Source organism: Streptomyces sp. NPDC026062 (assembly GCF_055568375.1).
On the sequence record NZ_JBVHOQ010000014.1, the window covers coordinates 1 to 55878 of the forward strand.

Sequence of the window (55878 nt, forward strand, 5' to 3'; positions counted from 1 at the left end):
AGGGCGGACGAACTCCCACTCGGCATCCGACAGTTCATGGCGACGTATCACCCGACCATGATCCACCACACAAGATCATTTGACGACAGAACCTAGGTGAAGAACTCCGCAGGCCGAACCGGCGTGGTTCCCGCAAGAGCAAGTACCTGATCTCCGACCGGGTGACGTACGAGTACCTGGGCTTCCGCGACGAGCTGACTTCGGCCTCCGGGAGGGAGGCGGACGACCAGCTGTCGCACGCAGTGGAGTGAGGATCGTCGACCGGGTGAGGCAGCGGCTGTAGGCGCGTAGGCCACGTCCCCCGGCTGGGCCGGCGGGACTGCAGGCAGCGGGCAGCGCGCAGCGCATGGCCTGCTCCCACCAACACCCCGTGAACAGGCTCTGGTTGTGAAGGCATTACCTTCTCGGGCATGGATCATCAGGGAGAGTTTCGTCGGGCAGCACTTGAGTTGGGTATCCCGGACGACGAGATCAGCAGATTCAGTCGGCACCTTCGTCTGTCGATCGGGCTGTCCGTGGGCGGCGCATCTCCGGTAGGGAAGTTCGGCGGGGTACCCCGGCTGCCGGTGGGTATGGAGTGGCCGTCCGTCGGGGACATTCCGTTGCCATTGCTCCTCTCAATCGATTGTGGCGCGCTGCCGAGGGTCGACGGCTTCGACCTGCCGGCGAACGGGGCGCTGCACTTCTTCGTGCACCAGGGGAGGGACCACGAGGACAGCTCAGGGAGGTACGCGCGCGTCGTGTACGTACCGGACGGCACAGAAACCGCGGTCGCTCAAGCCCCCAGCTCCCTGTGTGTCCGCGACGGGCTCGATGTCAGTGCCGAGCTCAGAGCCGAACTGCCCCTCTGGCTCCAGGAGGGCGACGAGGACGAGGAGTGGCACGAGTTCTGGGAGGATCTCGAGTGGGACGACATGTCGCCCCACCAGCAGAAGTTGTTCCGGTACATGGAGCGCGACCTGCCCCACCTGGCCGAACTCCGGGCTCTGGCCCACGACTTCTGGTCGTCCGACGCCTTCGTCTTCATCGGCGGGTATGCCGATGACGAGGTGATCAACAGTATTGCGGAGCAGACCCTCGCGGGACGCGAGAAGGCGGGCGAGATCCCCGCCATCCCGATCGCGAAATGGTCTTCCCACCTGGAGGAGGAGCGGCACCGGCTGACGAGTGAATGGATATCGCTCGCCGGTGAAGCCCGGTCCTACGAGGAGTACTGCACGAGTTTCGTGATCCGCCACGACGACTTGGCCGCAGCTCGGGTGGAAAAGGCGCTGGCTGTGACCGATTTCAGGACCGCGTGACCCAGGCGCGACGCGGCTCTCCTGGGACCACGCACGCGGTGTGACGTCTGCCGGCGGCCAGTCAAACAACCGGGCCGGCACATGGTCGTGGGTCGAGAACCGGACCGGACAGCCCGTCGCAGCCGCGGACGCCGACTACCTGCAAGGGAACACGGCATGAACGAACCCAGCGCCCGCACTCCTGCCACATTGCGTGCCGGCTTCGCCGCAGCTCTCGATGACGGACACCAGAGCGAGTGGCTGACAGCATTCGCGGCGGTTTCGCGGGAGCTCTTCGTACCTCGCTTCCATCAGCAGGACGACAGTGGCCAATGGCGCGAGGTCTCGGAGGGGGATCCGGACTACTCGGAGATCGTGTACTCGGACACCGCGTTGACGACTCAGCTCGATGCACACGGCTTTCCCACTTGCTCGTCCAGTGAGCCGCGGCTGATGCCGGCCATGCTCGACGCTCTTGGTGCCAGACCTGGCGACCGCCTCTACGAACTGGGCCTCGGCACCGGATACAACGCCGCCCTCCTTTCCTCGGTACTCGGCGACGACTGCGTGGTGAGTGTGGACGTCGACCCCGGCCTCGTCCGCCTCGCACAGCAACGGCTGGCGGCGGCCGGGTACCACCCACTCGTCTGTGCCGGCGACGGTGCGCAGGGCTGTGCGGAGCGAGCGCCGTACGACCGCATCATCGCTACAGCCGGTCTCCGCCACATCCCTCCCACTCTGCTGAGCCAGTCCCACGGCGGGACAGTCATCGTCGCGCCCATCGGGCACGGCGTCGTCAGGGTCGTCGTCTCCGGCGGTGGCGAGGCATCGGGGCGGTTCTTGCCGGTGCCTGCGTTCTTCATGCGCCGCCGCGGCCCCGCCCGGAATCCCGACTTCTCAGGCGTGGAGACAGCGGTGCCCGAGGCGACCGCTGTTCCCGTATCGGACGTACTCGGCCGGCTCCGGTTCCCGCTGTCCCTGGCTCTCCCCGGATACGACTCATGCTCGTGGCGAGACGAGACAGGGCGCGTCACCGGCGTGGGTCTGTGGACCGAGGACGGCTCCACGGCCACGGCTCACCCCACAGGAACGGTCCGCCAGATCGGCCCCGAGCGGCTTTGGGACACGGTTGAGGAACTGGCGTCCGTCTTCCTCGAGGGTGTACCGGCCCGCGAGGATTTCGGTGTCACGATCACACCGGAGGGTCAGCGGTTCTGGTACCGCGATCCAATGGGGCCTTACTGGCCCCTGCCGACAGACTGAAGCGATCTTCGGGCCAGTTCCACGTGCACGAACCCAGCCCTTCCTCCTGTTCAGCACCGGACGACTCCGACGTGATCCGCCTGACTGTCCCGCCGATACAGGGGCATCAGCTACAGGGGCATCAGCCGTTGCGTTCGGGTGGCCGGAAGCCGCTGCCCGACATTGCACCAGGTGTGATCTCGGTTACCTTCGGGGGGACTGAATGGAGAACCGTGATGAGTCGGGGCTGGGAAGCCGATCCCTCTTCGCCGCTGGTACGCCGCCTGGGCAAATCCCCCTCCGAGCTCGGGACCACGGGCGGCGAGCAGGGATGCCCGGACATCTGGGAACTGGAGAACGGGGATATCGCCGTCGTCGGCCGCGACCTCACCGGCTCCTACCTGTCGAACCTTCCTCCAGGGCTTGTTGTAGCTCCGGATGAGCGGATCGTCGTCATCCCCCGCAGGACAGCCGCTGCGGCGAAGGCAGACCTTCCTGATGCTTAGCCCACAGACCGACGGACCGGGCCTGCGCCTCGGACTCGACGACTACTCCGAGGACTTCGGCCGCCATTTCTGGCACTCCGGCTCCGAGGGGTTCTGGAAGCTCGAACGTCAGCAGAGCTTCCAGGAGCCCGGGGTGGAGAGCTGGGAAGCCTTCCACAAGGGTCGCTGGGAAGAGTCCCTGGCATTGATCGAGGCGCAGCGGGGTCACTACGAGGAGTACCTCGGGCGAATCGCCGAAAGCGGATTCACCCTCCACCGTGTCCGCTGTGTGGAGGAGCCCATCGCTCCATACCTCCAGTGGGAGCTCCACCTGCTCAATCTGAAGGCCCAGTGCGGGGAGGACACGAGAGTCCTCAGCCGGGACGGCATCCTCCGGTACGAAGGGCAGCATCCGCTTCCGGAGGTCGTGGTCCTCGGTTCCTCGGTGATGTACGAGGTGCTTTATGACGACGACGGAAAACTCGCCGGTGGTATCCGCTTCGACGATCCAGGCGAAATCTCCCGGTGGCGGAAGACGATCCAGGAGATGCACCGGGCTGGTGAGCCGTTGAGCGACTTCTTCACTCGCCGGGTCGCCCAGCTGCCTCCGCCGTCCGTGACCGAGGTGTAGGGCCGGGCAATCCTGCCCGGGACTCGGTGGAGAGCCCGGGACAGGCATGAGAGTTTCGACCGGATGCCGGGCGCACAGTGAGGGCCTTGTATGCGCATTGTTCTGATTTCATACTCCGCACAGGGCTTCGCCCTCCTGCACCGCGTGTGCGAGCGGGCTGGGCACACCCCCGTCGCTTACCTGCACGCGCGGTCGCTCCGGCCGGGCGGGCCGACGCGAAGCGGTGCGGGCGATGTCGTGGGCGAGATCGTCGACGGCCTGCCGGACGGGATGGATCTGGTGATTCCGGGCCGAAAGAGTGCGCTGCCGCACATCGTCGCGGGATACCGAGCCGACCTCATCGTCTGCTACGGCTTCCCCTGGAAGCTGCCCCCGGCGGTACTCCGGTCGACGGGCTTGGGTGCCATCAACGTGCATACGTCGATGCTGCCGAAGTACCGAGGTCCTATTCCGGTCAACTGGGCGATCAGGAACGGCGACAAGGAGATCGGCATCAGCATCCACTGGATGGAGAGCGAATTCGACTCCGGCGGGATCCTGGCGCAGGAGGCGGGTATCGCGTTGGGTGACGATGTCGCCCCACAGTCGCTGTGGGAAGAGGTCGACCGGTACATCGAGCGGCTTCTGCCACGCGCGCTCTCGCTGGCGGTGGCCGGTTCACCCGGTACGCCGCAGGAGGAGGGGTCCGCCACCTACGCGGGGTGGATGGAACCCGGGTTCTCGCAGATCAACTGGAACGCTTCCAGGGAGGAGATCCACAACCAGGTGCGTGCCATCAGGTTCGCCGGCTCGGGCAGATCCGGCCCGGTTGCCGTGGTGGCTGACCGTCGGTTGCGGATTCTGCGCACATCGTTGCAGCCGGCGGACGGATCCAAGGTGATGTGTGCGGACGGGCCCCTGTGGATTACGGAGTCCGTTCCGGTGACGGACTCCGCGTCGTGAAGCGGGCACCCCGGCCGCACGGTGTCAGTTCGAGTCCGGTGACGTTGCCTCCGCGAGGGAATGCCGGTACCGCCTGAGCTTGTCCTGGATCCCCTTCGTCCACGGGTGTTCCGGGCCGAGTACCCGCTCGCGCCATTCCCTGACGGCTTCCCCCTGTTCGATGGCTTCCCGGTGGTCTCCGACCGTGTTCAGGACGTTGCTGAGCAGGCTTCGTGTCGCCATGGTGATCGGGTAGTCGGCTCCGAACCGGCGTTCGTGTGCCGCCAGCGCACGGCGGGCCGACAGCAGTGCCTCGGTGTGCTTTCCGGTGTTGAGCAGCGCTCCCGCGCAGTTGAGGTCCGCCGACAGCGTGATGGGGTGGTCGGTGCCCAGCTCACGGCGACAGTCGGCGACCACATCCGGTCCTGCCAGTGCCTCACGGTCCAGGTCCGGTCCTGGAGGCAGTTCAAGCAGACACGCCCTCGCCTCCAGCGTCAGCGGGTGCCATGGGCCCAATCGTGCCGACCGCCCGGCGACCGCCCGGTGCATCAACTGCAGTGCCTCCGGCAGCCGTTGGAGCCAGACCAGGGGGCGGGACAGATGGAGGCAGGTGGTCAGGGTGTCCAGTGCCTCGGGGCCGCAGACCCGTTCGAGGTCGTCGAGCAGTTCGCGGTGGAGATTCGCTGCCTCTTCGAGGTGCCCCAGACGATCGATCGCCTTCCCGATCCGTTGCCGCAGGCGCAGCACCAGGAGGTGATCGTTGCCCAGTCGTCGCCGTACGAGAGCCGTCGCCTGTTCGGCTGTGGCCAGCGCGGACGCGTAATCGCCGGAACGATGCCGGGCCGTCACCAGGCGCAGGGCGCAGGTGGCGGCGGACTCGGCGGTGCCGATCGTGGTCTCGGGCCAGGTGATGACACGGCGCAGCAGCGCAAGGACATGAGGGGTGAGGGGGGTGAGAAGGCTGTCGCGCAAGCCGCGTTCCGGTGACGCGGGCAGGGAGTTCAGAAGGAGTCCGGCTGCTGTGGCGGTGAGTGGGTCGCGTTCATCAACAGGGGTGACGCGCGCGACGCTGTCGAGCAGCACTCCGTGCGTACGCAGGCAGCGGATGTCGCCGGGAACGAGTTCGGTGAGCGAGTGGTCGAGCAGCCCCCGAAGTGCCAGCTCTACCCGGTCGGCGGGCAGAGTCAGGTCGAGCCGGGAGTCGGACAGCAACGACAGGGGCAGCGGGTCGTTCGACCAGCAGGCCAGAAGGCGCAGCAGGGTGACGGCCTCGGGCAGGTTCTGTCCGGCCAGGAAGTCCAGCGAGAGCTGCCACGTTCCGCTGACCAGGTGCCGCGAGTCGTTGCCCGCTTCGAGGGCTCCCTGGTCGATCAGTTCGATGGGATCCGGACGCTCCTGCAGGCGGAGGCCGTATTCCTCCATCGTCCAGGGGTCGATCACCTGGTGGGCCAGGAACCCGCCGGCCAGAGTCAGGGCGAGCGGCAGGCGGCCGAGACTGTCGGCAATGGCGGCCGCGTCCTCGGCGGAACCCGTTCCCGGAGCGAGGTCGCGCAGGACCTGGGCGGCCTCCTCACGCGGCAGGACACCCACGTAGAGCAGCTCGGCTGCGGGCCACCAGCGGCCGGCAGCCTGTCGCGTGGTCACGACGACCGTTCCCCGAGGGCTGGTGCGCAACCATCCACCGTCCCGCAGCACCGACGGGTCATCCGCGTTGTCCAGCACCAGCAGCCATGGCACGTCGGACCGGTCCAGATGGTCCCAGACCAAGTCCGCTGCCGCGCGTAAGCCGTTGCGCGCGGCCATCAGCTCGCCTTCGTCGGCGCCACGGTCGGCGGCCACAGCAAGCATCCCGGCCCGCAGCGATGCCTGATCGGAGGCGTTGACCCACAGGCCCAGGCGTCCGCGTTCCCGGGTGGCGTGTTCGAAGAGTGCGCACGCCACCGCCGTCTTTCCGCACCCTCCCAGGCCGTGCAGGACAAATACGGTGCTTCCGGCGTCCTCGGATACCGCCTTCCTCAGGCGTTCGATGAGTTCGCCGCGATCCCTCAGGATCGCCGGTGCCCGGCCGATGGGAGGCTGCCGCACCGAGTCCGGGCCGGCCCAGGTGGAGCCGTGATGGTGGTGCTCGGTGATGTGCTGGTCACCGGAAGCCTGGTAGACGCGACCCTGATCAGTGGCCCGGCCGTCGTTGCGTCCGGTCACCGCTGGCCGACGTTCAGATCGCGGCCGGCCTGGTAGACGCGTGAACCGCCGGATGCGGTCGCACGTTGGGTGACGGTCGGGATGGAGAGTGTGCCGGGGTCGAGTTCGGCCAGCAGGGAGCGCAGTTCCGCCACCAGTTCTGGGTGGGCGACGAGGAGACGGCGAATGCGGCCCTGCCACTCCGCCGCGACCTCCCGCCCGGTCTCCTCGTCGCCATCGGTCTGCGCGCCCAGGAGGTCCCGGCGCGACGTGTCGAGCTGGGCGGCGACTTGTTCCTCATGGTCCGGCCGGACACGTCGCCACAGAGTGATCACACCGGTCCGAACGCCGTTCCAGGTATCGCTCGCCAGCAGCGTCGCGATCGTCGTCCCGGCGGTGCCCGCCAAGAGGGTGATCTCCGCGTCCATCCGTTGTCCTCCCTCGATCCGGCCCGAGTTGCAACTCTATGGAGCCGACACGGTCTCAGTACACCGGACTTTCGGCGACATTTCGCGCCGTCCCAGGCCCCTTGCCGGGTACCGGCCGCTCCCAGTCGTCGGAGCAAGCTCCGTACGATCGCGTCCTTGCCGCAGCCGGCCGCTGATGTGTTCCTCCCGCTCCGCTCAGCCAGGCGCACGAAGGGACAGCCATCCAAGGATTCACGCCTCGGGAACGGTCGGCCGGTCCGGCCCCGAGCGGCTTCGGGACACGGAGGAGGAACTGGCGTCCGTCTTGCCCCAGGGCGCCCCGGCCCGCGCGGGCTTCGGCCTCACGATCACCCCGGACGGCCGGCGGATCCGGTATCGCGATCCGGAGGTTCTTGCCGGCTCGCGCCACAGACCGATGAGATCCACTGCAACCGAAGCGTCAAGCAAGCCATAGCGACGAACCCTCGACCGGGTGAATGACAGCCGATCCGGATAGGCATTGGGTGCTGCGGCTCTACCGTGCGTCCGCACCCTGAACTTCACACAGAGGAATCGCCATGCCGACTGCTTCGGATCCGCAGCCTCCGCAGGCAGCGATGCCACCCGTCATCATCAACAACAACGTGGTGACTTCGTCCGCCGCTTCGGCAGTCGGCGGCTTCGTCGTCGTCCGGCGGCGGCGGCGCCAAAGCCTGTGGGCCCACTTCTGGCTTCCCGTTCAACGACCCGCCGGGACGGCGAGGGCACGACGACCGCAGGGCGGCGGAGCCGGCCGCCAACGCGCGTACGAGAGCAGCCACCGGCCCTTCCCCGGAGTGCACGGGAAGGGCCTGGACGTTCCGGCCTTCTACAGACCCCGGTCCCGGTTCCACCGGCTGACGTGAACCGCGTAGAAGACGTTACCGATGCCCCCATGGTGAACATCAGTACGTGGGCTATAGTTGATCTTGAGAGCGCGCACCGCTTCGGCGGTGCGACTTCCTGTGCGTTGGTCGTCCAAGGAAGGACGCCCCGCTTCCTGCGGGGAAATGCAGGTGCAAGGCCTGCCCAGCGCTCCACGTGGAGCCCCGTTCCTGTCACGACAGGAACGGGGCTTTTCCCATGGCCTGTCGGCACCTGCTCGGGGCGTCCGCGCGGGTGCTCAGTCACGGGCGCCCAGCGCGACGAGGCTTGAACCGTCGGCGTAGAGAAGGCGGTTGCTGTTGAGGAGGAACGGCCGCCCATCGGTGGTGCGCCGCCAGGTGATCTTGCCGTAGACGTCGACGGCGACGATCTCGCCCTTCCGGCCCTTCCCGGGGAGGTACCAGGCGCCCTGTCCCAGTTCCTGTGCGGTGGGCCCGAGCTCCGGGGGGCGGCTGCGGGTCTTGTCGGACGTGCGGGGATACGGACCGCGGGAACTGCCGTCCGTGCGGTAGGCGAAGATGCTGCCGCCGTCCGCGACGGGGTACTCGCCGGGCTTCAGGCGCAGCGGGAACGTGCCGTCGTAGTCGTTGCCGACCAGGGCGCCCGCCGCGTCCGGCAAGGTCAAGCGGTACGCCATGAGGAGCGGGATCGACGGATCCCTGCGGCACCCTTCGTGGACGGCCGCCTGGGGCTGGTCCCAGGTGAGGGCGCGCTGCCAGACCGGGGTGGGCGACTCGGTCGTAAGGTCGTACGCCGCTACCCGGGCCCGGCAGCCGGGTGCGTGCGGGGCCGTCGTCACGAGGACGCGGTAGAGGGTGGGGATCACCTGTCCGATATCGCCTCGGGGCAGGTCGAGGGGCCGTGAGCGGAGCCGGTCCTCACCGCGCCGCAGCAGCACGAGGCGGCCGTCGGCGACGAAGGCCAGCGGATCGCACTCCCGATGGATGGCCAGACCGTCCCGCCCCCCGTCCTGGTTGCAGGGGGCGGCGAAGACGGCCGGGCCGTGGGTGCGGTGCTTCCACAGGGTCACGCCGGTGGTGGCGTCCCAGGCGGTCACCGTGCACGCGCCCCCGGGCAGGCAGGTGGCGGCCACCGCCTGGCGGTGGACGCTCGTCGTCGACACGACCGTGACGAGCCGCAGCTCCTCCGAGGGAGGCATCGGGGGCGAGGCAAGCGCCGTGAGGGCGCCGGTGACGGGGTCGAGCGTCGCCAAGGGCGGCAACCGGCCGGGCGCGGCCGCTCCGACGAGCGTCACCGTGTCGGACGGAGTGGCCGCGCCGTGCTCCTGCCCCGGCCCTCCGGTGATGGCGAATTCGGCCGGCAGGGTCGTACGCCAGAGAACCTTCCCGTTCCCGTCGATCTGCGCCACCACCCTGCCCTGCCCGATGATCCCCAGCCGGCGGTTCACCAGCGTCCAGCCGCCCGAGGCATCCGTCGGCACGGGCAACGGCACACGGAACGCCTCTTCGGGATCCTCGTTCGCCACGATGCGCGGCGGCGACGGCGCGAAGCAGCCGGCGAGCAGCGGAAGAAGGACCAGAAGACCGAGAAGTGGTCTGCGCATGAATACCCCCGGCACCACCCTGTACTGGCGCATCGTCTGTGGGGAGCACGGATGTTGACCGATTCGGTCACGGAACGGCGAGCAGTATCTGCGCACCCGTGGACGGACCGGCCACTCTCCCGACGACGTCCCCGGGTACGGCGCTGCCGTCCTCACGGCGCGCGCCCCGCCCTCTTCGAGCAACCGGAACTGGGCGGGTCACTCTCCTTCCGGCCCTCCGCCTGCGGCCCCGACGGCCCTACGGGGAGGCGGAGTTCACCGCAACGACGGCCGCCCGCGCGCCGCCCAGTGTTCGCCGGCGGTGATGCCCAGCAGGACCACGTCGTGGTAGGCACCGGCGAAGAACTCGTGTTGGCGAAGCCGCCCCTCCCCGACGAAGCCCAGGCTGCGGTGGAGGGCGAGGGAGGCCTCGTTGAAGGCGTGGATCTCGACCTCGCACTTGTTGTAGCGCTGTTCGCCGAACATGTAGGTGAGGAGGAGTCCGGTCGCCTCGGCCGCGTATCCCTTGCGGCGGTGATGGCGAGCGATCTCGATACCCGTACGGAACCGACCCGCGCGGGTGTCCGTCTCCCCGACCGTCACCGATCCTGCGAACGCCCGGTCGGCCAGCCCCTCGACCACCAGTCGGAACGCCTCGCCCCCCGGCGGCCGCCCCGCCCGTTCGGCGGTCCACGCACGGAAGCTCTCGGCGGATCGCGGAGGGGCGACCAGGCCGGCGTTGCGGGTGTCCACGGTGTCCTGGGCCAGGTCGCGAAAGCCCTCCCAGTCTTCGGGCTCGACGCCTCGCAGGCATACCTTCTCGCCCGTCCACATGTCTCCCATGGCATTTTCCCGTTCCTCTTCGGTCGCCGGTCCTGTTGGCCTTGGGCATCATGCGCGGCGCGTGCCGAGTACTTGTCGCCGCCGCGCCGCGGCGGGGATCAGTGAGGGCAGCACATGACGGGCCGCGACAGCAATTCCGTTCTTGTTGACCGCTGTTGCACCCATCCCGTGTCCGGGGTGAGTTCCAGTACGCCGCCGCTGTCGAGGATGACGCACGCCTCGGGAACCGTCATTCCCGCTCCCCCTTCGTCCTGACTCAACTCTTCCTCGGCCGGTCGAACCACATCGTCGCCGGCGACGGCACCAGGCCGGCCCAGAACAGCACCATCGGTACTGTGCGTTCCGTCCACGGGACCTGGGTGATCAGCAGCGCGCAGAGCATGGCCCACGCGGCCTGCCCCAGGACGACGCGGGACCAGGCCAGACGCCGGACGAGCGAGTGCAGGTTGACCCGGACACCGGCACGCAGCCGGCGGTACCGCAGCAGGGCGCCCAGAATCCAGATGACCGCCATCGGGACGAGGTCCCACAGCCGCTGGCCGAGACCCAGCGGCAGCTCCCGCCGGCTCTCCCCGTCCGCCACGAACAGGTCGATGCCCACGGCCGCGAGAGCCAGACAGAGCAGCGCCAGCCAGCGGATGCCGCGCAGCAGGCGGTACGAGGCCGCGTCCAGGCCCTGCCGCATCGGTGCGGAGCCGGGGGCGGCGGCCAGCGCGTCGGCGTACAGGGTGGCGGCCTCCTTCGCCTTGACGCCGGGGGCGGTCGCCGCCTTCTTCGTCCGCCGGGCCAGAGCCCCCTCGTGCTGCGGGTCGAGCCGGAGGATGGCCTCATCCATCCGGTCGGCGGCGCCCCGGTCGGCCGACATGTCGGCGATGAGCCAGGCCACCTCGTACGCGTAGACCTGCTCGGGGGCCAGCCGGATGGCCTCCTGGGCAATGAGGTCGGCCTCCCGCAGCGCGGCCCGGAGGTCCTCGCGCCGGGCGTTGCCGCCGTTGGCCTGTCCGGAACTGATCACCCTGATGCGCCACAGCCAGTCGGCGAGGCGCGCGTAACCGAACCAGTAGTCGGGGACCAGCCGGATCACCTCGCGCAGCACGCCCTCGGTCTCCGGGAAGCGTCCCCCCACGCGCAGGGCGCGGGCGTGCATGAGGAGCGCCCCGATGTCCTGGGCGTTCAGGGCCAGCGCCCGCTCGGTCGCCTCCAGCGCCTTCGCGCCGTTCTCCTTGTCCTCGACATGGCTGCGGGCGAGTTCGACCCAGGCCCGGATGTCCTCGGGGGCCTCCGCTAGCCGCTGGGCCAGCAGCTCCCTGGCCTCCTCGTACCGCTTGAGGCCGATGAGCAGGTCGGCCCGTTCCACGGCGGGGTGCAGGGTCGTGGTCACAGCTTGCGCCTCTTCTTCAGGTACGTCACCAGGTCGTCGTACATGCCGCCCTCGTTGGCGAACATCGCCACGTTGCGCGCGGAGGCGAACCACGGTTCGGCGGACGGAACGACCTCCTTCGCGGCGGCCAGCAGGTCCTTCATGCCGATCATCCGTACGTTCCCGGAGCGCGCCGAGTCCAGCAGTGCCCGCTCGGCCGCCGATTCGCAGACATGGGCCAGATCCGCACCGGACAGCCCCTCGGTGATCCTGACCAGCTTGCCCACGTCGACGTTCTCGATGGGCCGGTCCCGCAGGTGGTAGCGGAGGACGGCCTCCCGGGCGGGGCCGTCGGGCGGGAGGACCAGGATCGTCCTGTCGAGGCGGCCGGGGCGGCGCAGGGCATTGTCCACGTCCCAGGGCACGTTGGTGGCGGCCAGCACGAACACGCCTTCGTTCGCCGCCGAGTCGATGCCGTCCAGCTCGCTGAGCAGCTGGTTGACCACATTGCGCATGCCGCTGTGTCCGGTGCGGCTGCGCTTGGCGCCGAGGGCGTCCAGCTCGTCCAGGAAGACCACGCAGGGCGCCCGGCGGCGCGCGGTCTCGAAGACCTCGTGCATGTTGCGCTCGGAGTTGCCGATCCACATGTCGAGCACGTCGTTCACGGACACCGACAGGAACGCGGCGCCGAGTTCACCGGCCACCGCCCGCGCGATGAACGTCTTGCCGCAGCCGGGCGGACCGTACAGCAGCAGTCCGCCGCGAAGGCTCTTGCCGTACAGCCTGCGCAGCTCGGGGTTGCGCAGCGGGGCGAGAAAGGCGGCCTCCATGCGGTCCTTCACGTCCTGCATGCCGCCGACGTCGGCCAGCCGCACGGTGCCCGGCTCCTCCACGTCCCACATGCCGGCCGCGTCCGCGGAGTCGTCCTGACCGTCCAGTCCGCTCTGCCCGCCGTGCGCGCCGTGCCCGCTCTGCCCGTCCGCGCGGACGGGCGGCTCGACGAATCTCGGCGGCACGGCGTCCCCCACCTGTTCCTCGGCCGCCTTCCAGTCGAACCTGCCGCGCGGATGCGGTGGTTGGGCCGATGGCTGGGGCTGGGGCTGGGGCTGAGCCGAGGGCTCGGGTCGGGCCGATGGCTGGGGCTGGGGCTGAGCCGAGGGCTCGGGTCGGGCCGATGGCTGGGGCTGCGAGGGGGCTGTGGTCTGTGCCGGAGGCTGGGGCTGGGACTGGGGCTGTGCCGGTACGCCCATCGCGCGCACCATCAGGTCCCGGGCCTGCGCGTCACCCGGGGCATGCTGAAGGGCAACGGCCGCCTCGGCCACGGCGTCGTCGGACCGGCCCGCTTCCAGCAGGAGTTGCGCCAGGTGCAGCCGCAGAGGTACGTCGGCGGGCGCGGCGGCGACCGCGGTGCGCAGGCTCTGTATGAGGGGGGAGTCGTCCGGCATGATCCACACCCTAACGTCGTGGTACGACACCGCAGGAGGCGCTGGGGCGTCCGGCTTCGCGGTCCGTCCGGGAGGGGTATTCGCCGTGCGGGGAGCCCGTGTTGCGGGTCGGCCGACAGCGCGGCCGGGTGTGCTTCCACACGCCTCACAGGTGCGTCCTCGGGCTCCGGGGGCGCCGTTCCAGCCTTCGGGACAGGTCGGTGTCGGGGCGCCCTTGGTGACTGCCCGCCTGCCCGCCAGCCCGCCAGCCCGCCAGCCCGCCAGCCCGCCTGCCGCAGGAACCATGCGAGTGCGTGGCCGCGTCCGTTCAGACACGAGCAAGATCACCGAAACTGCCGAAGGATCGCACCCCATGACTGGAACGGCCACCCGCTACCTCTATCTCACCCGGCACGGTGAGGCTTCGGAGGACGAGAGCGGGCTGTCGGAGAACGGCCGCCGACAGGCCGTACTCCTGGGAGAGCGGCTGCGGGGCAGCCCGCTCACGGCCATCCACCACGGTCCGCTCCCCCGAGCCGCTCAGACAGCTCAGCTGATCCGCGAGCAGCTCGGCGACGTGCCCCTTCACGTGTCCGAACCGGCCGGCGACTACCTCCCCTATCTGCCCCAACGGCACGAGCTGCCAACGGAGTCGGCCGACCGCACGCTCAGTCGGCTGGCCGAGTTCCCGGCGGAGGAACGCGAGCAGGGGCCGGGACTGGCCCAGGAAGCGCTGGCACGGTTCACGGGACCGGTGGACGGCGATCAGCCGCGCCATGAACTCGTCGTCACGCACAACTTCCTCACCTGCTGGCTCGTCCGGGACGCCCTCGACGCTCCGAAGTGGCGCTGGACAGGCCTGTACCACGCCAATGCCGCGCTGACCGTCATCGAGTACACACCCGGCCGGCCGCCCGCCCTGCTCCTTTACAACGACACCGGGCATCTGCCAACGGAGCTTCGCGCGGACTGCTTTCCGTCCGGCCTGCCTGTCTGAGGAGGAGCGGGGCGCCACGGGAAAGGGCAGGTAAGGTCACGTCAGGGCAGGACGGGGCAAGGGGACGGCAAGGCTGTCACGGGCGGTTCGGCAGACGCCGTCGCCGCTGTCCCGCCCCTGACAGGACAGCGGCGACGGCCCCGCTCCCGCCCCTCCCCGGCCCGGTCAGCCGAGCGCGGAGGTGGCGTACGCCTCGATGGCGTCCCGCTGGTACGCGGCCAGGCCCGGGGCGATCGCCTCGTACGCGGCGTGCCAGACGTCGTTGTCCACGCAGGCGCGCCCGATCGCGCGGTACTCCTCGGCCGAGACAGCACGCAGTTGTGTCAGCGCCCGGTACTGGGCCGCGATCTCTGTCTGTACGGGTTCGGCGTCGGCCCGGTGCCCGTCGGCCATCAGCTCGGCCAGCCGGATCATCTGCGCGGTGCGTTCGCGGTGTCCGGCATCGGCCTCGCCCTGGGTCATCGTCGCGGCCCGCCGTCCGACCTCCTCGGCAAGCTCGGGGAAGTCGCGCATGTTGTCCTCGTACTGGGAGGGCCGCACACCCTCGAACAGGTTCTCCGGTCGGTTGATGCTCATGGGTTTTCCGTCCCTTCTGGACTGATCCAGTTCGGCGATCGTGCGGGAGACGGTGCCGGCCAGGGCGTCGAGGCGGTCCCGCTCCTCCAGCAGCCTCCGGTGGTGACCGCGCAGGGCCTCCGCCTCGTCGACCTGCTCGTTCAGGATCCGGCCGGCTTCGGGCAGCCCGAGGCCGAGCGCCCGCAGCACGAGAATCTGTTGCAGCCGCAGGAGCTCGCGCTCGCCGTAGTGGCGGTAGCCGCCCGCGCCGATCCGGGCCGGCGGCAGCAGACCGATCTCGTCGTAGTGCCGCAGGGTCCGGGCCGTCACGCCCGACATCCGGGCGACCTCTGCGATCGGCCACTCCATGGCCCGCCCCTCACTCACGCATCGCCGGGCCGGTCTCTCCGGCCCTGATCAGGACGGTAGAAGCTGCCGCAACGGCAACCACAACCCCGGATTCCAGGCCGACCCGCTCCGGCAACCATGTGCACGACCCTCCCGACCCGCACCACCCGCGCCCCGCCACTCACCACTCGCACCCCGCATCATCCGCGCCCCGCACAAGCCGCCTGACCCGCACAATCGACAGAACCTATATAGCTCGCACAACTCGCACAACTCGCACGATCCTCACCAGCGCCGACGAGCCGGCTCTCCGGAAAGGTTCGGAGCGGGCATCCCTCCTCCCCCGGCACGGGGAGCCTGGCGCGCAGCGGACTCGCCGCTGTCACGCCATCGGCGGCCACACCCCGAAAGTGCGCACTCTTCAGCCGCCCGAAGTCGGCACACTTTATCTGGCGATATCCGCACATCTGAATCCGGAAGGAAAGATTCCAAGGCCACTCACCACCTCACGGACCGACTTCACAGAAACCAACCGACCCCGCCGGGAGTCCGGATCGAAAAGAGACAGGAATAGGCCATTCCGGTATTCGGGCCGAGCAGGGCACCCCTAATCAGTCGCCCAAAACAGAAGGAAGAGAGGGCGGTGACTCAGAGTCAGCGAATGAATCCAGCCAAACTGCCCTCATTCAATGTCCACCACATCAATTTGGCCAGAAGTAGGCCTAGCATGGCCCCCGAAAGCCTCCGCCGCGAGGAACTTCAGCTCCATCCGAGCTGAAGTATGACCATTCTTTGATGGGACAACTCAGCAATGAGATCGAAGCGCATAGCCAAGGCAATCACCGCCTTCGCCGTAGCCGCCGGTACCGGACTGGCCCTGGCATCGCCGGCCGCGGCCTCGGCAGATCCGACCACAAGCTGCGGAGACATATCAGCGCACGGATACTGCATAGTCCTTTACTACAACAGCGGAAAGCAGGGTTCGAGCGTTTCCTACTGGGGTGGCCAGAGGAGCGATTTCGCGGGAGACAAGTTCCTGACGACCGGAGCAGGTAAGGGCACGGCCGTGAAGAACAACGCGGCCTCGGCCAAGTACTTGTCGATCTTCTCGGACTGGGGAACCGTTTACTACAACAGCGGCGGCCAAGGTCCGTGCGACTCGATCGCCGCCAACCATTCGGCCAGCAGGCTGGTGAATACGTACAACGAGAACGCGTCGTACTTCCCGACCAACAGCAAGCCGTCCGGCTGCTACGCGTTCTGACGCACCCCTGAAGCGCCGCAACTTTCCGCGTATTCCACATGCGACTGCCCCGGACCGGTGCTGGACGACCCCGGGCAGATGACGTTCTGATTTCACCAGCAGGTTATTCGTCGGCCAGAAATGGGCCGACTGCGGGATGTGCCCCGACCTGCCGTAGCCGCCGTCCGGACAGCCCGTACAGGCTGCCGCGGCGGCTACGTGCGCTCCGGCCCGAAGTGACTCGATCATTCCCATGGCGCAAGGGGTTCAGCGAGAATGTCCCAGACAACGTCCCTGACAACATCCGAGGAAACGCCCGAAGGAACGCCCGCGAGAACATCTCGGAGAACGCACCGTCCCGGCAGGCCGGATCATGCACGACGGATTGCCGTCATGGCGATATCGTCAGGAATGCTCTTCCTGACCGTCTCGTGCGGGGAAGCCGGAGACCGGGCGGACAGCACGAACTCACCGGCACCCAAGAGCGATACGCCGTCGCAGTCGGCCGAGGACGGACCTTCCTTCCAGTTGCCCATATCTCACTACAGTTTCACGACGGACGAAAGCGTGCTGCTCTCGAAGGCCGAGAGCCTGGCAACCGCACAGTGCATGGCTCGGTTCGATCTTCCCTACACACCCGTACGCCCCCGCCTCGCATCCGGATCCGATCGGCGTTACGGAATCACGAGCACAAAAGAGGCCAAAGAGCTCGGATATCATCAACCATCGACTCCCACAGCAACGAATAAAGCCCTTCCGCAGCGTGAACTACTGGTCCTCATGGGAAGTCTGCACCCGGAGCAGGAACCCGTAGGCACACAGGTGGTGGAAGTGGGCGGGAAGCGGGTCCCCGTTCCGGCCGGTGGATGCGCGGGCGAGGCCGCCGGCTCCCTGCGCGGAATCTCCATGGATTCCAAGGGTGCCGCAACCGCCCAGAATATCGCCCTCACGGGCTTCAAGGAGTCCCTTGCCGACCCTGAAGTGGTTTCCGTCCTGAAGCACTGGTCACAATGCATGGCAGAGAAGGGGTTCACATATTCTTCCCCCCTGGATCCGGCCAATGAATTCGCGGGGAAGCCGGCTGCCTCTGCGGAGGAGAAGCGACTGGCACTCGCCGACATCGGCTGCAAGCAGAAGACCGACCTCGTGCGAGTCTGGGTCGGAGTGGAATCCGCCATCCAAGAGGCCAAAATCGCAGAGAACATGAAAGATCTCACCGATCTCAAGAATCTCCATGCTTCTCAGATGAAGACTGCCCGCTCGATCATCGCGAAGAGTGGCGCATGAACGACACCCGTTGACGCGTTTCGCGCCGATCAGGTCCGCGTGAACCGCCGAAGCTGTTCCCTTTCTCTGCTCCGCCGCCCCCGCAGCTGATGCACCTGCCGGCATTCCCCATGGGCACGGCAGTCCGGATACCGAGGTCCGCCGGCAGCGGCCCCGGCCGCGAGCACGAGACACAGGGCGATAGCGCCGGGACGCCCCCGCCCGAGCATGGGCCCGCGCACCCACACCATGACCGGGGGCACGAAAGCCCGGCAGGCCCTTCGCTTTGCCGACCGGGCTCATCAAGGGCACGGCGGGGCGGGGCGCCGCGACCATATGGCCGGAGCCGACGGGAGTCCCTCCCCTTTCGGCCACGCACAAAGCCTCCACATCCACCACACCCACGGCCCGGGGCCGCACACCGCGCCGCGGCGACCTGGGGGCGCGACGTACCCGCCTGACGGAGCACCGCCTCAGCCGCCAAGAGATCCAGCGCCCACGCCTGACAGCGCCCCACCTCGGCACCACCTCACCCCTCCCCTCGGCCCCACCTCGGCACCACCTCGCCCCTCCCCTCGGCCCCACCTCGGCACCACCTCACCCCTCCCCTCGGCCCCACCTCGGCCCTGCCTGGCCCCCCACCTCGCCCCCGCCTCGGCGCCACCCGCCCTGCCGGATCTCTTGACGTGCCCCTGACTGAATGGCTTCATGGGAGCGCGCAAATGTGGGAGCGCTCCCACCACCCCAAGGCAAGCCTGTCGATGCTCAGTTCCTGATTCGCCCACCCCTCTGGAGCCGCAGTGAGAACAGCACGGAGCACAGCGAGAAGCTCAAGCCACAAGAGTCCCGTCACCGTCCTCCTGACCGTCCTGGCCACCGTCCTCGGGCTCCTCGCCCTCGGCGGTCTCGCCCCGGCACAGGCCACCACCGCGCAGCCAGTCACCACCGGGCAGGCCGCCACCGCCGCCGCGACCGGGCTGCACATCAGCGACGGCCGACTGGTCGAGGGCAACGGCAACGACTTCGTCATGCGCGGGGTCAACCACGCCCACACCTGGTACCCCGGCGAGACCCAGTCGCTGGCCGACATCAAGGCGACGGGCGCCAACACCGTCCGTGTCGTTCTCTCCGACGGCTTCCGCTGGAGCAAGAACGGCCCCGACGACGTGGCCGCCGTCATCGCCCAGTGCAAGGCCAACCGGCTCATCTGCGTACTCGAGGTGCACGACACCACGGGTTACGGGGAGGACTCCGCCGCCGGCACGCTCGATCACGCCGCCGACTACTGGATCAGCCTGAAGGACGTCCTCGCCGGCCAGGAGGACTACGTCATCATCAACATCGGCAACGAGCCCTGGGGCAACACCGACCCCGCGGGCTGGACCGCGCCCACGACCACCGCGATCCAGAAGCTGCGCGCCGCCGGGTTCGCCCACACGATCATGGTGGACGCCCCCAACTGGGGCCAGGACTGGCAGGGCGTCATGCGGGACAACGCCCAGACCGTCTACGACGCCGACACCACCGGCAACCTGATCTTCTCGATCCACATGTACAGCGTCTACAACACCGCCCAGAAGGTCACCGACTACCTGAACTCCTTCGTCGACGCCGGACTGCCGCTCCTCATCGGGGAGTTCGGAGGACCGGCCGACCAGTACGGGGACCCGGACGAGGACACCATGATGGCCGAGGCCGAGCGGCTGAAGCTCGGCTACATCGCCTGGTCCTGGAGCGGCAACACCGACCCGATCCTGGACCTGACGATCGGCTTCGACCCCACGCAGCTCAGCTCCTGGGGTGAGCGCATCTTCCACGGCGCCAACGGCATCGCCCAGACCTCCCGCGAGGCCACCGTCTTCGGCGGCGGCACCTCGGGGGACACCGAGGCCCCGACCGCGCCCGGCACCCCGGCCGCCTCCGCGGTAACGGCCAACTCCGCCACCCTGACCTGGGCCGCGTCGTCCGACAACGTTGCCGTGACCGGGTACGACGTCGTCCGCGTCAGCGGCACCACGGAGACGGCCGTCGTCTCCTCCACCACCAACTCCGTCGCCGTCACCGGTCTCACCGCCGACACCGCGTACACGTTCGCCGTCTACGCGCGCGACGCCGCCGGCAACCGTTCGGCGCGTTCGGCCACGGCGAGCGTCACCACGGACGAGGGCGGCACCACCCCGGGCGTCGGCTGCTCCGTCGGCTACCGCGTCGTCGGCGAGTGGTCGGGCGGTTTCCAGGGCGAGATCACCATCCGCAACACCGGCACCACCGCCATTGACGGCTGGACGCTGGGCTTCGCCTTCGCCAACGGCCAGACCGTCACCAACATGTGGGGCGGGACCCCCACGCAGACCGGCGGTTCGGTGAGCGTGGCCCCCGCTTCGTACACCTCCACGATCGCCGCGAACGGCTCGGTGACCGTCGGCTTCACCGGCAGCCAGAGCGGTACGAACGCGGCCCCGTCCGCGTTCACCCTGAGCGGCGCGACCTGCGCCGCCGCCTGACGCCGCACGGCTGCGCAGACACCGTACGGACGTGAGGGCATGTCGACGCAGCGGCACGAAGGTCCGACGGCCCGACGGCCCGACGGCCCGACGGCCCGACGACAGAAGGACATGCCGGCACGAGGACCGGTCGTGAGGCCATGAGACCGTGACACCGGCCGTCCGGGCAACCGCCCCGGGCGGCCGGTGTCACGACCGGCCGGTGTCACGGCTCCAGGAGGACGAGGGCGGGCCGGAGTGCCCCCTCGCGTGCGCGGCTCGCCGAGCCGCCCCGACCGGTCAGTCGTCCACGGTGACGGTGAGCTTGGTGGTGGCGCACTCGTACGTGAGGATCACCGCGCCGCTGCCGAGGACCTGGTGGTCCGTGAGCGTCCAGCTGTTCGGGTTGAACCCGACGTTGCCGGAGAACAGCGGGATACCCGCACCGAGCGTCAGCGGGGCCATCTTGACGATGAGCGTATCGATCTCGTCGTACAGCGCGCCGGCCAGTTCGCCGCCGCCGATCAGCCAGATGTCCTTGCCCTCCTCCTGCTTCAACTCCCGTACCCGAGCCACCGGATCGGTGGCGACGATCTCCACGGCGGGGTCGGGGCTCTCCCCCAGCGTGCGGGAGAACACCAGGTGCCGCAGGTGGGGGTACGCGTCGGTGACGCCCGCCCGCAGGCCGATCTCGTACGACCGCCGGCCCTCGACGGCGGTGTCGAAGTGCGTGCCCGGCGCGGTGATCGAGAGAGCGGTGCGGGCCGGTCCCGGCAGGGTCTCCGGGTACGCGTCGATCAGGTGCGCGACGTAGTCGTCCGGGATCGGCCAGAACCCGTCCGGGCCGCTGGGGTCGGCGCCGTCCGGCCCGGCGATGAAGCCGTCGAGGGTGGAGGCGATGAAGTAGACGAGCTTGCGCACGAAGGTCCTTTCGTTCCATACGAGGCCACAGCCGGGTTCGACGGCTGTCGAGGACTGTTGAGCTGTCGAGGGCTGTCGAGGGCTGCCATCGATCCTTGGCGACCGCCGACCGCCGACCGCCGACCGCCGACCGTCATGATCGGACAAGCGTTCCCGCAGCACAACGGGAACAGCCTCTCCTGCGTGAGGCCGCGTTACCGCGTCGGCCCCGGTGCGGCATGAGTGGCGCGCGGCCAACGCCCCTGTGGAGCGCGCGTCCTGCGGCCCAGCATTTTGTATAGGGTGCCGTTTCTACAGCAGCGCTCTTCGGGGGAGATACGAGTTCATGAGCGGCCATCAGCCACACCGGGGCAGCGCCTCCCAGGTCTTCCAGCCACTGTCGGGCGACGACCCGGCCACCATCGCCGGGTACCGTCTCGCCGCCAAGCTCGGTGCGGGCGGCATGGGCAAGGTGTATCTGTCGTACACGCCCGGCGGCCGGCCCGTCGCCATCAAGGTGATCCGGCCCGAGTTCGGCGAAGACCCGGAATTCCGGCGGCGGTTCACGCAGGAGGTGCAGTCCGCACAGCGGGTGCAGGGGCTGTTCACCGCGCCCGTCATCGACGCCGACACGGACAGCGCGCAGCCGTGGCTCGCCACCGCGTATGTGCCGGGGCCCTCGCTCGCCGACGCGGTCGTCGCGCACGGGGCACTGCCGGTCGAGACCGTGCTGCTGCTGATCGCCGGTATGGCGGAGGCTCTGCACGTCATTCACGGGGCGGGCATCGTGCACCGCGACCTCAAGCCGTCGAACGTACTGCTCGCGGCCGACGGGCCGCGCGTCATCGACTTCGGCATCGCGTACGCGGCCGACGCGACCTCGCTCACCGGCAGCGGCGTCACCATCGGCACACCGTCGTTCATGGCCCCGGAGCAGGCGGCGGGGCGCCGGGTCACCGCGGCCACCGACATCTTCGCGCTCGGCCAGGTCGCGGCGTACGCGGCCACCGGGTCACCGGCCTTCGGCGAGGGGACCTCGCACGGAGTGCTCTACCGGATCGTCCACGAGGAGCCGGACCTCACAGGTGTCCCGGAACGGCTGATGGAGCTCGTCAGCCGCTGCCTGGCCAAGGAGGCGGAGGCCAGGCCCTCGGTCGCCGAGGTCATCACGCTGTGCCAGACCGCGAACGCGGAGACGGTGCTGCGGCGCCCCGAGGACTGGCTGCCGAGCCCGGTCGCCGCCGACATCACCGTACGGGCGGCTGCCCCGGCACCGGTCCAGACCCCGCCGCCTCCGGCCGCCGCCCCGGCCGTCGCCCCGTCGGTCGGCTATTCGCCCACGGCGCCCGCCCCGAGCACCCCGCCCCCCGGATACGGTCCGCCCGTCACCCCGCCTCCCGGGTACGGTCCGCCCGTCACTCCGTCGGCCGGCCAGTCGCCGCAGACCCCGCACACCCCGTATCCGCAGACCCCGAATCCGGTTCAGGGGCAAGGAGCGGGACAGGGGCAGGAACACGGACAGGCCCCGCAGCCGCAGCCGTATCCGCACGCGCAGACTCCATCCACATCCCCCTCCGCATCCCCCTCCCCGTCCACGGGCGCGGGCGCGTATCCGGTGCAGGCCCAGACGCACCCCGGGCATCTGCCGCCCCAGGGACCTGCCGCGCCCCAGCCCGCCAAGCGCCGCGGCGGCCGGATCGCCGCCCTCGCCCTCGCCGCGGCGCTCGTCGTCGGTGTGACGGGCGGCGGAACGGCGTACCTCCTGCTGAAGGACGACGACGGGAAGTCGTCGCAGAGCAGCGAATCGCCCAAGGACAAGAGCACCCCCCGGCAGGGCGGTTCGTCGCCCGCCGCCGGCACGGAGGACAACGGCGGGCCGGGAGACGGGGGCGCAGGGACCGATCCGATGCCTTCCGCCAAGGGGGACCCCGAGGCCGAGGTGTTCACCGGCATCAACCTCACCTCCGGGTACAACCTGACGCTCGAGGACAACGAACTCAAGCCGAAGGAGGGCGAGAACGGTGATTCCCAGCTGATCTACTTCAGCACCGGCGGTCACCTCGACGCGGACACCGACGGGACCCTGGTGCGACTCGACGCGGGCCAGGCGGGGTCACTCGCGGTCTGCCGCGCGGAGACCCGGTTCGCCACGAGCATCTACGTGGACAAGCTCTCCAAGGACCGCCAGGTCTGCATCACCACGGGGTCGGGGCACATGGCCCTCCTGACCTACCAGGGCCACTCGTCCGACGACTCGCCCAGTACGTACATCACGGTGGACGTGACCGTCTGGCGCAACGCGGCGGGCTGACCCGGTGTTCGCGGGGTGGGGTCCGGGACGTCCGTCCCGGACCCCACCCCGTTCGCCCGCTCCGGACCGCGGTGGGCCGAGTGGGCCGACGCGGCCGGGCGTGCGGAGGGCCGGGGGCGGCGGCCCCGCTCGTCAGCGGTAGTCCTCCGGATGGCCCTGCATCCACGCGTTGACGCGGTCACGCGTGCCGATCAGCTGCTCGCGGTGCTTCTCCAGGTTGGCCGTGGAGCTGTCGCCGGCCAGCGCGGTTCGCAGTGCGCCGATCCGGGCCAGCGGCTCCTTGAAGTGGTGCGGTCCGTCGTCCCCGGCCCTCATCGACCTGTCCAGGCGGTTCAGTTCGTCGTTCACCCGGCCGAGGAAGTAGGCGCAGTTCGCGCCTCCGGGGGTGCAGCCGTCCTGGTACGTGGCCTGAAGGCCGGCGAAGGCATCGGGTACGCGAGCGGGCCTGCGGGCTGCCGCGTCCAGCTCCGCCTGTTCATCGGCGCTCGCCTTCTCCGCCGCCGACGCCTCGTCCTTCGCCATCTGAACGGCCGCCGCCGACGCGTTCGCCGATGGTGCCACGTACGGGACATCGCCCCCGGGCCCCTGCGACGTGCTCGCCTCGGTGCAGCCGGCCAGGGTGCCCACCAGGGCTACGGCCGTCATGGCCAGTACGGCAGTGGACATGCGGATACGAACAGACATGTGAGGCCCCCCTCGTCGGCTGGCCCAGACCATACCTCTCCGCCTCACGCCCTGTCCGACACCCCCACCCCGCCCCGCACGGGACGTTTCCGCGCTCAGCCCGTGATCAGCCGCTGGAGCGCCGGCGCGTACAGGTCCGCGATGCGCTCCGGCGTCGCGGACGCCCCCGCGCCCTCGCGGTGGAGGCTGAGCGTCGCGCCGAGGCCCAGGAGGTGGCCGGCCAGGAGTTCGGCGCGCAGGGCGCGGTCGTGGCCGGGGAGCCGGGCGGTCAGGGCGTCGGTGACCTGTTCGTGGAAGCGGTCCCGGAGCAGGGAGCGTTCGTCCTGGTTGCCGAGGGAGAAGACGACGCGCAGAAGCGGGTCCGACGTGAACGCGCGGCGGTACGTCACCAGAGCGACGACCATGTGGCGGCCCAGGACGTCGAGCGGGGCGTCGAGGAGTTCGGCGGCCGCCGGGCCGAAGTCGGCCACGGTGTTGAAGAGTTCCTCCTTGCGGCCGAAGTGCTTGACCACGAGGGACGGGCTCACACCGGCGTCCGCCGCGATCTGCCGGATGGTCACCTCGGCGTACGGGCGCCTGGTGAACGCCCGTCGCGCGGCGAGAAGGATCGCGTCCCGGCCGCTGCCCGCCTCCGCGGGTACGGGGGCCGTCGCGGTAGCCTGGCCGCCGGTCATGCGCCCTCCTGGAGTTCTGCCGTCCGCACACCCTCCTCGCGGGTGTCCGGTGCCTTGCGGCTCTCCTCGACCGTACCCGCACCGGCCGGCTTCCGGCCCGGCAGGAACAGCGTGACGGCCAGGGCCGCGAGTGCCGCGCCCGCCGCGATGACGAAGACCAGCTGGTACGCGTGGAGCGTCGGGGCGGTCCTGCCGCCCGCCCGGAAGGTGAAGCCGGCCAGGACCGCGGCGACCGTCGCACTGCAGAAGGCCTGCCCGATCGACCGCATGAGGGTGTTCAGACCGTTGGCCGCGCCCGTCTCACTGACCGGGACTCCGCGCATCACGAGGGCGGGCAGCGCCGAGTACGCGATGGCCGTGCCCGCGGCGACGACCGTGGCGCCCGCGACGATCAGCCACAGGCTGTGACTGGTGAAGTACCGGACCCCGTAGCCGACGGCGATGACCCCGGAGGCGAGCGCGAGGCTGACCTTGGGGCCGTGCTGGGCGGAGATCCGGGCCGAGACGGGCGACAGGGCCACCATCGCCACCCCGCCCGGCAGCAGGCACAGTCCGCTGACGACGAGCGAGGCGCCGAGCCCGTAACCGGTGGACTTCGGCTCCTGCACCATCTGGGCGGTGACCAGCGAGTTCGCGTAGAACGCGAAGCCGATCAGCAGCGCGGCGACGTTGGTGAGCAGGACGGCCGGACGCGCCGAGATCCTCAGGTCGACCATGGGCGTCGCCGCGCGGAGCTCGTACACGCCCCAGAGCAGGGCCACGACCACGGCCGTCGCGAGCAGCCCCACCGTCCGTACCGAGCCCCAGCCCCAGTCGGCGCCCTGGGTGACCGCGAGCAGCAGGCAGACGAGCGCGGCGGACAGGCCCAGCGCACCGACCGCGTCGAAACGGCCGCGGGAGCGCAGGGGGGATTCCGGTACACAGCGCAGCACCAGTGCGATGTCGATGAGTCCGATCACGCCGGAGACCCAGAACATGGTGTGCCAGTCGAAGTTCTCCACGACGAGGGCCGCGACGGGCAGGCCGACCGCGGCGCCGATCCCCAGGGTCGAGCTCATCAGCGCGACGGCGGACAGGACCCGCTCGGGCGGCAGTTCGTCGCGCAGGATGCTGATGCCCAGCGGTACGACGGCGATCGCCGCACCCTGAAGGGCGCGGCCGGTGATCAGTACCCCGATGTGGGAGCTGACCGCGCACAGCACCGAGCCCACGACCAGCACTCCGAGCGAGGCCACCAGCACCCGGCGTTTTCCGTACATGTCACCGACCCGGCCGAGGACCGGGGTGAAGACCGCACCGGTGAGGAGGGTGACGGTGACCAGCCAGCTCGCGGCTGTCGGCGTGGCACCGGTCAGCTCGGGGATGTGCGGGAGCAGCGGGACGACGATCGTCTGCATGACCGCGACGACCACCCCGCAGAAGGCCAGCACGCCGACGGCGAAGCGGGGGTGCGGCGCCCGGACGTCGGGGGTCGCGGGGGCGGCTGGGACCGGTATGTCCGCGGGCATGTGTCTCCGTACGGTGCTCGGCTGCCGGAAGGCATGGGGGTGCACGTTTGTTCACCCCTATGGTAAACGCCTGTGCACCCCCTCGGCGGCGGAACGCCGGAAAGCCGCGTTAGCCTCGGTCCCGGGAGCCGGTACGGGCGATACGCCGCGCGTACGGCGATATCTACGAGAAGGCTGAGGTGGCTGCGATGGCGAAGGTTCCGGCAGCGGCGGTGGCGGCGGGCGGACTGGTCGGCGGTTACGCCGTGGCGCGGTGGACCCGGAAGCGTCCGCTGGGCGGGGTGGCGCTCGCCGCGGCGGGCGGCGTCGCGGCGTACGAGTGGAACCGGCAGGCGGGGCCGCGCGCCGCCGCCGCGCTGACCACCGCCTATGTGGCCGCCTTCGCGGGGTCGCACCCCCTGGCGAAGAAGGTCGGCGCCTGGCCCGCGGTGTTCATCGTGGCGGGCACGGTGGCCGCCGCGTCCTGGGCCGTCACCCGCCGCGCGGCCTGAGCGGTCCGGGCGCCCTCAGCGGTCCGGGCGGCATGGGGGCCTATGCGGCTGCCTGGCGGGATGTTCCGTACGTTCGTTCCGTACGGGGCCGGGTTCACGCCCGTACGGAACACCGCCCCCGGCCGCTCGTGCCTCCGGCCCTCGGCCCCCCGGCCTCAGGCCCCGAACGCCCGCGACACCGAATAGATCACCAGCCCCGCCAGCGCACCCACCACCGTGCCGTTGATCCGGATGAACTGAAGGTCACGGCCGATGTGGGCCTCGATCTTCTTCGACGTCTGGTCCGCGTCCCAGCCGGCCACCGTGTCGCTGATCAGCGAGGTGATCTCCGCCCGGTACGTCGTCACGACATACACCGCCGCGTCCTCCACCCAGCCCTCCAGCTTCGCCTGGAGCCGCCCGTCCGTCGCCAGCCTGGCGCCCAGGGCCATCAGCGAGGCGCGCGCCCGCAGCCGCAGCTCGCTCCGCTCGTCCTCCGCCGCCGCGATCACCATCGTGCGGACGGACGACCAGGCCGAGGCGATGACGTCCTGGACCTCGCCGCGCCCCAGGATCTCCGACTTCAGCCGCTCCACCCGGGCCCTGGTCTCCGAGTCCGTCTGGAGATCCGCGGCGAAGTCCGTGAGGAAGGTGTCGATCGAAGCGCGTGCCGGATGCCCCGGCATGTCACGCATCTCCGTGACGAACCGCAGCAGTTCCTTGTAGACCCGCTCGCCCACCCGCTTGTCGACGAACCGGGGGGTCCAGCCCGGCGCACCGCCCTGCACCGCGTCCATCACCGAGTCGTTGTGCTCCACCAGCCAGTCGTGCGCCCGCACACAGACCAGGTCCACCACCTTGCGGTGGCCGCCGTCCGCGACGATCTTCTCCAGCATCTTCCCGAGGCCGGGACCGACCTCCACCGCGTTCGCCCGCCGGGTGATCGCCTCACCCACCACTGCCTGCACATCCGCGTCACGGAGTACGGTCAGCGCACCCCGCAACGCGGTCGACAGCTCGGCCGTGACCCGGTCCGCGTGCTCCGGCTCCGCGAGCCAGGCACCCAGCCGCCCCCCGATGGACAGCGAGTGGATCCGGTCGCGGACCACCCCGCCCGACAGAAAGTTCTCGCCGACGAAGGAACCGAGTGAGGCCCCCAGCTGGTCCTTCTTCGTGGGAATGATGGCGGTGTGCGGAATCGGCAGTCCGAGCGGACGCTTGAAGAGGGCCGTGACGGCGAACCAGTCAGCCAGCGCACCCACCATGCCCGCCTCGGCGGCCGCTGCGACGAAGCCCGGCCAGCCGCCCACACCCTCGTTCTTCGCCCAGGTGGCGAGGACGTACACGAGCGCGACCAGCAGAAGGAGGCCGGTGGCCGTGGTCTTCATACGGCGTACGCCACGCCGCTTCTCCTCGTCCGCCGCGGTGTACGCGAACGAGGCGAGGGACGCCGACGGGCGGGCGCCCGGCCGTCGTCCGGGCCCCGTGCCCGGGCCGCCCGCGCCCGTGCCGGTGCCGGCCGCCGCGTCCTCGTCCGTGCCTTCGATCCGTTCCATCCGCTCCACCCGTCCGCGTAACCGTCACCCCCGGCGCCCCGTAGGCATTCTCTACAAAGCGTCCTGACTGACCTACTCCCGGGCCGCATGTCGAGTTCCCCGCGCTCTGCCGCATCATGGTTGCGGCCCGCTTACGAACGAGGAGAAATACCGTCCATGTCCAGGCGCCGCGAGTACGCCCTGCTGATAACCCTCATGGCGGGCACCGCCGCGCTCGCCGCCGTCGTGGCGTTCGCGGGCTCTCTGCTGTTCTCCGGATCTCCGGCGAACACGGTCGTCGCCTCCGGTCCGCAGGGCGTGGCCCGTACCCCCGCCGCACCGGCCCACTCCACCGGCCGCTGGCTCGCCACCTGGGCGGCGGCCCCCGTGATGGGGATGACCGAACCGGACCCGAGCACGGACCCGGCCCTGCGCACCATCCGTAACGTCGTGCACACCAGCGTCGGCGGCGACGCGGCCCGCATCACCCTGTCCAACCTCTTCGGGACGCATCCGCTGCTCGTCGACAGCGTCACCGTGAACGCCCTCCCCGTCACGTTCCGCAGGGCGCCCTCCGCGACCGTCGCCGTCGGCGGGCAGATCATCAGCGACCCCGTCGTCGTCCCGGTCGCCGCCGACTCCGATCTCGTCGTCACCCTGCGCACCCCCACCGCCCGGGGCCCGGTCACCGTCCACCCCAACAGCCACCAGACGTCCTTCGTCGAGGACCCGCAGGGCGTCCGGCGCACCACGGACTGGCGCTACCTCACCGCCGTCGACGTGCGGGCCGAGACCGCCACCGGGACCCTCGTGGCGTTCGGCGACTCGCTCACCGCGGGCAGCGGCTCCACCACCGACACGAACAGCCGCTGGCCCGACGTCCTCGCCGACCGTCTGCACGGCCGGTACGCGGTGGTCAACCAGGGCATCGGCGGCAACCGCATCCTGCTCGACGGCATCGGACAGCGCGCCCTCGACCGCTTCGACCGGGACGTCCTGGACATCACCGGGGCGAAGACCGTCATCATCGCCCTCGGCATCAACGACCTCCAGGCCTTCCCCCGGGAGGCGGACCCCGCCCGGATCACGGACGCCCTGCGCACCCTGACCGAGCGCGCGCACGCCCGAGGGCTGCGGGTCATCGGCACGACCCTGATGCCGTACGAGGGCTACCGCAACTGGACCCCCGCCCAGAACGTCGTACATGCCCAGGTCAACGAGACGATCCGGGCCGGCGGGATCTTCGACGAGGTCCTCGACTTCGAGAACGCGGTACGCGACCCCTCGCACCCGGACCGGCTGCTGCCGGCCTACGACTCCGGCGATCACGTCCACCTGAACGACGCCGGCTACCGGCGCCTGGGCTCCCTGCCCGATGTGGCCGAGCTGCTGCGCGTCCGGCCGTCGTCGGACGCGCTGTAGCGAGTCGTCGGACGCGCCCAAGCGGGTCGCCGGGCGGCCCGGGCGGGCCCGGGCGGGCTTCTGGGCGGGCTTCCGGGCGCGCTGCGGGAGCGCGGCGGCGGGCGGCCGGGTCTTCGGACCCGTCCTGCCGGCCGCCCGCCCTCACCCCTTGTCCAGCCCCAGGCGCTCCGCGTCCCGCAGGCGCTGCTTCTCCGCCTTGCTCCGCTTGTGTTCCACCCCGACCCCGCCCATCAGCGCGAAGCCGGTGATCCGCACCCGGGGAGCATCCGGCGCGGGCATCCCCACATCCTTCGAGTCCTCCCCGAAACCGCCCATGATGCCGATCCCCCGGACGTCCACGTTCAGGTCCGGGGGAACCGTCACATGGATGCCGCCCATGATCGTGAAGCAGCGGATGACCACCTCGGAAGCCTCGAAGTCCGCCTCGCGCAGATCGATGGTGCCGCCGCCCCACATCGCGAACGCGGTGAACACCCGGCCGACGGTCCAGTTCCCCTGGCGCCTGAACCCGCCCCAGAACGCGAAGCCGCCACCGGACGTCGCCGGCTTGCCGATCCGGTCCGACCAGCGGGCCATCGACCCCGTCCCGGGCCGCCCCCCGGCAGCCACCGGCGCCACCGTTCCACCGGGCCGCGGCAGATCGCGCACGAGAGGTTCGAGCTCGCCGTGCGTGCGGGCCTTGTAGGCGGCGTCGAGCCTGGTCTCGAACTCCTCCATCTCCAGCCGTCCCTCGGCCAACGCCTCACGCAGAATCTCGGCGATCCGTTCACGTTCGGCATCGGAGGCACGCATTTCCGGAAGTTCACTTGTCATGCCGTGCAGCCTATTGAACGCGTCCGCTCCCGTCACCGCGCTACCGACCACTCGCCGACGCGTACATCTTCGCGATCACGGCCTCGATGTCCGGCTCCCGGACCGAAAGGTCCATCAACGGGTAGTCGGCGGCGATCCGCGCCACCAGTGGCGCCGCCGAAGCCGACGCCGGAAACGCCAGCCACTGCCGCACCCCCTCCACCTTCACCGTGCGCACCGAAGGCTCCGACTCCAGCCGGATCGGCGGGAGTTCACACTCCAGATCCACCACGAGCATCCGCTCGCTCCCGCCCACCTCGTGCAGCCCGGCGAGTGAACCGTCGTACATCAGACGGCCGTGGTCGATCACCATCACCCGCTTGCACAACTGCTCGATGTCGGTCAGGTCGTGGGTGGTGAGCAGCACCGTCGTACCGCGTTCCGCGTTCAAGTCCCGCAGGAATCCTCGGACCTTGGCCTTCGACACCACATCGAGGCCGATGGTCGGCTCGTCCAGATACAGCACCTCCGGATCGTGCAGCAGCGCCGCCGCGATATCGCCACGCATCCGCTGCCCCAGCGAGAGCTGCCGCACCGGTACATCCAACAGCGCGCCCAGATCCAGGAGTTCGATACAGCGGTCCATGTTGGCCCGGAAGCGGTCATCGGGAATCCGGTACATCCGGTGGACCAGCCGGTACGAATCGCGCAGCGGCAGGTCCCACCACAGCGTGGTGCGCTGGCCGAAGACCACACCGATGCGCTGCGCCAGCCTCGTACGCTCCCGTGAGGGGTCGATTCCCGCCACCCGCAGCGAGCCGGCGCTCGGGGTGAGGATCCCGGTCAGCATCTTGATCGTCGTCGACTTCCCCGCCCCGTTCGGGCCGATGTAACCGACCATCTCGCCCCGGGCCACGCGGAAACCGATGCCGTCGACGGCCCGCACCTCACGCCGCTCGCTGCGCAGGAACCCCGTCCTGCGCCGGACGTCGAAGACCTTCTCGACACCGTCGAGTTCGATGAAGTCCGTATCCATTACCCGTTTCGCCCTTCCCGCCCGCAGTCCCTCGGTCACGTCAACCTCCGCCCCCGGCACGCCCATCGTTCCGTCAGCTTCCCGTGCTCCGGTACGCCCGCAGCCCCGCCCGCCACGCCAGACCCGCGCCCGCACCGCACACCCCGGCCACCAGCGGCGGCAGGAACGCCACCCAGTCCGGCAGCCCCAGCGGATAGTCCCGGCCCAGCACATACAGGCACGGCAGCCAGTTCACGAACGCCAGCGGCACGACGAACGTCACCCCGCGCACCAGATCCGCCGCGAAGACCGACGGCGGGTACTGGAGCAGCGTCGCCCCTCCGTACGTGAAGGCGTTCTGCACCTGCGAGGCGTCCTGAGCGACGAACTGAAAGGCCGCCCCGGCCACGAACACCGCCGCGAAGATCGCCGCCCCGCTCAGCACCATCAGCGGCACCATCAGCACCTTCGCCGCGGTCCACTCGATGTCCAGCGTCACCAGCGCGTACCCGAGCACCAGCAGCCCCTGGGTCACCCGCCCCAGCCTGCGCAGCGCGAACCGGTCCGCCGCCACCTGCGCGATCACCGGAACGGGCCGCACCAGCAGGGTGTCCAGCGTGCCGTCCCGTACCCGTTGCCCCAGCCGGTCCATCGACCCCATCAGCAGATCGGCCAGCCCGAACGCCGTGCCGGCCGCCCCGTAGAGCAGGGCGATCTCCGCCAGCGTGTACCCGCCCAACACGTCCACGTGCGAGAACATCAGCACGATCGTGACGAAGTCGAAGGCCGTCGCCGCGAAGTTCCCGAGCGCCATCATCGCGAACGACGCCCGGTACGCCATCGTCGAGCGCAGCCACATCGCGACGATCAGCCCGTACGCCCGGACCCCCTCGGCCACCCGCGACCGGGGAACGAAGACCGCCTCGGGCGCGTCCCCGACCACCGCGTCCGCCACCTCAGCCACCCTGGACCACCACCCTCCGCGTCGCCACCGACTGAAGCACCCGCCCTGCCAGCAGCAGCACCAGCGCCCAGCCCGCCTGGAAGGCGTACACCCGCACCAGCCCCCACCCCGTGTGCTTGCCGAGGAACACATCGGCCGGCACCTGGAGCAGCGCCGACCACGGCAGCGCCCGCGCCACCTCACCCAGCAGCCCCGGGAACAGATTCAGCGGGAGCAGCATCCCGGAGAAGAACATCCCCGCCAGGAACGCCATCTGCGCCGCCCCCGCCCCGTCCATCAGCCAGAACGCCGACAGCGCGACCAGATAGCGGATCGCGAAACTCACCACGACCCCCAGCGCCACAGCGAGCAGAAAGGCCGGCCAGGTCCCCGGCGACTCGGGCATCGCCAGATCGAAGGCCAGCGAGCCGAACACCATCGGCACGATGCCGCGCCCCAGCAGATGAAACGCCGCCCGGCCCAAGTCACCTGCCAGCCACCACAGTTGCAGGTCGACGGGCCGGTAGAGATCGACCGCGACATCACCCGTACGGATCCGCTCGATCAGATCGTTCTCGAAACCGCCGCCCATCATCACGCAGGTCATCAGCAGCGCCTGACCCAGCCACACGTAGGTGAGCGCCTGCGACATGTCGTAACCGCCGAGCTGTGGACGCTCGTCCCACAGCGCCGCGTACGTGTACGCCAGCACGAAACCGAAGACGGTGTTGGTGAACACCCCCGCGGCCGTCTCGATCCGGTACGTGGCATAGCGCCGGAACCCGCCCGCCGCCACCACCGCGTAGAGCCGCACCACAACCACCCCCCACGATCGGGGTGCCCCGCCGAGCGCGGACACCAAAGCGCAGGAGCATAGCCCAGTCGGGGCAACCGCCGCGACCGCTTTACGAAGGTCGATCCGATAGTTATTCGACAGAAAAGTGCACTATGGGAGAACTGACCGCGGCCGAGGAGTCTGCACCGACATGAGCGACGAGCCACAGCAGCAGAACGGGGACCCCGACGACCGGCGCTGGACCCCCAGAGACCTGTCTGCCGACGCCGCCGCCCCCGCGGGACAGGGCACCCCGGCCACGGACACCACCGGCGCGAAGAAGCGGAAGAAGCCCAAGCGCCCCCCACGCACCGGCTGGCGCCGCGCCGTCCCCACCTGGCGCATGGTCCTCGGCGGGCTCCTCCTCATCGCACTGGTCCTGATCGGCGGCCTCATCGCCGGCTACCAGCTCGTCGACATCCCGCCCGCCAACGCCAGCGCCACCGCCCAGTCCAACGTCTACCTCTACAAGGACGGCAGCGTCATCGCCCGCGACGGCGAAGTGAACCGGGAGAACATCAAACTCGCCCAGGTCCCGCTCACCGTCCAGCACGCCGCCCTCGCCGCGGAGGACCGCGACTTCTACTCCGAACGCGCCGTCGACATCAAGGCGATGGTCCGGGCCGGCTGGAACACCGTCACCGGCAAGGGCAAGCAGGGCGGTTCCACCATCACCCAGCAGTACGTCAAGAACTACTACCTGGGGCAGGAACAGACCGTCGTCCGCAAGATCAAGGAGTTCTTCATCGCGATCAAGCTCAATCGCGAACAGTCCAAGAGCCAGATCTTCGAGGGCTACCTCAACACCAGCTACTTCGGCCGCAACGCCTACGGCATCCAGGCCGCCGCCCAGGCCTACTACAGCAAGGACATCGGCGACATCACCACCGCCGAAGGCGCCTATCTCGCCTCCCTGCTCAACGCCCCCAGCGCCTACGACGTCGTCACCCACCCCGAGAACAAGCCCGCCGCGGTCGCCCGCTGGAACTACGTGCTCAACGGCATGGTCAAGGAGGAATGGCTCGGCGCCGCGGAGCGCGCCGCCCTCACCTTCCCCGAACCCGGCCCCGTCAAGCCCGCCAACAGCCTTTCCGGACAACGCGGCTACATCGTCCAGGCCGTCGAGGACTACCTCGTCCAGAACGACATCCTCGACGAGAAGACCCTCGCCACCCGCGGCTACCGCATCACCACCACGCTGGAGAAGAAGAAACAGGACGCCCTCGTCGAAGCCGTCGACGACAACGTCATGTCCAAGACCAGCAAGAAGAACAAGGCCGACCGCAACGTCCGCGTCGGCGGCGCCTCCATCGACCCCGCCACCGGCCGCGTCCTCGCCATGTACGGCGGCATCGACTACACCCGGCAGTACGTCAACAACGCCACCCGCCGCGACTATCAGGTCGGCTCCACCTTCAAACCGTTCGTCTTCACCTCCGCCGTCGCCAACGGCTCCACCACCCAGGACGGCCGCCGCATCACCCCCAGCACCATCTACGACGGCACCAACAAACGCATGGTCCAGGGCCCCGGCGGACCCACCGGATACGCCCCGGCCAACGAGGACGACCGCAGCTACGGGCCCATCACCGTCCGGACCGCCACCGACAAGTCCGTCAACGCCGTCTATGCCCAGATGGCCGAGGACGTCGGCCCGGAGAAGGTCCGCCGGACCGCCATCGCCCTGGGCATTCCCCAGGACACCCCGGACCTCACCGCCTCCCCCTCCATCGCTCTCGGCCCCTCCACCGCCAGCGTCCTCGACATGACCGAGGCCTACGCCACCCTCGCCAACCACGGCAGGCACGGCGCCCACGTCCTCGTCGACAAGGTCACCAAGGACGGCGAGAGCGTCAAGCTCCCCGGCCGGTCCACCGACCAGGCCGTCACCCGCGAGGCCGCCGACACCACCACCTCCATCCTCCGGAGCGTCGTCGACGGCGGCACCGGCACCGCGGCCCAGGGCTCCGGCCGCCCCTCCGCCGGAAAGACCGGCACCGCGGAGGAGGACAAGGCCGCCTGGTTCGCCGGCTACACCCCCGGCCTCGCCACCGTCATCGCCGTCATGGGCCAGGACCCCGACACCGGCGCCCAGAAGCCGCTCTACGGAGCACTCGGCCTGCCTCGTATCAATGGTGGCGGCGCCCCCGCCCAGACCTGGGCCCAGTACACCCGGACCGCCCTGAGCGGCACCCCCGTCGAGAGCTTCGACCTCGACCTGGAGCGCGGCACCACCGAGACGGCGCTCCCCAGCCCGGGGAGCAGCACCCCCGCCGGCACCGGACAGCCCTCCCCCACCCCGGCCGTCACACCCCCGACCGCCCCGAGCAGCACCGCACCCACCACCCCGTCGGCCCCGCAGACCACCCCCGGCGACACCGACAGCCCCGGCGGCGGCACCACGAACGGCGGCGCGGGCAACGGAGGCGGTACCGGAGGCGGCGGAGACAACGGAGGCGGGGGCAACGGGGGTGGCAACAACGGGGGCGGAGACAACGGAGGCGGAGACAACGGAGGCGGCGGAGGCTTCCCCGAAGGCGCCCGCGGCACCCACGCCCCCGCGGCCCCGGCCGCCCCCGCCGCCCCCGGCCGTCAGTGACCCGAAGTCGCCTTCAGCCCCACCACGGCCACCAGCAGCAGACACACGAAGAAGATCCGCGCCGCGGTCACCGGCTCATGCAGCACCACCATGCCCAGCACAGCCGCACCCGCAGCGCCGATGCCGACCCAGACCCCGTAAGCCGTACCGATCGGCAGTGTCCGCGCCGCATGCGACAGCAACAGCATGCTCGCGACAATCCCCAGCCCCGTGAACACACTCGGCCACAGCCGGGTGAACCCCTCGGTGTACTTCATCCCGATCGACCAGGCCACTTCCAGCAGACCCGCGACCACCAGCAGAACCCACGCCACGACGGCACCTCCGACACACAGAACACGGAACAGAACGGGTGCGTCGTCTTTACGGAAACCCGGTACGGCGCGTCTCGTCGGGGTCCCACCACCGTAGCAAAGAACAGGCAAAGGGCCTGGTGACCACCGTCACCAGGCCCCGCACACCACCATCCGGGCCGCACAGCACCGGCTTGCGAACCACCCGTCCGCAGAGCACCGGCACGCGGACACCACCGGCCTGCGGACCACCGGCCCATGGAGCACCCGCTTGCGGACCACCGGCCTACAGATACAAGCCCGTCGAATCGACCGAGCCCTCGAACCGGTCCGCGGCGACCGCGTGCAGATCCCGCTCCCGCATCAGCACGTACGCCACGCCCCGCACCTCGACCTCGGCACGGTCCTCGGGGTCGTACAACACCCGGTCCCCCGGCTCCACCGTCCGCACGTTCTGGCCCACCGCGACCACCACGGCCCAGCCCAGCCGGCGCCCGACCGCAGCCGTCGCCGGAATCAGAATCCCGCCGCCGGATCGCCGCTCGCCCTCGGGCGAATCGGACCGGACCAGCACACGGTCGTGCAGCATCCGGATGGGCAGCTTGTCGTCGGTGTTCTCGCTCACGCCCCGCAACCTACCTGGCCGCGAGGGGGACGCGCGCCCTCGGGGTCAGCGCTTCTTCCGCCGCCTGGACGCAGTGAGCAGACCGACCACGCCCACCACGAGCAACGCCGCCGGAATCACCCGCTCCAGACGCGGCGCACCGTCCTCCGAAACGAACTGGGCCTTCACATCCGACACCGACCGGTTCACCGCGACGAACGCCCGGCCGGCCGTCCGGTCCACAGCCTCGGCCGCCTTGGCCTTCGCGTCACCGATGATCGTCTTCGGGTGCACCCGCACCCCGATCTCATCGAGCACCACCGCGAGCTGCTCGCGCCTGCTGATGATGTCCGCCTCGATCTGCGCAGGGCTCCTGGCATCCGACACTGCGCCGCCTCCGTGGTCCTCGTCCGGTAAACCTTCGTCGACAGTCTGTCAGCTCGACCGCCCACGCACCCGGCGGCACCCCTATTACCCTCTGTCCCGTACACCCCACGTACCAAAGAGGAGAACCATGAGCGAGCGACTCCAGCCCGGCGACACCGCCCCCGCCTTCACCCTCCCCGACGCCGACGGAAACGACGTCTCGCTCGCGGACCACAAGGGCCGCAAGGTCATCGTCTACTTCTACCCCCGTGCCCTCACTCCCGGCTGCACCAAGCAGGCCTGCGACTTCACCGACAACCTCGACCTCCTCACCGCCGCCGGTTACGACGTCATCGGCGTCTCCCCCGACAAGCCGGAGAAGCTGGCGAAGTTCCGGGACGAGGAGAACCTCAAGGTCACCCTGGTCGGCGACCCCGCGAAGGAGACCCTGGAGGCCTACGGCGCCTTCGGCGAGAAGAAGAACTACGGCAAAACGGTGATGGGCGTCATCCGCTCCACGATCGTCGTCGACGAGAACGGCAAGGTCGAGCACGCCTTCTACAACGTGCGGGCCACCGGTCACGTAGCCAAGATCATCAAGGACCTCGGCATCTGACCGGACCGCTGGGGAGCAATCCGTCCGGAAATTCCCCGCAGGTTGAGCCGAACGGCCGAAACATGTGATGGACGTCCCAATCCACGGGCGAATCGGTTTGCAACCGCCATGACGGCGCAGAAGCCTTTCCTGGAACACCCACCGAGGAAAGGACCCGGCCATGGCGGCCTCCGATCCCCATCAGGCGGCCGACCCCGAAGCGGTCAAACGCCACCCCGCCCTCTTCCGTGCCATCCGAAAGCGCCAGAACCCGAAGCTGCGCCGGACGGACATCACCATCACGGACGACCAGGCGGTCAAGCGCGCGGTCAAGGCGGCATCGCTCGGTAACGCCATGGAGTGGTTCGACTTCGGCATCTACTCCTACCTCGCCGCCACCCTGGGCCATGTCTTCTTCCCGTCCGGGAACGACACCACCCAGCTCCTCTCCTCCTTCGCCACCTTCGCCGTCGCCTTCCTCGTGCGCCCCCTCGGCGGCATGTTCTTCGGCCCCATGGGCGACAAGATCGGCCGCAAGAAGGTCCTCGCCCTCACCATGATCCTGATGGCGGTCGGCACCTTCGCCATCGGCCTCATCCCCTCCCACGACACCATCGGCGTCGGGGCCCCCGTCCTCCTCATCGTCTTCCGGATGCTCCAGGGCTTCTCCACCGGCGGCGAGTACGGTGGCGCTTCCACGTTCATCGCCGAGTACGCCCCCGACAAACGACGCGGCTACTTCGGCAGCTTCCTCGAATTCGGCACCCTGGCGGGCTACGTCGGAGCCGCCGGCCTCGTCACCGCGCTCTACGCCCTCCTCAACGACACCCAGATGGAAGCCTGGGGCTGGCGCATCCCGTTCCTCGTCGCCGGACCGCTCGGCCTCGTCGGCCTCTACCTGCGACTGCGCCTCGACGAGACCCCGGCGTTCCAGAAGCTGGAGGGCGGCACCGCACACGCCACCGAGGCGGCGGACGGCGTCGAGACCACCGCCAAGGGCGACCTCGCCAAGATCTTCCGCCACTACTGGCCGACGCTGATCCTCTGCATCTGCCTGGTCGGCGCGTACAACATCACCGACTACATGCTGCTGTCGTACATGCCGACGTACCTCTCCGACGAACTCGGCTACAGCGAGACCCACGGCCTGCTCGTCCTGCTCGCCGTCATGCTGTTCCTGATGCTGATCATCAGCCAGGTCGGCAAACTCTCCGACCGCTTCGGCCGCAGGCCGCTCCTCATGACCGGCATGCTCGGCTTCCTGCTCCTCTCCCTCCCCTCCTTCCTCCTGATCCGCCAGGGCAGCATCCCCGCGATCACGATCGGCATGCTGATGCTGGGCCTTTCCCTGGTCTGCATGCTCGGCACGATGTCGGCGGCGCTCCCGGCCCTGTTCCCGACGAACGTCCGCTACGGGTCCCTGTCGGTGGGCTACAACCTGTCGGCTTCGATCTTCGGCGGTACGACCCCGCTGGTCATCACGGCCCTGATCAGCGTGTCCGGCAGCAATCTGATGCCGGCCTACTACGCGATGGCGGCGGCGCTGGTCGGTGTGATCGCGGTGGCCTGTATGAAGGAGACCGCCAACAAGCCGCTGGCCGGCTCCCCGCCCTCGGTGGAGACCAGCGAGGAGGCGGAGGAGCTGGTCGCCTCCCAGACACCGGACCCGAAGTTCTGACCCGTCCCCACGGGGTCCGGCCCGTCCCGCGTCGGCTGCCGCCGAAGCGGGGCGGGCCGTTCCGCGTCCTGCCGGGTACGGGTACCGGACGCGACGCTCCGGCTCGGGGTTCCTCAGGCGTGCACGGGATACGGGACCGGCGGTACAGGGCGGGGGCTCAGCGACACAGGGCGGGCCCGGCGATTCAAGGCGGGGCGCCGTCTCGTCCTCGGGACCGGCCGCATCGATGGCGACCCGCTCGACAACCACCAGGAGGACCTTCGCCACCTCCTCGCCAACTGCCGTGCGCTCACTGACACATGGCACCGCGACCGGCGCACCGAATCGGCCTCCGCAACTCCTCGGGTCAGCAGCGTTCCCCCTTGTAGACTGCTGAGGACGCGCGAGTGCTGGAATTGGTGAGACAGGCTGGTTTTAGGTACCAGTGCCCTAGCGGCGTGAGGGTTCGAGTCCCTCCTCGCGCACCCCGGCGACAGGCCCGGCTCACTTCAGCGGTGAGCCGGGCCTGCGGCGTTCACGCAGGGGGCGTCACCCCACCAGTTCCCGCACCAACGGCACCAGCGCCCGGAACGCCTTCCCCCGGTGGCTGATCGCGTTCTTCTCCGCCGGGGTCAGCTCCGCACAGGTGCGGGTCTCGCCCTCCGGCTGGAGGATCGGGTCGTAGCCGAAGCCGTAAGCACCGGCGGGGGTGTGGCGCAGGGTGCCGAGGAGGCGGCCCTCGACCACGCGTTCCGTGCCGTCGGGCAGGGCGAGCGCCGCGGCGCAGGCGAAGTGGGCGGCGCGGTGCGGGGCGTCGATGTCGGAGAGCTGGGCCAGGAGCAGGTCCAGGTTGGCCCGGTCGTTGCCGTGGGTGCCGGCCCAGCGGGCCGAGAAGATGCCGGGGGCGCCGCCGAGTACGTCGACGCAGAGGCCGGAGTCGTCGGCGATGGCGGGGTGGCCGGTGGCCTGGGCCAGGGCGTGGGCCTTGAGGAGGGCGTTCTCGGCGAAGGTGACGCCGGTTTCCTTGACGTCGGGGATCTCGGGGTACGCGTCCGCGCCGACGAGTTCATGGGTGAGGCCTGCGTCGGCGAGGATCGCGTGCAGTTCGGTGATCTTCCCGGCGTTGCGGGTGGCGAGGATGAGGCGGGTCATGGCTCGATTATCGCCGCGCGGGGGTGACCGCCGGTGCCTCAGGCATCCTCGGGGAGGCGAGCGGCGTGCGCACTGCGCGTTCCGGGAGGGGCTTGCCGCAGGCCGGTGAGGCCGGGGCCCCGGGTCCGGAACGCCGGGCCGGGGCCGTCAGGGGGTGCAGACCTTGCCGATCTCGGCGGCTGCGTCGGTGACGGGGGTGATGTCGGGGGTGGCGTCGCCGTTCTCGATGGAGTCGCGGACGTTGCCGACGCCGGCCTGGAGGTCGTCGACGGCCTTGCCGAGGTCGGCGTTGTCGGTCTTGTCGCCGAGGTTGCCGAGTTCCTTCTCGATCTCGTCGAGTGATTCGGAGGCCTGGGTGGGGTCGCTGGAGGCGTTGGCGACGGCCTGCTGGAGGTTGTCGACGCTGGTGGCGATGGCGTCGGCGGTGCGGACGCAGTCGAGCGTCTTGTCGAGGGCGCCGCAGCCGGCCGCTGCGGTGACGGTGAGCAGCGCGGCGGTGATGGCCAGTGCGGTGCGGCGGTGACGTCGGTGGCGCGTGGCCATGGTGGGTCCCTCCCCTGGTGCGGACACATGGACGGGCGCACGGTTCGACCCGTGCGCCCGTATTCGTATCGACGCTGTGCGTGGGGACTTGGTTGCTTCTTTACCTGGCCGCGTTGGTGTCCGGCTACGCGCCGAGGGTGCGGGCGAGTGCGTCGTTCTGGAACTGGGTGAGGTCGACGCAGCCGGCGGTGGCGAGGTCGAGAAGGGCGTTGAGCTCCTTGCGGTCGAAGGGCTCGGCCTCGGCGGTGCCCTGGACCTCGACGAAGCGGCCGTCGCCGGTGCAGACGACGTTCATGTCGGTCTCGGCGCGGACGTCCTCCTCGTAGCAGAGGTCGAGGAGGGGGGTGCCGTCGACGATGCCGACGCTGATGGCGGAGACGGTGCCGGTGAGCGGCTTGCGGCCGTGCTTGATGATCTTCTTGCCCTGGGCCCAGGTGATGGCGTCGGCGAGGGCGACGTAGGCGCCGGTGATGGCGGCGGTGCGGGTGCCGCCGTCGGCCTGGAGGACGTCGCAGTCGAGGACGACGGTGTTCTCGCCGAGGGCCTTGTAGTCGATGACGGCGCGCAGGGAGCGGCCGATGAGGCGGCTGATCTCGTGGGTGCGGCCACCGATCTTGCCGCGTACGGATTCGCGGTCGCCGCGGGTGTTGGTGGAGCGGGGCAGCATGGAGTATTCGGCGGTGACCCAGCCTTCGCCGCTGCCCTTGCGCCAGCGGGGGACGCCTTCGGTGACGGAGGCGGTGCAGAAGACTTTGGTGTCGCCGAAGGAGATGAGTACGGATCCTTCGGCGTGCTTGCTCCATCCGCGTTCGATGGTGACGGGGCGGAGCTGGTCGGGGGTGCGGCCGTCGATACGAGACATGGCGTCGACCTTATCGGGTGCGCGGCGTGGGCCGTTGCGGTGCGAGTGCGGGGCCGTGCACGCCGCAGGCCCCGCCCTGGCGGACGCCGTGTACGCCGCAGGCCCCGCCCCGGCGGACGGGGCCTGCGGTGGTGCCGGGGGCCGGCTCGGTGGCTTTCAGCGGTGGGTCACATCATGTCTTCGATGTCGGCGGCGATGGGGTCGGCGTCGGTGCCGATGACGACCTGGATCGCGGTGCCCATCTTGACGACGCCGTGTGCGCCGGCGGCCTTGAGGGCGGCTTCGTCGACCTTGCCCGGGTCGACGACCTCGGTGCGCAGGCGGGTGATGCAGCCTTCGACCTCTTCGATGTTCTCGATTCCGCCGAGCCCGGCGACGATCTTCTCAGCCTTGCTGGCCATGGCCTTCTCCCTGGTTCTTCACGTACATGCGACGGCCCACCCTGGGTCCGTTTCGTCACGGTAACGCACGGTTGGCCCAACTTCGCGAGCGAGCAGCCGGTCCCTCACCAAAGATGACGATCACCGGCGCCCTGCCCTCCGGGCGGGCTCCGCACCGTACCGCAACTGGTCTACACCAGTGTGCAACACCTGCCAAACGTGGCCTGTTCCGGGAGGACGCCGATGAGCTCAAGCAGCGCAGCGATCCCACAGAAGAAGTGGTGGAACGGCCTCTTTCAAGGCCTCCAGAAGATGGGGCGGAGCCTTCAGCTCCCGATCGCCGTGCTGCCCGCGGCGGGAATTCTCAACCGGCTCGGCCAGCCGGACGTGTTCGGCGACGAGGGCCTGGGCTGGAACAACATCGCCAAGGTGTTCGCGGCGGCCGGTGGCGCGCTGCTGGATTCGGGTCTGGGTCTGCCGCTGCTGTTCTGCGTGGGTGTCGCGATCGGCATGGCGAAGAAGGCGGACGGATCGACGGCGCTGGCCGCCGTGACGGGGTTCCTCGTCTATTACGCGGTGCTGCACGCGTTCCCGGTGGACTGCCCCAGCGGTTCGACGTTCACCTCGGGCGGTACGTGGTTCGGCACATGTGTCACGGGCGATGCGGAGGTGACGGCGGCCGAGTACCAGAACCCGGGGGTGTTCGGCGGCATCGTGATGGGTCTGATGTCGGCCTGGTTCTGGCAGCGGTACCACCGGGTGAAGCTGGTGGACTGGCTGGGCTTCTTCAACGGCCGCCGGCTGGTCCCGATCATCATGGCGTTCGTGGGCCTGCTCTTCGCGGCACTGTGCGCATGGCTGTGGCAGCCGATCGGTGACGGTCTGACGAGCTTCTCCAAGTGGCTGGTGGACCTGGACTGGGCAGGTTCGGGCATCTTCGGTGTGGCCAACCGCGCACTACTGGTGATCGGTCTGCATCAGTTCCTGAACACGTTCGTCTGGTTCCAGTTCGGCGATTACACCAAGCCGGACGGGACGATGGTGCACGGTGACATCAACCGGTTCCTGGCGGGTGACCCGACGGCCGGTCAGTTCACGACGGGCTTCTTCCCGATCATGATGTTCGCGCTGCCCGCGGCGGCGCTGGCGATCTACCACTGCGCGAAGCCGCACCGCCGCAAGGCGGTCGGCGGCATGATGGTCTCGGTCGGCCTGACCTCCTTCGTGACGGGAATCACGGAGCCGATCGAGTACTCGTTCCTCTTCGTCGCGCCTCTGCTGTACGCGATTCACGCGGTGCTCACCGGTGTGTCGATGGCGGTGACATGGGCGCTCGGAGTGAAGGACGGCTTCAGCTTCTCCGCAGGCCTGATCGACTACGTCATCAACTGGAGCCTGGCGACGAAACCCTGGCTGATCATCCCTATCGGTCTGGCATTCGCCGCCCTGTATTACGTGATCTTCCGTTTCGCGATCACCAGGTTCAACCTCCAGACGCCGGGCCGCGAGCCCGACGAATTGGAGGAGGAGATCGAGAAGAACCTCACGAAGTAGCCTTTTCCCCGCCTCCGGCCAGGGCTTATGCCCTGGCTGCCCAAGGCCCTCGGACCTACCGGTCCGAGGGCCTTCAGCATGTCACTGTGCGTACGCATTGGCTCATGCGAAGTAGTGGGAAATCGCAGGTTCCTTATCTAACCCTCACCGTGCTACAACTGGTCTACACCACTCAGTGGTCCAGACCACGTGTCGCCGCTGCGGCGCGTTTCTTGAGTCGCCGCCCACCCGAATCCCCTGTCCCCGGCGGCGCCTTGCCTCATGGAGGAAGTTGATGTCCACGGCTGGCACCGCTCCCGCGGTCACCAAATCGAAGGGCGCCGGCGTGATGGCGGTCATGCAGCGCATCGGCCGCAGCCTCATGCTGCCGGTCGCGGTGCTGCCCGCTGCCGCACTGCTGGTCCGGCTCGGCAACGCCGACATGCTCGGACGCGAGTCCTTCCCGACCTTCATCACGAAGCTCGCGGGCTACATGGCCGCAGGCGGTGGCGCCATCCTCGACAACATGGCGCTGCTGTTCGCCGTGGGCATCGCGATCGGCTTCGCCAAGAAGTCGGACGGCTCGACCGCGCTCGCCGCGGTCACCGGCTACCTCGTCTTCCAGAAGGTGCTCGCCACCTTCACCGACAGCAACCTGCCGCAGGTCGCGAGCGTCGTGGACGGCAAGATCGTCATGAGCGAAGCCCCGGTCAACGCCGGTGTGCTCGGCGGCGTCGTGATGGGCATAGTCGTGGCCCTGCTGTACCAGAAGTTCTACCGGACGAAGCTTCCCGACTGGGCGGGCTTCTTCAGCGGCCGCCGCCTGGTGCCGATCCTCTCCGCCTTCGCGGGCCTGCTCATCGGCATCGTCTTCGGTCTGATCTGGCCGGTCCTCGGCTCGCTCCTGCACAACTTCGGTGAGTGGCTGGTCGGCTCCGGCGCGGTCGGCGCGGGCATCTTCGGTGTCGCCAACCGTGCGCTGATCCCGATCGGCATGCACCACCTGCTGAACTCCTTCCCGTGGTTCCAGGCCGGTGACTTCGACGGCAAGCACGGCGACATCGCCCGCTTCCTGGCCGGTGACCCGGAGGCCGGACAGTTCATGACCGGCTTCTTCCCGATCATGATGTTCGCCCTTCCCGCGGCCTGCCTCGCGATCGTGCACTGCGCCCGCCCGGAGCGCCGCAAGGTCGTCGGCGGCATGATGTTCTCGCTCGCCGCCACCTCGTTCGTCACCGGTGTGACCGAGCCGATCGAGTTCACGTTCATGTTCATCGCCCCGGTGCTGTACGCGATCCACGCGGTCCTGACCGGTGTCTCGATGGCCCTGACGTGGGCGCTCGGCATGAAGGACGGCTTCGGCTTCTCCGCGGGTCTCGTCGACTTCCTGCTGAACCTGGGCATCGCGTCGAAGCCCTGGCTGCTGGTCCTGGTCGGCCTCTGCTTCGCGGCGATCTATTACGTGGTCTTCCGCTTCGCGATCACCAAGTTCAACCTGCCGACGCCGGGCCGTGAGTCCGACGAGGAGCTCGAGGAGCTCCTCAAGGCCGAGGCCAAGTAGTCCCGCACCGCACCACCCACCACAGCTCGAAGCCCTCACCTTCCCGGCGGAAGGTGAGGGCTTCGTCATGCGTGGAGTGCGGGTGCGATGCGGGCCCGGACCCGGGCGCGGTGCGGGCTCAGGGCGCGGTGCGGGCTCCGGGTACGGTCCGGATGCGGATTCCGGTGCGGTGCCACGGCACGCGGGCCCGGCCTGATCCGGGCGAGAGGTCCTAGATCTCGTAGACCGCGCCCGGTGCCGCCAGCTCCGTCGGCCCGTCGAAGACCTCGCGGGCGTCGGCGAGGTTGCGGGCGGCGTCGGTCCACGGCGGGATGTGGGTGAGGACCAGGCGGCCCACCTCGGCACGGGCCGCGAGCTCACCCGCCTCGCGGCCGTTGAGGTGGAGGTCCGGGATGTCCTCCTTGCCGTGGACGAACGACGCCTCGCAGAGGAAGAGGTCGGCCCCCTCCGCCAGCTCGTCCAGAGCCCCGCAGGGGCCGGTGTCGCCGGAGTACGTGAGCGAGCGGCCGCCGTGCTCGACGCGGATGCCGAACGTGTCGACGGGGTGGCAGAGCTTCTCCGTACGGACCGAGAAGGGGCCGATCTCGAACGAGCCGGGCTTCAGGGTGTGGAAGTCGAAGACCTCGCTCATCGCATGGTCGGACGGGGTGTCGGCGTGCGCGGTGGTGAGCCGCTGCTCCGTGCCGTCGGGGCCGAAGACCGGGATGCGGGCCGGGCGTCCGCCGCCGTGCGGGTAGTACCGGACGACGAAATACGCGCACATGTCGATGCAGTGATCGGCATGGAGGTGGCTGAGGAAGATGGCGTCGAGGTCGTAGAGACCGACATGGCGCTGCAGCTCGCCGAGGGCGCCGTTGCCCATGTCGAGGAGCAGCCTGAAGCCGTCGGCCTCTACGAGGTAGCTCGAGCATGCCGATCCCGCGGACGGGAACGAGCCGGAGCAGCCGACGACGGTGAGCTTCATGGAGCGTGAACCTCCGAGACGTGGGAGCGGGGAGGGTTCGTGCGGTTTGTTGAGCGTAAGGCGCGAAAGAGCTGGTCGCTCCTCTGGGGCGTGTCGTTGTGGGGGAACTCACCTGCGGTGTCACCGGTTCGATGGAAGCCGTGGCGCGTGCGGTGCCGCCCGCGGCGGGCGTGTCCCCCTCCCCGTCCCTTCCCGAACCGGGGCCGGGGGGTTCGGGGCCGGGTGCGTCCGGGGCAAGGTGTTCGGTCCCCGCCGTGAAACGGCGGACGCCGGGGGCCCGGACCGGTGTGGTCGGGCCCCCGGCGTCCGGGGGAAGCGCGGGCGCTAGGCCCAGAGCTGACCCTGAAGCGTTTCGATCGCCGCTTCCGTCGTGGGCGCGGTGTAGACGCCCGTCGACAGGTACTTCCAGCCGCCGTCGGCGACGACGAACACGATGTCGGCGCTCTCGCCGGCCTTGACCGCCTTGTTTCCGACGCCGATCGCCGCATGGAGTGCGGCGCCGGTCGAGACGCCCGCGAAGATGCCCTCCTGCTGGAGGAGTTCGCGGGTGCGGGTGACCGCGTCGGCGGAGCCCACGGAGAAGCGGGTGGTGAGGACGGAGGCGTCGTAGAGTTCGGGGACGAAGCCTTCGTCGAGGTTGCGCAGGCCGTAGACGAGGTCGTCGTAGCGCGGTTCTGCCGCGACGATCTTGATGCCGTCGACGTGTTCGCGCAGATACCGGCCGACGCCCATGAGGGTGCCGGTGGTACCGAGGCCGGCGACGAAGTGGGTGATCGAGGGAAGGTCGGCCAGGATCTCGGGGCCGGTGGTGGCGTAGTGGGCGCCCGCGTTGTCGGGGTTGCCGTACTGGTAGAGCATCACCCAGTCGGGGTGCTCGGCCGCGAGCTCCTTGGCGACACGGACGGCGGTGTTGGAGCCGCCCGCCGCCGGGGAGGAGATGATCTCGGCGCCCCACATGGCGAGCAGGTCGCGCCGCTCCTGGGAGGTGTTCTCCGGCATCACACAGACGATGCGGTAGCCCTTGAGCTTGGCTGCCATGGCGAGGGAGATGCCGGTGTTGCCGCTGGTGGGTTCGAGGATGGTGCAGCCGGGGGTGAGCCGGCCGTCCTTCTCCGCCTGCTCGACCATGTGGAGCGCGGGGCGGTCCTTGATCGAGCCGGTGGGGTTGCGGTCCTCCAGCTTGGCCCAGATGCGGACGTCGTCCGCCGGTGACAGCCGCGGCAGGCGGACGAGCGGGGTGTTGCCCACTGCGGCGAGCGGGCTGTCATAGCGCATCAGTTCATGCCGCCGGCGACGGCCGGGAGGATGGTGATGTTGTCGCCGTCACTGAGCTTGGTGGAGATGCCGTCGAGGAAGCGGACGTCCTCGTCGTTGAGGTAGACGTTCACGAAGCGGCGGAGCTGCTCGCCGTCGACGATGCGCTCACGGATGCCGGTGTGGCGGCTCTCCAGGTCGGTGAAGAGGTCGGCGAGGGTGTCTCCGTTGCCTTCGACGGCCTTGGCGCCGTCGGTGTAGGTGCGGAGGATGGTCGGGATGCGGACCTCGATGGCCATGGCGTGTGCTCCTGTCGAAGCGGAGTGGTGGCGGTGGGCGTGGGGCGCGCGGCTCTGCCCCCGCGCAGGGGGTGGTGCGTGACGGGTGGGGCCGGCGCCGGGCCGGGCCCGGCTCAGGCCTCGCGGCCGGCGGTCCGTTGGTTCGTACAGATCGCGCTGGCGAGCCGGCACAGGTCGACGTGCAGGCGCGCCACGAGCAGCGTGCCCGGCGTCTTGTCGCTCACGTCATGGAGAACCATGCGCTCATCGTATCGATTCCCGGTCCGGGATCCGGAGTGTGATCTCACCTGGTGGATGGTTGGTGTTCGACAGCCGGACAGGGCCGGGCGGCCGGCCCTGTCCGGGCGCTGCGGGGCGGGGCCGGAGACGCGGTCAGGAGGCGGTGTACGCCTCGACGACCTCGACGTCCTCCTCGGTGATCTCGCCGTCCACGATGCGGTACGAGCGGAACTGGAAGGGGCCCGCCTCGTCGGTGTCGGCGGTGGAGACGAGGACGTAGTGGGCGCCGGGTTCGTTGGCGTACGTGACGTCGGTACGGGAGGGATAGGCCTCGGTCGCGGTGTGCGAGTGGTAGACGATCACGGGTTCCTCGTCGCGGTCGTCCATGTCGCGGTAGAGCTTGAGGAGGTCGGCCGAGTCGAACTCGTAGAACGTGGGCGAGCGGGCCGCGTTGAGCATGGGGATGAAGCGTTCCGGGCGGCCGGTTCCGGCGGGCCCGGCGACCACGCCGCACGCCTCGTCGGGGTGGTCGGCGCGGGAGTGCGCGACGATCTGGTCGTACAGCGCCTGGGTGATGGTCAGCATGGCGCCCAGGATAGGACGACGGGTCCTCGCGTACCGAGGAGTGGTACGTGAGGGCCCGCATCGTGGGACCGGCCCTGCCGGGGCGGGCGGCTCAGCGGTCGGCGAAGGCCTTGTTCCCGGGGTTGCGGGCCCTGAGGACCAGATACGAGACGCCGAGGACCAGGGCCCAGAGCGGGGCGCAGTAGAGCGAGATCCTGGTGTCCTTGTCGATGCCCATCATGATCACGACCACGCCGATGAAGACGAGCGCGAAGACGCTGGTGTACGGGGCTCCGGGGGCCCGGAAGGCGGACTGCGGGAGGACGCCCCGGTCGGCGAGGCGGCGGTAGCGGAGCTGGCTGACCAGGATCATGATCCAGGCCCACATGCCGGAGATGGTGGCGAAGGAGACGACGTAGGTGAAGGCCTCACCGGGCCACTGGTAGTTGACCCAGACGCCGACGAGCATGAGAGCGGCGGAGAACGTGGTGCCGACGAGCGGGGTGCCGCTCCTTGTCAGCCGGGTGAAGAACCTCGGCCCCTGCCCGTTGAGCGCGAGGTCGCGCAGCATGCGGCCGGTGGAGTACATGCCGGAGTTGCAGGAGGAGAGCGCGGCGGTCAGGACGACGAAGTTGACGATGCCGGCGCCGAGGCCGAGGCCCATCTTCTCGAAGGCCTCGACGAACGGGGAGACGTCCGCCGAGAACGCGGTCCAGGGGACGACCGAGAGGATCATGACGAGGGCGCCGACGTAGAAGACGGCGATGCGCCACGGCACGGTGTTGATCGCCTTGGGCAGGACGGTCCTCGGGTCCTTGGACTCGCCCGCGGTGACGCCGACGAGTTCGACGGCGAGGAAGGCGAACATCACGATCTGCAGGGTCATCAGGGTGCCCTTGACGCCGTGCGGGAAGAAGCCGCCGTCGGACCAGAGGTGGGTGACGGAAGCGGTGTCGCCCGCGTCGGAGAAGCCGAGGGTGAGAATGCCCGCGCAGATGAGGATCATGCCGACGATGGCGGTGACCTTGACCATCGAGAACCAGAATTCGAGTTCCCCGAAAAGCTTGACGGAGATCAGGTTCACTCCGTACAGGATGATCGTGAAGACCAGTGCGGAGACCCAGCGCGGAATGCTGAACCAGAACGTCATGTACTGCGCCGCCGCGGTGACTTCGGTGATTCCGGTGACGACCCAGAACAGCCAGTAGGTCCATCCGGTGACGAAGCCGGCGAAGGGGCCGACGAATTCGCGGGCGTACTCCGAGAAGGAGCCGGACACCGGCCGGTACATGAGGAGTTCGCCCAGGGCCCGCATGATGAAGAAGATCACCAGGCCTGCGACGGCATACGCCAGGACGAGGCTGGGTCCGGCCTTGGAGATGGCTTTGCCGGCGCCGAGGAAGAGGCCGGTGCCGATGGCTCCGCCGATCGCGATCATCTGGATCTGGCGGGCGCCGAGTGCGCGCTGGTACCCCTCGGCCGAAGCGGCGGATTCGCCGGTCGCGAGGTGCGGGCCGTTCTCGCCCTTGTCGTCGATCTGCGCCGATGTCATGGGCTGCGCCTTTCTCCACGCCGATCCGTGCCTGTCGGCCGCGGATCAGGTCCCGATCCCCCCGGATATGGATGGAGTGCCGCCGGCGGTCGCCGGCTCGTGGCGCCTGCCCGGGGACAGGGATGGCGTCCCCGAGCGTCGTGAGCGTCGTATGCGGTCGTGAGCGTCGTATGCGGTCGTGAGCGGTCAACACGGGTACGTCGGTGATCCACCGGACATGCTGTGGCGCACACCACAAGGAAAAGGGGACAACGGGGTCCCTGCGTCGCCAAGGAGGCCGATCAGGTGACGCGGCTGATATGCGGATCCAGGCGTCCATTGAGCGGACGCCTCATCTCCGGCCGCTTACGGCATCAGCGTTTCGATCAGCGTCTCCTGGAGCCCGCCGAGCCAGAGGTAGGCCATGACCATGGGCTTGCGCGGGTCGCTGTCGGGCAGCCGGTAGAGGGAGCCGTCCTCGCCCTCGTCCTCGTCGGAGACCTCCAGACGGGTACCGATGGTGAGCCGGAGGTCGTTGAGGGAACCCAGCCAGCTGCGGCTCTCGTCGGCGGTGAGGGTGAGTACGGCGGTGTCCCCCTCGGGCGTGAGGGCGTCGAGGGTGCGGACGACGACGAGGGCGTCGTCACGCTTGCGGGTGCGCAGGTCGTTCTCGGTGAAGCGGCGGAACTCGGCCGACGCCGCGCGCAGTTCGGTGTCCTCGTCGCCGTAGGCCTCGGGGAAGAGACGGGCGAGGGCGGGGTCGGACGGCGGTTCGCTGGGGCCCTCGGCGAAGAGGGCGGCGAGCGGGTCCTCACCCTCGGCGGGTTCGTCGCCGGGGCCGATGAGTTCGAGCAGCTGGACGGCGAGGGAGCGCAGGATCGCGATCTCCACCTCGTCGAGCGCGACGGCCGCGCCGCCGCCGGGGGTGGCTTCGAAGTGGCCGGCCATGGGTTCTCTCCGATGGTGGTCGGGCGGGTCGGTGCAAAGGGGCGGGACGAACGGGAGGGCGACGGGCGGGGCGAACGGGCGGAGCGAACGGGATGGGCGGGCGGCTGTCGCCGCCTGCCGCACCGGGCGTTAGTTGCGGTCCTGGGTGAGGGTGGCCCACAGCCCGTAGCCGTGCATGGCCTGGACGTCGCGCTCCATCTCTTCGCGGCTGCCGCTGGAGACGACCGCGCGGCCCTTCTGGTGGACGTCGAGCATCAGCTTGTGGGCCTTGTCCTTGGAATAGCCGAAGTAGGCCTGGAAGACGTAGGTCACATAGCTCATGAGGTTGACCGGGTCGTTGTGGACCAGCGTCACCCAGGGGACGTCGGGCTCGGGGACAACGAGGTTCTCCTCGGCCGATTCGGGACGTTCGATCTCTACGGGGGCGACGCTCACCTACCCCATGCTGCCACTCGACAGGCCCCCTCGCACAAACGGGTCCGGTGGCACGGCGGGCCCGGCACCCCCATCTCGTCAGTTTGACGAAATAGGGGTAGCATCCCCGGCATGAACTCAGCGGACCTTGGGCGACGGGTCGGTGTGCCGTCGACCGCACTCTTCACCGACCAGTACGAGCTCACGATGGTGCAGGCCGCACTGAAGGCCGGCACCGCCGACCGGCGCTCGGTCTTCGAGGCGTTCACCCGCCGGCTGCCCGAGGGGCGGCGCTACGGCGTCGTCGCGGGCATCGGGCGGGTCCTGGACGCGGTGGAGAACTTCCACTTCGACGACGAGATGCTCACCTTCCTGCGCGACCAGAACGTCGTCGACGCGGCGACGCTCGCCTATCTGGCCGACTACCGCTTCAGCGGCGACATCTGGGGCTACCCGGAGGGCGAGGTGTACTTCCCGGGCTCGCCGATCCTGCGGGTCGAGGGCTCCTTCGCCGAGTGCGTGCTGCTGGAGACGGTGATCCTGTCGATCCTCAACCACGACTCGGCGATCGCCGCGGCGGCCTCGCGGATGTCGGCGGCGGCGGGCGGGCGCGGGCTGATCGAGATGGGTGCCCGGCGCACGCACGAGCTGTCCGCGGTGGCCTCGGCCCGTGCCGCGTACATCGGAGGCTTCGACACCACGTCCGACCTGGCCGCGGGGTTCCGCTACAACATCCCGACGGTCGGCACGAGCGCCCACGCCTTCACCCTGCTGCACGACTCCGAGCGCGACGCCTTCCAGGCCCAGGTCGACTCGCTGGGGCGTGACACGACGCTGCTGGTCGACACCTACGACGTCACCGCGGCGGTCCGTACGGCGGTCGAGGTGGCCGGGACGGAGCTGGGCGCGGTCCGGATCGACTCGGGCGACCTGCTGCTGGTCGCTCACCGGGTGCGCCAGCAGCTGGACGAGCTGGGCGCGACGGGCACCAAGATCGTGGTGACCTCGGACCTGGACGAGTACGCCATCGCCTCGCTGGCCGCGGCGCCGGTGGACGCGTACGGGGTGGGCACACAGCTGGTGACCGGCAGCGGGCACCCCACCTGCTCGATGGTCTACAAGCTGGTCGCCCGTGCCGCCTCGGCCGATCCGGCGGACGAGCTGCGGCCGGTGGCGAAGAAGTCGCTGGGCGCGAAGTCGTCGAAGGGCGGTCGCAAGTGGGCGGCCCGCCGGCTGGACGAGGACGGGGTCGCCGAGGCCGAGGTGATCGGCACCGGTCCGGTGCCGCCCGGGCTGGCCGGCAGGCAGCTGCTGGTGGAGCTGGTCAGGGGCGGTGAGGTGGTCGCGCGCGAGCCGCTGGACACGGCACGGCAGCGGCACATCGCCGCGCGGGCCGGGCTGCCGATGTCCGCGATGCAGCTGTCGCGCGGTGAGCCGGTGCTGCCCACCGAGTACGTCTGAGGGTGCGGGACACCCCGCAGCCGCTTCGCACCCGGCCGCCGGACGGGCTTGATTGTGCGGCCCGACTCTCTAGGCTCGGTGGCGTTCCCCGTCACCGCCACCCCCTCCCCTCTCCCACCGAAGGACACCCGCCATGCACCGCGCATTGATCGTCGTGGACGTGCAGAACGACTTCTGCGAGGGGGGCAGCCTCGCGGTGGCCGGTGGTGCCGATGTCGCCGCCGCCATCACCGACCTGATCGGCGCGGGCCGGCCGGGCTACCGGCACGTGGTGGCCACCCGTGACCACCACGTCGACCCGGGTGACCACTTCTCGTCGGAGCCGGACTTCGAGCACTCCTGGCCCAGGCACTGTGTCGCCGGCACGGAAGGGGTGGGCTTCCACCCCAACTTCGCCCCCGCGGTCGCCTCCGGGGCGGTGGACGCCGTCTTCGACAAGGGTGCGTACGCCGCCGCGTACAGCGGCTTCGAGGGACAGGACGAGAACGGCGCCGGGCTGGCCCAGTGGCTGCGCGACCGAGGGGTCACCGAGGTCGACGTGGTCGGTGTCGCGACCGACCACTGCGTACGGGCCACCGCGCTCGACGCCGTCCGCGAGGGCTTCGCCACGCACGTCCTGCTGGGCCTGACCGCGGGCGTCGCCGAGGCGACGACGGAGCGGGCGCTGGCCGAGCTGCGGGACGCGGGCGTGGTCCTCTCCGGCAAGCCGGTGGTCTGAGCCGCGGCCGTCGCTGACGGGCGCGTCCCGGCCGTCCCCGGCGGGGGCGTCCCGCCGGGCTCCGGGACGCCCGTGCCCGGAGCAGGCCAGGCAGGGTGCCCGTCTCCCGGAGTCAGCCCTGCCGAGCGGGCAGGGCGGGCCTCAGCAGCGCGCGTATCGGGTGCCAGAGCTCCTGGGCCCGCTCGGGCCTCGCGCGCCACAGGAGGCCGTCGGGGTGGTGCAGGACGGCCGTGATCTCGTCCGGGGTGGGCGGCTCCGCATTGCCGCGGAGGTAGACGGCGCGCAGGCCCAGATTGCGCAGCCGGGTCAGGGCACGGGCCCGGTTGGCCGCGTGCACCAGGACGCGTACCGGGGTGTCCGGCCCCACGCCTCCCGCCGGACTCGGCAGGGTGATCGCGACGACCACACTGCCGTTCGGCAATTTGCTGAATCCTCCGCCTGCCATGCTCCGCGCTCCCCCGTGAGACATCGTGTCAATAAGAAACCGAATAAGAGGCACCTAAACACGATCGGCCGCCGCCCGCTAGAGGGCGACGGCCGATCATGCTCTGACCTGCGGTGTTACCGGATTACTTGTGCGAGGGACCCACGCGGACGGTCACCGTGGAGCCGCTGAACGGCTCGTTGATGATCGAGATCCGGGTGTTGGTGTCAGTGACCTTCACACTGCCGGTCTTGTTCTCCTCGTACCAGTAGGTGCCCTTGTGGTCGTCGAAGACCGGAACGCCGAGCTGCGGCTTGATCTTCGTGGCCACGTCACCGTTGTGCAGCGTGAAGCCGTCGGTGGGGTACCAGCTGAACGGGGCGTCGAACGGCTGGATCTTGTTGCGGATGACCGTGCCGTCAGCCCACTTCAGCGGCTTGGCGTGCGCGTCGATCGGCAGGATCAGGCCCTGACCCGGGTGGGTCGAGACGTTGTTGTCCTTCTGCGAGCTGTCCCAGAGCCAGATGAGCAGGCCGTTCTGGTACGGGTAGTGCTCGACCCAGTCCGGACGGGTCTTCGAGAAGCCGAAGTTGTACGGGCCGACCTTGAGGGTCTGGTCGTACGAGACGTACTGGCGGTTCTCCGCGATGTAGCGCTGCGGGTAGTCCTTGGTGAAGGACGCGCCGACGCGCGAGAAGCCCTTGGAGGTCCAGCCGTTGTCGTCGCCCTCCGCGTTGTCCGTGAAGAGCGCCGCACCGTCGGCGTTGACCGCGATGGTGTCTGCGGCGAAGCCGATGCCGCCCGCGCCGCCGTCGGTGGCGTAGCGGAAGCGGATGTCGATCTTCTTGCCGGCGTAGGCGTCCAGCGAGTACGAGAGCTTCTGGTACGCGCCGGAGACGTCCGTCAGGGCCGGCTTGTCACTGGCGTCGCGCGGGATGGCCTTGCCGTCGGCGGTGCCGTCGAGCGCGGTCCAGCTGGTGCCGCCGTTGTCCGACGCCTCGGTGTAGAGGTAGTCGTAGTCCTTCTCGATGTCCCACCAGCCCGCGAGGTCCAGGGACGCCGTGGACTTGCCGGTCAGGTCGACCGGACGGGACAGGGTGTTGGAGAGGTCGTCACCCATGTCGCTCCACCACTGCATGGCGCCCTCGGCGGGCGTCGTGACCTTGGTGGTGACGGCCTTGTCCGGCAGCTCGACGACGAGTGCCTGCTTGTTCTTGGTGTTGTACTCGGAGACACCCAGCTTGTGGGTGGACTTCGTCGCGGCCTTGGCCACGTCGTAGTCCAGCCAGCCCAGCTGGAACTTGTCCCAGGCGGTCATGTCGCCGGGCATGTCACCGATGCTGCCCTTGCCGGTGCCGAGCCAGGAACCGGCCGACATCAGCGACCAGAAACCGACCGAGTTCTCGGCGGTGTTGGTCGTGTCGTACAGGTCCGGCAGACCGAGGTCGTGGCCGTACTCGTGGGCGAAGACACCCAGGCCGCCGTTCTCGGGCTGTGCGGTGTAGTCGCCGACCCAGACGCCGGTGTCACCGATCTGGGTGCCGCCGGCCTTGTTGTTCGCCGGACCGGTCGCACCGGCGTTGGTGCCGTAGGCGTACCAGCGGTGCGCCCAGATGGCGTTGGTGCCCTCGACGCCGCCGCCCGCGGACTCGTCCTCGCCGGCGTGCACGATCTGGAAGTGATCGATGTAGCCGTCGGGCTCGTTGAAGTCGCCG

The 55878-nt window shown here is 69.6% G+C and carries 53 protein-coding genes, 1 tRNA gene and 1 riboswitch (1 of these 55 only partly in view); of the genes, 21 read left to right on the forward strand and 33 right to left on the reverse strand.

The window, feature by feature from the left end; genetic code table 11:
• Positions 1-410 precede the first annotated feature (410 nt).
• From ACZ4LX_RS15020 to ACZ4LX_RS15040, 5 genes are all read left to right on the forward strand, one after another.
• Complete coding sequence (locus tag ACZ4LX_RS15020; protein WP_467643816.1) at positions 411-1301, forward strand: DUF1963 domain-containing protein; 891 nt, start codon at positions 411-413, stop codon at positions 1299-1301.
• A gap of 189 nt (positions 1302-1490) precedes the next feature.
• A complete protein-coding gene (locus tag ACZ4LX_RS15025; protein ID WP_467643821.1) occupies positions 1491-2543 on the forward strand; it encodes a protein-L-isoaspartate O-methyltransferase family protein in 1053 nt (350 codons plus the stop codon).
• A gap of 215 nt (positions 2544-2758) precedes the next feature.
• A complete protein-coding gene (locus ACZ4LX_RS15030; RefSeq protein WP_467643828.1) occupies positions 2759-3028 on the forward strand; it encodes a hypothetical protein in 270 nt (89 codons plus the stop codon).
• The gene (locus tag ACZ4LX_RS15035) at positions 3021-3638 is read left to right on the forward strand and encodes a DUF6879 family protein (protein ID WP_467643832.1); all 618 of its coding nucleotides are present in this window, start codon (positions 3021-3023) and stop codon (positions 3636-3638) included. The genes ACZ4LX_RS15030 and ACZ4LX_RS15035 overlap by 8 nt, the downstream gene beginning before the upstream one ends.
• A gap of 90 nt (positions 3639-3728) precedes the next feature.
• Positions 3729-4580, forward strand: a complete 852-nt coding sequence (locus ACZ4LX_RS15040) for a methionyl-tRNA formyltransferase (RefSeq protein WP_467643835.1) — start codon at positions 3729-3731, stop codon at positions 4578-4580.
• Between the two features lie 24 nt (positions 4581-4604).
• Here ACZ4LX_RS15040 and ACZ4LX_RS15045 read toward each other — a convergent pair whose 3' ends face one another.
• Positions 4605-6761, reverse strand: a complete 2157-nt coding sequence (locus tag ACZ4LX_RS15045) for a tetratricopeptide repeat protein (protein WP_467643837.1) — start codon at positions 6759-6761, stop codon at positions 4605-4607.
• Positions 6758-7168: a hypothetical protein gene (locus ACZ4LX_RS15050; RefSeq protein WP_467643840.1), complete on the reverse strand. Its 411-nt coding sequence runs from the start codon at positions 7166-7168 to the stop codon at positions 6758-6760. The genes ACZ4LX_RS15045 and ACZ4LX_RS15050 overlap by 4 nt, the downstream gene beginning before the upstream one ends.
• A 557-nt stretch (positions 7169-7725) precedes the next feature.
• Here ACZ4LX_RS15050 and ACZ4LX_RS15055 point away from each other — a divergent pair.
• Positions 7726-8052: a hypothetical protein gene (locus ACZ4LX_RS15055; RefSeq protein ID WP_467643843.1), complete on the forward strand. Its 327-nt coding sequence runs from the start codon at positions 7726-7728 to the stop codon at positions 8050-8052.
• Positions 8053-8309: 257 nt separating this feature from the next.
• On the opposite strand, the gene ACZ4LX_RS15060 is transcribed toward ACZ4LX_RS15055, so the two are convergent.
• The 4 genes from ACZ4LX_RS15060 to ACZ4LX_RS15075 all read right to left on the reverse strand — a co-directional run bounded on the left by ACZ4LX_RS15060 (position 8310) and on the right by ACZ4LX_RS15075 (position 13262).
• Entirely contained in the window at positions 8310-9635 is a 1326-nt protein-coding gene (locus ACZ4LX_RS15060) for a hypothetical protein (RefSeq protein WP_467643846.1), read from the reverse strand.
• 255 nt (positions 9636-9890) lie between these two features.
• A complete protein-coding gene (locus ACZ4LX_RS15065; RefSeq protein ID WP_467643851.1) occupies positions 9891-10457 on the reverse strand; it encodes a GNAT family N-acetyltransferase in 567 nt (188 codons plus the stop codon).
• 256 nt (positions 10458-10713) lie between these two features.
• On the reverse strand, positions 10714-11838 hold the full coding sequence (locus ACZ4LX_RS15070) for a tetratricopeptide repeat protein (RefSeq protein WP_467643854.1): 1125 nt from the start codon (positions 11836-11838) through the stop codon (positions 10714-10716).
• Entirely contained in the window at positions 11835-13262 is a 1428-nt protein-coding gene (locus ACZ4LX_RS15075; RefSeq protein WP_467643857.1) for an ATP-binding protein, read from the reverse strand. The genes ACZ4LX_RS15070 and ACZ4LX_RS15075 overlap by 4 nt, the downstream gene beginning before the upstream one ends.
• Before the next feature lie 352 nt (positions 13263-13614).
• Between ACZ4LX_RS15075 and ACZ4LX_RS15080 the strand changes: the two genes are divergently transcribed.
• Entirely contained in the window at positions 13615-14238 is a 624-nt protein-coding gene (locus ACZ4LX_RS15080) for a histidine phosphatase family protein (protein ID WP_467643860.1), read from the forward strand.
• 165 nt (positions 14239-14403) lie between these two features.
• On the opposite strand, the gene ACZ4LX_RS15085 is transcribed toward ACZ4LX_RS15080, so the two are convergent.
• Positions 14404-15162: a MerR family transcriptional regulator gene (locus tag ACZ4LX_RS15085; protein WP_467643862.1), complete on the reverse strand. Its 759-nt coding sequence runs from the start codon at positions 15160-15162 to the stop codon at positions 14404-14406.
• Between the two features lie 1045 nt (positions 15163-16207).
• On the opposite strand from ACZ4LX_RS15085, the gene ACZ4LX_RS15090 reads away from it, so the two are divergent.
• From ACZ4LX_RS15090 to ACZ4LX_RS15100, 3 genes are all read left to right on the forward strand, one after another.
• On the forward strand, positions 16208-16405 hold the full coding sequence (locus ACZ4LX_RS15090; RefSeq protein WP_467643865.1) for a hypothetical protein: 198 nt from the start codon (positions 16208-16210) through the stop codon (positions 16403-16405).
• Between the two features lie 390 nt (positions 16406-16795).
• Positions 16796-17671 carry a hypothetical protein gene (locus ACZ4LX_RS15095; protein WP_467643868.1) on the forward strand — a complete coding sequence of 292 codons (876 nt, stop codon included), beginning with the start codon at positions 16796-16798 and terminating at the stop codon, positions 17669-17671.
• 779 nt (positions 17672-18450) lie between these two features.
• Positions 18451-20154: a cellulase family glycosylhydrolase gene (locus tag ACZ4LX_RS15100; RefSeq protein ID WP_467643870.1), complete on the forward strand. Its 1704-nt coding sequence runs from the start codon at positions 18451-18453 to the stop codon at positions 20152-20154.
• 279 nt (positions 20155-20433) lie between these two features.
• Here the strand turns inward: ACZ4LX_RS15100 and ACZ4LX_RS15105 are convergent, their stop codons facing one another.
• A complete protein-coding gene (locus ACZ4LX_RS15105; RefSeq protein WP_467643872.1) occupies positions 20434-21054 on the reverse strand; it encodes a dihydrofolate reductase family protein in 621 nt (206 codons plus the stop codon).
• A 325-nt stretch (positions 21055-21379) separates the two neighbouring features.
• Between ACZ4LX_RS15105 and ACZ4LX_RS15110 the strand changes: the two genes are divergently transcribed.
• Positions 21380-23344 (forward strand): serine/threonine-protein kinase, encoded by a 1965-nt coding sequence (locus ACZ4LX_RS15110; protein ID WP_467643875.1) that lies wholly within the window; start codon positions 21380-21382, stop codon positions 23342-23344.
• Between the two features lie 132 nt (positions 23345-23476).
• Here the strand turns inward: ACZ4LX_RS15110 and ACZ4LX_RS15115 are convergent, their stop codons facing one another.
• From ACZ4LX_RS15115 to ACZ4LX_RS15125, 3 genes are all read right to left on the reverse strand, one after another.
• Positions 23477-24028, reverse strand: coding sequence for a hypothetical protein (locus ACZ4LX_RS15115; protein ID WP_467643878.1), 552 nt, complete (start codon positions 24026-24028; stop codon positions 23477-23479).
• Positions 24029-24123: 95 nt separating this feature from the next.
• Positions 24124-24702, reverse strand: coding sequence for a TetR/AcrR family transcriptional regulator (locus tag ACZ4LX_RS15120; RefSeq protein WP_467643880.1), 579 nt, complete (start codon positions 24700-24702; stop codon positions 24124-24126).
• Entirely contained in the window at positions 24699-26210 is a 1512-nt protein-coding gene (locus tag ACZ4LX_RS15125) for an MFS transporter (RefSeq protein ID WP_467643883.1), read from the reverse strand. The genes ACZ4LX_RS15120 and ACZ4LX_RS15125 overlap by 4 nt, the downstream gene beginning before the upstream one ends.
• 188 nt (positions 26211-26398) lie before the next feature.
• Between ACZ4LX_RS15125 and ACZ4LX_RS15130 the strand changes: the two genes are divergently transcribed.
• Positions 26399-26701, forward strand: coding sequence for a hypothetical protein (locus tag ACZ4LX_RS15130; protein ID WP_467643886.1), 303 nt, complete (start codon positions 26399-26401; stop codon positions 26699-26701).
• A 155-nt stretch (positions 26702-26856) separates the two neighbouring features.
• On the opposite strand, the gene ACZ4LX_RS15135 is transcribed toward ACZ4LX_RS15130, so the two are convergent.
• Positions 26857-28236, reverse strand: coding sequence for a DUF445 domain-containing protein (locus ACZ4LX_RS15135; RefSeq protein ID WP_467643888.1), 1380 nt, complete (start codon positions 28234-28236; stop codon positions 26857-26859).
• 156 nt (positions 28237-28392) lie between these two features.
• Between ACZ4LX_RS15135 and ACZ4LX_RS15140 the strand changes: the two genes are divergently transcribed.
• Positions 28393-29637, forward strand: a complete 1245-nt coding sequence (locus tag ACZ4LX_RS15140; RefSeq protein ID WP_467643891.1) for an SGNH/GDSL hydrolase family protein — start codon at positions 28393-28395, stop codon at positions 29635-29637.
• Positions 29638-29778: 141 nt separating this feature from the next.
• Here ACZ4LX_RS15140 and ACZ4LX_RS15145 read toward each other — a convergent pair whose 3' ends face one another.
• The 4 genes from ACZ4LX_RS15145 to ACZ4LX_RS15160 form a co-directional block, all read right to left on the reverse strand.
• A complete protein-coding gene (locus tag ACZ4LX_RS15145) occupies positions 29779-30429 on the reverse strand; it encodes a DUF1707 SHOCT-like domain-containing protein (RefSeq protein WP_467644211.1) in 651 nt (216 codons plus the stop codon).
• 61 nt (positions 30430-30490) lie between these two features.
• Complete coding sequence (locus ACZ4LX_RS15150; RefSeq protein ID WP_467643893.1) at positions 30491-31465, reverse strand: ABC transporter ATP-binding protein; 975 nt, start codon at positions 31463-31465, stop codon at positions 30491-30493.
• Between the two features lie 73 nt (positions 31466-31538).
• On the reverse strand, positions 31539-32408 hold the full coding sequence (locus ACZ4LX_RS15155; protein WP_467643898.1) for an ABC transporter permease: 870 nt from the start codon (positions 32406-32408) through the stop codon (positions 31539-31541).
• Positions 32401-33201, reverse strand: a complete 801-nt coding sequence (locus tag ACZ4LX_RS15160) for an ABC transporter permease (protein WP_467643902.1) — start codon at positions 33199-33201, stop codon at positions 32401-32403. Before ACZ4LX_RS15160 ends, ACZ4LX_RS15155 begins: the two co-directional genes overlap by 8 nt.
• Positions 33202-33373: 172 nt before the next feature.
• On the opposite strand from ACZ4LX_RS15160, the gene ACZ4LX_RS15165 reads away from it, so the two are divergent.
• Positions 33374-35821 (forward strand): transglycosylase domain-containing protein, encoded by a 2448-nt coding sequence (locus ACZ4LX_RS15165; RefSeq protein ID WP_467643905.1) that lies wholly within the window; start codon positions 33374-33376, stop codon positions 35819-35821.
• On the opposite strand, the gene ACZ4LX_RS15170 is transcribed toward ACZ4LX_RS15165, so the two are convergent.
• The 3 genes from ACZ4LX_RS15170 to ACZ4LX_RS15180 all read right to left on the reverse strand — a co-directional run bounded on the left by ACZ4LX_RS15170 (position 35815) and on the right by ACZ4LX_RS15180 (position 37105).
• On the reverse strand, positions 35815-36135 hold the full coding sequence (locus ACZ4LX_RS15170) for a DMT family transporter (RefSeq protein WP_018555875.1): 321 nt from the start codon (positions 36133-36135) through the stop codon (positions 35815-35817). The two genes, ACZ4LX_RS15165 and ACZ4LX_RS15170, sit on opposite strands and share 7 nt — an antisense overlap.
• 37 nt (positions 36136-36172) lie before the next feature.
• Positions 36173-36238: riboswitch (guanidine-III (ykkC-III) riboswitch) on the reverse strand.
• 162 nt (positions 36239-36400) lie between these two features.
• Positions 36401-36739, reverse strand: coding sequence for a GroES family chaperonin (locus tag ACZ4LX_RS15175; RefSeq protein ID WP_266779271.1), 339 nt, complete (start codon positions 36737-36739; stop codon positions 36401-36403).
• A gap of 45 nt (positions 36740-36784) precedes the next feature.
• Positions 36785-37105: a DUF3618 domain-containing protein gene (locus ACZ4LX_RS15180; protein WP_467643910.1), complete on the reverse strand. Its 321-nt coding sequence runs from the start codon at positions 37103-37105 to the stop codon at positions 36785-36787.
• A gap of 127 nt (positions 37106-37232) precedes the next feature.
• On the opposite strand from ACZ4LX_RS15180, the gene bcp reads away from it, so the two are divergent.
• From bcp to ACZ4LX_RS15195, 3 genes are all read left to right on the forward strand, one after another.
• Positions 37233-37700 (forward strand): thioredoxin-dependent thiol peroxidase, encoded by a 468-nt coding sequence (gene bcp, locus ACZ4LX_RS15185; protein ID WP_393058369.1) that lies wholly within the window; start codon positions 37233-37235, stop codon positions 37698-37700.
• 160 nt (positions 37701-37860) lie between these two features.
• Positions 37861-39357 carry a glycine betaine/L-proline transporter ProP gene (proP, locus tag ACZ4LX_RS15190; RefSeq protein WP_467643914.1) on the forward strand — a complete coding sequence of 499 codons (1497 nt, stop codon included), beginning with the start codon at positions 37861-37863 and terminating at the stop codon, positions 39355-39357.
• Between the two features lie 380 nt (positions 39358-39737).
• A tRNA-Leu gene (locus ACZ4LX_RS15195) sits at positions 39738-39821 on the forward strand.
• 64 nt (positions 39822-39885) lie between these two features.
• On the opposite strand, the gene rdgB is transcribed toward ACZ4LX_RS15195, so the two are convergent.
• From rdgB to ACZ4LX_RS15215, 4 genes are all read right to left on the reverse strand, one after another.
• Positions 39886-40488 (reverse strand): RdgB/HAM1 family non-canonical purine NTP pyrophosphatase, encoded by a 603-nt coding sequence (gene rdgB / locus ACZ4LX_RS15200; RefSeq protein WP_467643917.1) that lies wholly within the window; start codon positions 40486-40488, stop codon positions 39886-39888.
• A gap of 147 nt (positions 40489-40635) precedes the next feature.
• Positions 40636-41031, reverse strand: coding sequence for a hypothetical protein (locus ACZ4LX_RS15205; RefSeq protein ID WP_467643919.1), 396 nt, complete (start codon positions 41029-41031; stop codon positions 40636-40638).
• Between the two features lie 124 nt (positions 41032-41155).
• On the reverse strand, positions 41156-41893 hold the full coding sequence (gene rph / locus ACZ4LX_RS15210; RefSeq protein ID WP_467643922.1) for a ribonuclease PH: 738 nt from the start codon (positions 41891-41893) through the stop codon (positions 41156-41158).
• A gap of 167 nt (positions 41894-42060) precedes the next feature.
• On the reverse strand, positions 42061-42294 hold the full coding sequence (locus ACZ4LX_RS15215; RefSeq protein ID WP_290349524.1) for a PTS sugar transporter subunit IIB: 234 nt from the start codon (positions 42292-42294) through the stop codon (positions 42061-42063).
• Between the two features lie 222 nt (positions 42295-42516).
• On the opposite strand from ACZ4LX_RS15215, the gene ACZ4LX_RS15220 reads away from it, so the two are divergent.
• Both ACZ4LX_RS15220 and ACZ4LX_RS15225 read left to right on the forward strand, forming a co-directional pair.
• Entirely contained in the window at positions 42517-43827 is a 1311-nt protein-coding gene (locus ACZ4LX_RS15220) for a PTS transporter subunit EIIC (RefSeq protein ID WP_467643927.1), read from the forward strand.
• A gap of 274 nt (positions 43828-44101) precedes the next feature.
• Entirely contained in the window at positions 44102-45367 is a 1266-nt protein-coding gene (locus ACZ4LX_RS15225; protein WP_467643930.1) for a PTS transporter subunit EIIC, read from the forward strand.
• A gap of 211 nt (positions 45368-45578) precedes the next feature.
• Here the strand turns inward: ACZ4LX_RS15225 and ACZ4LX_RS15230 are convergent, their stop codons facing one another.
• The 8 genes from ACZ4LX_RS15230 to clpS form a co-directional block, all read right to left on the reverse strand.
• Positions 45579-46331 carry an MBL fold metallo-hydrolase gene (locus tag ACZ4LX_RS15230; protein WP_467643934.1) on the reverse strand — a complete coding sequence of 251 codons (753 nt, stop codon included), beginning with the start codon at positions 46329-46331 and terminating at the stop codon, positions 45579-45581.
• A 324-nt stretch (positions 46332-46655) separates the two neighbouring features.
• A complete protein-coding gene (locus tag ACZ4LX_RS15235; RefSeq protein WP_385278539.1) occupies positions 46656-47606 on the reverse strand; it encodes a PLP-dependent cysteine synthase family protein in 951 nt (316 codons plus the stop codon).
• Positions 47606-47884, reverse strand: coding sequence for a MoaD/ThiS family protein (locus tag ACZ4LX_RS15240; RefSeq protein ID WP_326736416.1), 279 nt, complete (start codon positions 47882-47884; stop codon positions 47606-47608). Before ACZ4LX_RS15240 ends, ACZ4LX_RS15235 begins: the two co-directional genes overlap by 1 nt.
• A 113-nt stretch (positions 47885-47997) precedes the next feature.
• Positions 47998-48123: a putative leader peptide gene (locus ACZ4LX_RS15245; RefSeq protein WP_467643941.1), complete on the reverse strand. Its 126-nt coding sequence runs from the start codon at positions 48121-48123 to the stop codon at positions 47998-48000.
• A gap of 133 nt (positions 48124-48256) precedes the next feature.
• Entirely contained in the window at positions 48257-48688 is a 432-nt protein-coding gene (locus ACZ4LX_RS15250) for a M67 family metallopeptidase (RefSeq protein ID WP_467643944.1), read from the reverse strand.
• Between the two features lie 91 nt (positions 48689-48779).
• The gene (locus ACZ4LX_RS15255; protein ID WP_467643946.1) at positions 48780-50219 is read right to left on the reverse strand and encodes an amino acid permease; all 1440 of its coding nucleotides are present in this window, start codon (positions 50217-50219) and stop codon (positions 48780-48782) included.
• A gap of 345 nt (positions 50220-50564) precedes the next feature.
• A complete protein-coding gene (locus ACZ4LX_RS15260; RefSeq protein ID WP_467643949.1) occupies positions 50565-51146 on the reverse strand; it encodes a DUF2017 domain-containing protein in 582 nt (193 codons plus the stop codon).
• A 129-nt stretch (positions 51147-51275) separates the two neighbouring features.
• Positions 51276-51581, reverse strand: a complete 306-nt coding sequence (gene clpS, locus ACZ4LX_RS15265; protein WP_018555894.1) for an ATP-dependent Clp protease adapter ClpS — start codon at positions 51579-51581, stop codon at positions 51276-51278.
• A 111-nt stretch (positions 51582-51692) separates the two neighbouring features.
• Between clpS and ACZ4LX_RS15270 the strand changes: the two genes are divergently transcribed.
• Complete coding sequence (locus ACZ4LX_RS15270) at positions 51693-53021, forward strand: nicotinate phosphoribosyltransferase (RefSeq protein ID WP_467643952.1); 1329 nt, start codon at positions 51693-51695, stop codon at positions 53019-53021.
• 133 nt (positions 53022-53154) lie between these two features.
• Positions 53155-53739 (forward strand): isochorismatase family protein, encoded by a 585-nt coding sequence (locus ACZ4LX_RS15275; protein WP_467643955.1) that lies wholly within the window; start codon positions 53155-53157, stop codon positions 53737-53739.
• Positions 53740-53851: 112 nt separating this feature from the next.
• Here ACZ4LX_RS15275 and ACZ4LX_RS15280 read toward each other — a convergent pair whose 3' ends face one another.
• Both ACZ4LX_RS15280 and ACZ4LX_RS15285 read right to left on the reverse strand, forming a co-directional pair.
• Positions 53852-54184, reverse strand: a complete 333-nt coding sequence (locus ACZ4LX_RS15280; RefSeq protein ID WP_467643958.1) for a hypothetical protein — start codon at positions 54182-54184, stop codon at positions 53852-53854.
• A gap of 124 nt (positions 54185-54308) precedes the next feature.
• Positions 54309-55878 carry the 3' portion of an immune inhibitor A domain-containing protein gene (locus ACZ4LX_RS15285; protein ID WP_467643961.1) on the reverse strand. 830 nt of this gene lie beyond the right edge of the window, so the window shows 1570 of its 2400 coding nt (coding positions 831-2400); its start codon lies off the right edge, out of view; the stop codon is at positions 54309-54311.

Excerpts from the sequence above, each read along its gene's own strand:
- rph (WP_467643922.1), bottom strand. The coding sequence starts at position 41,893 with ATGTCTCGTATCGACGGCCGCACCCCCGACCAGCTCCGCCCCGTCACC.
- proP (WP_467643914.1), top strand. The coding sequence starts at position 37,861 with ATGGCGGCCTCCGATCCCCATCAGGCGGCCGACCCCGAAGCGGTCAAA.
- ACZ4LX_RS15240 (WP_326736416.1), bottom strand. The coding sequence starts at position 47,884 with ATGGCCATCGAGGTCCGCATCCCGACCATCCTCCGCACCTACACCGAC.
- ACZ4LX_RS15050 (WP_467643840.1), bottom strand. The coding sequence starts at position 7,168 with ATGGACGCGGAGATCACCCTCTTGGCGGGCACCGCCGGGACGACGATC.
- ACZ4LX_RS15085 (WP_467643862.1), bottom strand. The coding sequence starts at position 15,162 with ATGGAGTGGCCGATCGCAGAGGTCGCCCGGATGTCGGGCGTGACGGCC.
- ACZ4LX_RS15230 (WP_467643934.1), bottom strand. The coding sequence starts at position 46,331 with ATGAAGCTCACCGTCGTCGGCTGCTCCGGCTCGTTCCCGTCCGCGGGA.
- ACZ4LX_RS15110 (WP_467643875.1), top strand. The coding sequence starts at position 21,380 with ATGAGCGGCCATCAGCCACACCGGGGCAGCGCCTCCCAGGTCTTCCAG.
- ACZ4LX_RS15040 (WP_467643835.1), top strand. The coding sequence starts at position 3,729 with ATGCGCATTGTTCTGATTTCATACTCCGCACAGGGCTTCGCCCTCCTG.
- ACZ4LX_RS15075 (WP_467643857.1), bottom strand. The coding sequence starts at position 13,262 with ATGCCGGACGACTCCCCCCTCATACAGAGCCTGCGCACCGCGGTCGCC.
- ACZ4LX_RS15080 (WP_467643860.1), top strand. The coding sequence starts at position 13,615 with ATGACTGGAACGGCCACCCGCTACCTCTATCTCACCCGGCACGGTGAG.
- ACZ4LX_RS15145 (WP_467644211.1), bottom strand. The coding sequence starts at position 30,429 with ATGCGTGCCTCCGATGCCGAACGTGAACGGATCGCCGAGATTCTGCGT.
- ACZ4LX_RS15020 (WP_467643816.1), top strand. The coding sequence starts at position 411 with ATGGATCATCAGGGAGAGTTTCGTCGGGCAGCACTTGAGTTGGGTATC.
- ACZ4LX_RS15280 (WP_467643958.1), bottom strand. The coding sequence starts at position 54,184 with ATGGCAGGCGGAGGATTCAGCAAATTGCCGAACGGCAGTGTGGTCGTC.
- ACZ4LX_RS15125 (WP_467643883.1), bottom strand. The coding sequence starts at position 26,210 with ATGCCCGCGGACATACCGGTCCCAGCCGCCCCCGCGACCCCCGACGTC.
- ACZ4LX_RS15270 (WP_467643952.1), top strand. The coding sequence starts at position 51,693 with ATGAACTCAGCGGACCTTGGGCGACGGGTCGGTGTGCCGTCGACCGCA.
- ACZ4LX_RS15095 (WP_467643868.1), top strand. The coding sequence starts at position 16,796 with ATGCTCTTCCTGACCGTCTCGTGCGGGGAAGCCGGAGACCGGGCGGAC.
- ACZ4LX_RS15250 (WP_467643944.1), bottom strand. The coding sequence starts at position 48,688 with ATGCTGACCATCACCCAGGCGCTGTACGACCAGATCGTCGCGCACTCC.
- ACZ4LX_RS15060 (WP_467643846.1), bottom strand. The coding sequence starts at position 9,635 with ATGCGCAGACCACTTCTCGGTCTTCTGGTCCTTCTTCCGCTGCTCGCC.
- ACZ4LX_RS15150 (WP_467643893.1), bottom strand. The coding sequence starts at position 31,465 with ATGGATACGGACTTCATCGAACTCGACGGTGTCGAGAAGGTCTTCGAC.
- ACZ4LX_RS15135 (WP_467643888.1), bottom strand. The coding sequence starts at position 28,236 with ATGGAACGGATCGAAGGCACGGACGAGGACGCGGCGGCCGGCACCGGC.
- ACZ4LX_RS15235 (WP_385278539.1), bottom strand. The coding sequence starts at position 47,606 with ATGCGCTATGACAGCCCGCTCGCCGCAGTGGGCAACACCCCGCTCGTC.
- ACZ4LX_RS15220 (WP_467643927.1), top strand. The coding sequence starts at position 42,517 with ATGAGCTCAAGCAGCGCAGCGATCCCACAGAAGAAGTGGTGGAACGGC.
- ACZ4LX_RS15140 (WP_467643891.1), top strand. The coding sequence starts at position 28,393 with ATGTCCAGGCGCCGCGAGTACGCCCTGCTGATAACCCTCATGGCGGGC.
- ACZ4LX_RS15205 (WP_467643919.1), bottom strand. The coding sequence starts at position 41,031 with ATGGCCACGCGCCACCGACGTCACCGCCGCACCGCACTGGCCATCACC.
- ACZ4LX_RS15035 (WP_467643832.1), top strand. The coding sequence starts at position 3,021 with ATGCTTAGCCCACAGACCGACGGACCGGGCCTGCGCCTCGGACTCGAC.
- ACZ4LX_RS15115 (WP_467643878.1), bottom strand. The coding sequence starts at position 24,028 with ATGTCTGTTCGTATCCGCATGTCCACTGCCGTACTGGCCATGACGGCC.
- rdgB (WP_467643917.1), bottom strand. The coding sequence starts at position 40,488 with ATGACCCGCCTCATCCTCGCCACCCGCAACGCCGGGAAGATCACCGAA.
- ACZ4LX_RS15215 (WP_290349524.1), bottom strand. The coding sequence starts at position 42,294 with ATGGCCAGCAAGGCTGAGAAGATCGTCGCCGGGCTCGGCGGAATCGAG.
- ACZ4LX_RS15260 (WP_467643949.1), bottom strand. The coding sequence starts at position 51,146 with ATGGCCGGCCACTTCGAAGCCACCCCCGGCGGCGGCGCGGCCGTCGCG.
- ACZ4LX_RS15055 (WP_467643843.1), top strand. The coding sequence starts at position 7,726 with ATGCCGACTGCTTCGGATCCGCAGCCTCCGCAGGCAGCGATGCCACCC.
- ACZ4LX_RS15065 (WP_467643851.1), bottom strand. The coding sequence starts at position 10,457 with ATGGGAGACATGTGGACGGGCGAGAAGGTATGCCTGCGAGGCGTCGAG.
- ACZ4LX_RS15120 (WP_467643880.1), bottom strand. The coding sequence starts at position 24,702 with ATGACCGGCGGCCAGGCTACCGCGACGGCCCCCGTACCCGCGGAGGCG.
- ACZ4LX_RS15255 (WP_467643946.1), bottom strand. The coding sequence starts at position 50,219 with ATGACATCGGCGCAGATCGACGACAAGGGCGAGAACGGCCCGCACCTC.
- ACZ4LX_RS15225 (WP_467643930.1), top strand. The coding sequence starts at position 44,102 with ATGTCCACGGCTGGCACCGCTCCCGCGGTCACCAAATCGAAGGGCGCC.
- ACZ4LX_RS15245 (WP_467643941.1), bottom strand. The coding sequence starts at position 48,123 with ATGGTTCTCCATGACGTGAGCGACAAGACGCCGGGCACGCTGCTCGTG.
- bcp (WP_393058369.1), top strand. The coding sequence starts at position 37,233 with ATGAGCGAGCGACTCCAGCCCGGCGACACCGCCCCCGCCTTCACCCTC.
- ACZ4LX_RS15165 (WP_467643905.1), top strand. The coding sequence starts at position 33,374 with ATGAGCGACGAGCCACAGCAGCAGAACGGGGACCCCGACGACCGGCGC.
- ACZ4LX_RS15275 (WP_467643955.1), top strand. The coding sequence starts at position 53,155 with ATGCACCGCGCATTGATCGTCGTGGACGTGCAGAACGACTTCTGCGAG.
- ACZ4LX_RS15130 (WP_467643886.1), top strand. The coding sequence starts at position 26,399 with ATGGCGAAGGTTCCGGCAGCGGCGGTGGCGGCGGGCGGACTGGTCGGC.
- ACZ4LX_RS15030 (WP_467643828.1), top strand. The coding sequence starts at position 2,759 with ATGAGTCGGGGCTGGGAAGCCGATCCCTCTTCGCCGCTGGTACGCCGC.